This is a genomic window from bacterium (genome assembly GCA_022616075.1).
Taxonomy (GTDB): domain Bacteria; phylum Acidobacteriota; class HRBIN11; order JAKEFK01; family JAKEFK01; genus JAKEFK01.
In genome coordinates, this window is record JAKEFK010000142.1 from 1 (window position 1) to 50,162 (window position 50,162).

Genomic DNA, 50,162 nt, shown 5'->3' on the forward strand with positions numbered 1-50,162 from the left:
CTCCCGACGCTGAAACTTTACCGCAGAGGTCGCAGAGAGCGCTGAGACTAGCTTCCGAGAATCTATTCTCTAAGTTTTTTCTCTGCATCCTTTGCGTACTCTGCGGTGAATTTTTTTGTTGTACGCGGGTGGGCTTGGAGCGATACTATAAAGAGCCTATGCCGAGAATCAAATTTCCTTATTTTGTCCTACAGTTAGCTATTAGCCTGGTTCTTTTCGGCTTTCTCGTCACTCAAATAGACGTAACGAGCTTTTTTCGGGCGCTGTTAAAGATCAAGATCGGCTACCTCCTCATTGGGCTTGTTTTGTTTCCTCTTGGTCAGCTCGTATCCGTAATCAAGTGGCGATACCTCGCGCGGCCTCTCGGCATCCATCAAGATTTTAAGCCGATGGTGGGATTGTATTTCATAGGGACTTTCTTCAATTTTGTTCTGCCTACGAGCATCGGCGGCGATATTACTCGAAGTCTTTATTTGACACCCGAGGCGGGCAAAACACGAATCTCTTTTCTGTCGGTCCTGATTGAGAGGGGCTCTGGCGTTGTGTCCCATCTGATCCTGGCGTCCATCGTAATGTTGACTCCCTTCGGAGCCTCTTTGCCGAAATTGCTTCGCTATGGCTTTCCGGCTATCAGTCTCCTTGCGTTGATCTTTCTGGGTTTGCTTCCTTTGATCCTTGGAAAAACCAGAACGCGCCTCCGGGAAATCGTCTGTCAGGATTTGATTGTGTTCTGGAAAAAACCGTGGATCGGGATTGTTGCCATCCTTTACTCGATGCTGTTCCATACAGTCCTCGTGATGATCCATGTTTGCGTGACGCGGGCTCTTTCGCTGTCGATTCCGTTGCCGTTTCATTTCATCACCGTTTCGCTGGCAAGTCTGGCCTCGCTGCTTCCCAGCTTTAATGGAATCGGGTTCCGAGATGCTGTCTACATTTACTTACTTTCGTTTATGGGGATTTCGCCGGCTCAGAGTCTGCTCTTTTCGATGTGCTGGTTCCTGACGATGTGTGTTTCAGGCTTTATCGGATGTATTGTTTACCTGATGAAAGGACTGAAACCGCGTGCTCCGTTGATGCAGGAGGTTTCGCATGGCAAAGGATGAAAAGCAGCAAAGAATTGAGGGCACGCTTGGCAATGTCGGACTCGGAAATAGCGACCCGGAAAGGGTCGCCCAGATTGTAGAAGAGTATGAACGTGCGATGTCCACGGCTGATTTTGCCCGCCATAACACAGGGAAGAAAAAATTCAAAGACGTCCTTTCCAACGCGGAAAAAAAGGGTGAGGAAAACAAATAGCGCGGCCGCGATCTTTCTTATCCTGTTCTTGCCCTTGTTTGTTTTCGCCGAATCCGATCAGGAAAAACAGCTTTTTGAATTCGTCAACTCGGAAAGGTTGAGAGAAAAGCTCATGCCGCTCTTGTGGGATGAGGACCTGTACCATGTCGCTCTGGCCCACAGCAAAGATATGGCCACAAGGGGGAAGGCAAGCCATGAGGGAAGTGACGGCCGCCAGCCATATGAACGGATCCAGGATGCGAAAATCTATGCTTCCAAAACCGGTGAGAATATCGCGCGTGATTTAAATGTGATCTCGGCTCATACTTTATTGATGCAGTCTCTTTATCACCGTGAAAACATTCTGGAGCCCGAATTTACGCATTCCGCAATTGGTATCGTGAAAGAAAGACAGTTCATCTACATTACCGAGCTTTTCATCCACCGTGTTGGCGACTATTCGGTGGATCAAGCCCGGCAAACACTTGTAAAGCAGTACAACTTCTATCGCCAGGACAAGAAACTCGGTCCGCTCGTGCTTTCCGAATCTTTAAGTAATGCGGCCCAGGCCCATGTCGAGACGCAAAAGAAGTTTGATTCGTTGAGCCCGATGCTTCTGATGAGTTCCGTTGCGCGAACCAACAGGGGAGCGACGCTTGTCAGTGTTTATACCACGACCGGTTTACTCGAGATTCCAGCGCAGGTCCGCAGCGATCTGGAATCCAATTCACGCAAGCTGGGGATCGGATTCAAAAGAATTCAGGGATCCATCTGCGGTGGCGGATGCTACTTGATCGTTCTGGTATTCGGATAAGGAGCGCAGGCTTCCAGCCTGCATTACGGGCCGCGGGCATCCTGCCCGCAATATCGTATGCGAAAAAAACTTCACGAGCGAATCGAAGTCCTGTACGAAGATCGGGATGTCATTGTTGCGGAGAAGGCAGCCGGAATTTTGAGCTATCCGGTTGATGGAAGGGACGAGGAAAGCGCGATTCGTTTGATTCGCAGATACTGGAAAATTCAAAATCGCAAACAGGAACACGTTTATCTTCTACACCGGTTGGACAAAGAAACCTCGGGATTGATTGCTTTTGCGAAAACTACTCTCGCGCGCAATTCTCTGAGCCGGCAGTTTGAAGAACACGGTGTGGTGAGATGCTACCTTGCAGTCACATGCGGAATTCCGGCGCAAGAACGTGGAACCATTCAGACTTTTCTCGCTCGCGATCAACGGGGCAAAAGGGCGGTCAGCCGAAAAGGCAGGCCGGCGGTCACGCTGTATCGCGTAGTCCTTGTGAACCGGCAGCTAAACCGGGCGCTGGTGCGGTGCTATCTTCACACCGGAAGGACACATCAGGTGCGCATTCACATGGCACACTTGAACACACCGGTTGTCGGCGATGCTGTTTATGGTGTTGAACGCTCAGGCAGAATGGCGCTGCATGCGGAAGTGCTCGGCTTTATTCATCCACGAACAGACCGTCCGGTTCTCATCCGTTCTTCTTTGCCGCAAGAACTGTCTCAACTGTTAGGAGCGCGATGCGATCGCGTCTATTTCCAATCGAGCGCCCTTCGGTAATTTGGACACTTCCACCGTGGATCTTGCAGGGTAAGGTTCCTGAAAATATTCAGCATAAACGCCATTGACTGTTTCGAAGTCGCCGAGATCCGCAAGGAAGATTGTGGTTTTCAACACGCGATTTATCGAAGAACCGGCCGCTTCCAGAACCGCTTTGATGTTATTTAAGACTTGCCTCGTTTGAGCGACGATATCGCCGTCGTTCATTTTGCCTTCCGGAGTTAAAGGAACCTGCCCTGCTAGAAATAAAAATTCTCCATATTGAATGACCTGAGAATAAGGACCCACCGGTTTCGGCGCCTGTTCCGTCATGAATGCTCTTTTCATCTACATCTCCTTTTTTTCACCGCAGAGAACGCGGAAAACGCCGAGAAAGAAATTCTTATTTCCTCTCTGCGCCCTCTGCGTGCTCTGCGGTGAATCTTAAATTCTACGGAAATTTTTTTCGATTTCATAGTGACTGATCCGCAAGATGATCGGTCTGCCATGCGGACAAACCTGCGGCGTATTTGTTTTTAGCAGCTCCGCTATGAGCCATTCCATTTTCTCGATTGTCAACGGCATATTGATTTTTACTGCGGCCTGGCAAGCCATTGATTTCCTCATTTCTTCCGCAAAGGACTCCAGGACACCATCACGGTAAAGTCTTTCCAATTCGTTAAACAGACGTTGCATTGCCGCAGAATAATTTGCGTCCACAAGAAAATCGGGGATTTGCCGGATCATCACGCTTCCGTTGCCGAAGACTTCGATGTCGAACCCGAGCTCGCGAAAATGATCCGCGTAATCCTCCATGAGCATCATTTGAGCCGGGTTCAGCTCCAGCACAAGCGGGATTAATAAATTTTGCCGGTGAATTTCCCGGGATTCCTGTTTGCGCAGGAGAAGCTCATAAAGAACTCTTTCATGCGCCACGTGTTGATCTACCAGGATTAAACCACCTTCATCAGACAGAACAACATAAGTATTGTCGTACTGTCCTATAATTTTGTATTCGCCTGGCTGGGGCATTTTGCGTGGTGCCGGCGCCGGCATAGAAAGACCTGAGGCGGCAGAAGGCGCATCCAGGAACGGATTGACTGAAGGCGCAGCGCTTTGCAAGTTCAACTCCGGCGCTGAATACTTTGGAATGTAAGAATTCGGCGAAAGTTGAAAACTCGGTAGAGGCCGCGATTGATTCAAAAGTTTTTGAATTGAATCGATGATTCCTTTTTGAACAAGACTCTGTTGAAGAAAGCGCACTTCATATTTTGCCGGATGGACATTGACATCCACCATCGCTGCGGGCATGTCCAGAAAGAGGAGGGCGACAGGATATTGTCCGGTTTCTGCGTAAACCCGGTAAGCAACATAGATCGAGTTTGAAAGAACCTTATCCTTTACCAGCCTGCGATTAATGAAGAAATACTGATAATTCTTGTTTGTTTTCATCGCGCTGGTGTTGCTGACAAAACCAGTTAGATGAAAATGGTAGAGGGTTTCGTTCAGCTCAACCAGCTGTTCGAGGATTTCTGCTCCGAGAATCTGGTAAATTCTTTCGCGAAGCGTTGTCGTTTTGGGACAATTTAGCGTTTCGCGCTGATCCTGATGCAGGGAAAATGAGATTTCCGGATGAGCCATGGCAAATGCCTGGACCATATGAGTGATGGCGGACGCTTCTGTCCCATCGCTTTTTAGGAATTTCTTGCGTGCGGGTGTGTTGAAGAAAAGATTACGTGCTTCGAAAATGGTTCCATGGGGCAAAGCGGCAGGCTGCTGGCTCTGGCATTTACCGCCTACGAGGAAAAGACTGACGCCCGCAGATTCTTCTTCGCGTTGCGTTTTTAGTTGAACCTGTGAAACCGCGGCAATCGAAGCGAGCGCTTCTCCCCGAAATCCCATTGTAGCGATCTGGTGGAGATCTTCTGATGATTGAATTTTGCTCGTGGCGTGACGTTCAAAAGCAAGCAGCGCCTGATCCGCGGCAATCCCCGAACCGTCATCGGAAACCCGAATGAGCTGCTTTCCGCCTCGTTCGATTTCCACCCGGATTTCCGTGGCTCCCGCGTCAAGCGAATTTTCAATCAGCTCTTTTACGATGGAAACCGGCCGTTCAATGATTTCGCCCGCCGCAATTTTGTTTACAACTTCATCCGGCAGAAGCGCAATTCTACTCATCCGCATTAGCGTAGCATAGAACGGTAGGGGCGACCCTTGTGGTCGCCCTTAACGGGCGGGGACAAGCCCGCCCCTACTTGAAATATAATTTGTTGCTTGAAGAATCGTCTTTATGTTTTTATTGCGATCTTGCTTCTGATCGCTGTTGTTCTCTTCTGCATCGGTACATTCAAACGCGCATTCAGGCCGGAGGGGAATGATTTCACATCCTATCTAACCGCGGCAAAAGCTTTCCTGAACGGTTCAGATCCCTACGATCCGGACGCTTATTTTCCGTACTTGTATCCACCACTTCTGGCATTTCTTCTGATTCCACTTCTTTTTGTGCCGTGCGGCCTGGCAATCTTTCTGTGGTTTCTTATCAACGCCGCAGCGCTCGGCCTGTCTGGCTGGTTGATCCTCAAATCATCCGAAAATCAATCGATCGGCTTTTCTCAACTCGGAATCGTCTTGCTGCTTTTCGCTGCGCCTCTTCAAAGCAATTTCCTCAATGGCCAGGTAAACGCGTTGATTTTGCTTCTTTGTTTATCTTTTTTCTATTTTGGAGCCGCTTCCAGGAAGTTTACCGCCGGCTTTTTTCTTGCGTTAGCGATCGTTATCAAGGTAATGCCATTTGTGCTTCTTGGTCTTTTGCTGTTTCGTAAACGCTTTAAGGAGTTACTTTACACGCTTTTTTTTATAACGCTCCTGGCAATATTGCCTGCTTTGATTGTGCAGGGTCAAATTGCGGAGCTCTATGATTCGTTCATGAAAACATTGGCGCATTACGGGAATCAACCGGTGCATTTTGAGGAAGGTAAGAAATTCTTCAGCCTGGAAGCTTTTCTTGCTTATTCCTGCGTTCCTGGAGGGAAATGGTTTTCAAGAATATTTGTGCTTGCCGCAATCGCGTGTCTTGAACTTGTGAGATTGGTTAAGAAAACAGAGGATCGTTTCTACGGTTGGTTTTCACTTTATCTGATTGTTCCTTTGCTGATTTCTCCTTTTTCTGAAATTCATCATTTCTTACTCTGTATACCTGCTGCGGTTCTGTCTTTGTCGCTGAGGAAAAATGAATTGCCCTTTGTGATGATGTTTTGGATTTTTTACCTCACCGGTCACGCGTTCGAAGAGGGTCCGTTCTATTTTTTGTCTTTGGTTTCACTCCTGACAGCCCTGACCCTGCGAAATTTTGAAGTGGCGAAAACCCCATCTATAATTGATGCTCGGAAGTCCTAAACAATCATGACAAGAGGGAAGTTTTTTTATCTGGCGTTGCTTTTCATCCCGGCATTCATTTTTGGGCAGGCTGCGGAGATCAAAACGTATCAACTTCAGAACGGAATGAAGATACTTGTCCAGGAGGACCATACCATTCCGAATATTGCGATGTACATTTTTTACCGGATCGGGTCACGCAATGAACGGCCCGGGACGACCGGCATTTCCCACTATTTCGAACACATGATGTTTAACGGCGCAAAGAAATACGGTCCCAAACAGCTGGATGTGGTCATGGAAGCAGCGGGCGGAAGCAATAACGCTTATACGAATAAGGACGTAACGGTTTATCAAGATTGGTTTCCACGAACCGCAATGGAACTGATTTTTGACTTAGAAGCCGATCGAATCGAACATCTGAATTTCGATCCGAAAATGATCGAATCGGAAAGGGGCGTTGTGGCTTCTGAGCGGCGGACCACTGTGGAAGCAAATAATTTTGGAATTCTGAATGAGCAATTGTGGGCGACTGCATTTGTCGCACATCCTTATCAATGGCCGGTCGTCGGCTGGATGGCGGACATTCAAAGCTGGACGATGGAGGAGTTGAAGGCGCATTTTCGAATGGGATACTCTCCTCAAAATGCTACTGTCGTTGTTGTGGGGGATGTGACGGGAGAGGAAATTCATTCCTTAGCAAAAAAATATCTGGAAAAGATTCCCGCTCGCGAAACTCCTCCGCCGGTCAGGACAAAGGAGCCTGAACAACTGGGAGAAAGGCGCGCCTTTGTGAAAAAATTTGCACAGCTTCCCATCTTAATGATCGCCTATCACGTACCTCAAACCTCTCATCCCGATTTTTATGCTTTGCAGGTGTTGCAAACAATTTTGTTTGACGGGCAGAGCTCCAGGCTTTATCAACGATTGGTGGATAAAGACCAGATTGCGATCGAAGTTGGTGGCTTCACTCCTTTTGCGCTCGATCCTACTCTCCTGATTCTTTACGCGCAGCCGAATCAAAACATCGAGACTCAAAAAGTCGAAGCAGCGCTTTATGACGAGGTTAAAAAAATTCAATCGGGAGGAGTTTCATCCCGGGAAATCCAAAAAGCAAAAAACATCTTGCTCGCCGGCTTCTATAGAAATATGAAGACCATCAGCGGCAAAGCAGATGCTCTTGGAACGTATGAGGTGTTCTTTGGCGATTACAGGAAGTTGTTTGCGGCTGGTGAGGCGTACGAAAAAATAACAGCCGAAAACGTCAAACGTGTTGCGAACACGTATCTTGCGGAGAAGAACCGTACCGTTGTGACCTTGATTCCAACGCCGGAAGAAGAAGCTGAACAAAAGACTCCATAAAGCATGAAAAAAATATTCTTTTTGTTTCTCTTGTTTTGTTCTTCTTCTATATTTGCTCATGAGCCGCAACTTGAATTCCCTGATTATAAAAAAACGAAACTTACAAATGGCATGACGTTACTGCTGATGGAGCAACAGGAAGTGCCAATTGTGAGCTTCCAATTCCTGTTGCGAACGGGAACGGTGGTCGATCCTCCGGGGAAAGAGGGTCTCAGCGCTCTGACAATCGGAATGCTTCGAAAAGGCACAAAGACGCGCAGCGCGGATCAAATTTCCAGCCAGCTCGATTTCATCGGAGGTTTGGTAAACGAATCGGCCAGTTATGACTACTGTTCCTTGAGCGCGGAATTTCTGAAGAAGGATCTGACCGAGGGAATGGATCTGCTCGCAGATATTCTGTTAAATCCTGTTTTTCCCAAAGAGGAATTTGAGAAGTTGTCCCGGCAACGCATCGATGAAATCAAAGCCGCCAAGGATGCAGCGAGCAACGTACTTGATTATTACTACGCCTCCTACGTTTTCGGGAAGCATCCTTATGGCCGTTCGGTCGATGGGGATGAAAAAAGTTTAGCCTCGTTAGTCAGTGAAGATGCTCTCGGACACTATCAAAACTTTTACAAACCGGGCAATGTGATCCTGGCTGTCGTGGGTGATTTTAAGATTGCGGAAATGGAAAGTCTCCTGCGGAGACATTTTGAAGCATGGGTGAATCAACCGGTACCTTCACCGGAACTGCCGGAACCGGCGCAGATTCAAGGCAACAAATTGCTGCTGGTTAACAAACCGGATTCAACTCAAACCTTTTACAGAATCGGAAACATCGGATCGTGGCGCACGAATCCGGACCGCGTTTTCATCAGAGTTGTCAATACGCTATTTGGTGGAAGATATACATCCATGTTGAATTCGGAGCTTCGAATCAATTCCGGTTTGACTTACGGCTGCGATTCCTGGTTCGAAAACCGCAAAGTTCGCGGCCCTTTCTCCATCGAGTCTTTTACAAGCAATGAAACAACCGTCAAAGCGATGGATTTAACTCTGGATGTACTCCGGCGGCTCCATGAAAAAGGAATCACGCAAGAAGCCCTGAGTTCCGCAAGGAACTACATCAAAGGACAATTCCCGTTGACGATGGAGACTACAAATCAACTCGCGTATGTGATCGCAGAATGGGAACTCTACGAAATGGATTCTTCCGAGATTACAAACCTGTATCAATTGATTAACGCCATGACACTGGCCGATGCAAATCGTGTGATCCGTGAATATTTTCCTCTGGACAATCTGGTATTTGTGCTGATTGGCAAGGCTTCCGATATAGAAGACGCGGTGAAGAAGTATTCGCCTAAAATCGATCGCAAAGAGATTACCGATCCCGGCTTTTAAAATTCTTCCTTCTTTGCGCCTTAGCGTCTTTGCGTTAAAATCTGAACATGAAGAAATTATTCTGCGTTCTACTTCTTCTCTTGATTGCCGGTTGCAGTGCGCGGGGGCCGCAACAGGGCTCCACAACTTCTTCTTCTGAAACGAAATTAACCATCACCGGTTCGCCACGACAAGGATTCGAGCCTATGCGTGTCACCTTCCGGGGATTGCTGGAAGTTCCAGACGAAAATGACAAAGACCATTATTGTCTGCAGGAAGAGTGGGACTTCGGAGATGGCGCGAAATCCACTGAAAAGCCAAACTGCGACCCGCATTCCTCCGACACAAAGATCAAGACAGAGTTTTTTACCGAACATGTTTACGAGAAACACGGGAATTACAATGTGAGATTGACTCTGGGTGATAAGAAAGTCCGCTCGCGCGCGATTTCTATTGTCATTCTGGAACGAAATACCGGTCCTATAAACTGAGGCTCCTGGTAGTTCACGAATGCCCCCTCAAAAATCAGCGCCACTGGTGGCCATCGTGGGTCGTGCAAATGTCGGCAAGTCCACGCTGTTTAATCGAATTATAGGAAAACGGCGCGCCCTTGTTTCGAAAGAACCAGGAATGACGCGCGACCGTCGCATCGAGAAGGCGGAATGGTTAGGGAGAACCTTCCGGCTGGTGGACACGGGGGGAATGCAAGGAGAAGAAGATGATATTTCCCGACTCATCTCGGCGCAGGCGAAAAAAGCAATCCAGGATTCTCAATTGATACTGTTCATTGTAGACGGACGGGAAGGGATCACCGGCCGAGATCAAGAAATTGCTACGTTCTTGCGCCGTGCGGACCGTCCTGCTTTCCTTCTTGTCAACAAGACCGATTCTCCCTCTTTTGCCGACCGGATTGCCTCGGAATTTCATGAATTCGGCTTTGAACATACGTTTGCCATTTCCGCAGAACATGGCTTGAACGTGGATGAAGTGCTGGACTCCGTGATTGAGCATTTTGAGTTGATTCCTTCTACAGAATTAGAGCCCGAAAAAGGAGTCTCGGTCGTTGTGCTGGGGAAACCGAACGCCGGAAAAAGCACGTTTTTGAACCGTTTGCTGGGTGAAGAACGTCTGGTAACCAGCGAGATCCCCGGGACAACGCGCGATACCGTTGATCTGGAAATAGAGGAAGGAGGGCAGCTTTACCGTTTCATCGATACAGCCGGGATCCGCAAAAAGGGACAAACCAAGACTGTCCCGGATAAGCTGGCTGTGATTCATGCGCGCAAATCGTTGGAGCGATCTGATATTGTTTGTCTGATGATCGATGCTTCCGAAGGGGTCACTCATCAGGATGCTGTCGTCGCGGGATATGCGCGGGACGCTGGCAGAGCCATGCTGCTCTTGTTGAACAAAATGGACTTATTGAATGCTGAAAAACGGAAATCCCTTGAAATGGAGGTGGAATCCAAACTAAAATTTATCAGTTACGCGCCGCGCTTGTGCATCTCTGCAAGGACCGGCCAGAACGTTCGAAATGTTTTTCCGGCCCTGCAAGAAGTTTACAAGTCGTATACGCAGAGAGTTACTACTGGCGAATTAAATGCCTTTTTCGATAAGGCGCTGGCAAATCGTTACCTGGGAACATTTAAAGGAAAACCGATCAAGTTGAAGTATATTACACAGGCAGGAACCCGGCCGCCTACATTCGTGTTGTTTACAAATGCCGGTTCTTATCTCCACTTCTCCCATTTGCGTTATCTGGAAAATCAACTGAGAATGAATTTTGGCTTTGAAGGCGCCACGATTCGAATTAAAGTGAAACGAGGCTAAATGACATGGTACTGTTTAACTACGCCACACGTGAGCTGACCGCAAAAGTTGTTTACTACGGCCCCGGTTTGTGCGGTAAGACTACGAATCTCGAGTTTATTCATAAAAGCTTACCCGAGAAAATGCGCGGCAAGATGCTGTCACTGGCTACTCAAACGGATCGAACACTTTTCTTCGATTTCCTGCCGCTCGATCTTGGCTCAGTCAAAGGAATGAAAACACGTGTTCAACTCTATACGGTTCCCGGCCAGGTATTTTATGATGCGACACGAAAACTCGTTTTGAAAGGAGCTGACGGTGTTGTTTTTGTTGCAGATTCTCAAAAAGAGATGATGCAATCAAATCTGGATAGCTGGGAGAATCTTCGGCAAAATCTTGCGGAGAATAATCTTGATATCACAACGATACCGCTTGTGATTCAATACAACAAAAGGGATCTCCCCAATGTTCTGCCCGTAAAAGATTTGAATCGGAGAGTCAATGTTTTGAAAGTTCCGTATTTTGAAGCGATTGCATTGACAGGTATGGGTGTTCAAGAGACTTTCAAAGGAATTGCGAAAGTTGTAATGTCGAATTTATCAAAGAAATATGGAAAACCCGAGGAATTGGCAGCGGCGATGAAAGGAGAGCAAACGGCAAGCGAAAAAGTTGCTTCGCCGGTTGCAGTCAAAGGAGTTCGAGAGGACCAAACGTTGGACCTTTCCGATCTGGAAGAAGAAGTGCAGGAGCTTCCTCAAGTGGAAGAGCTTGAAATGAGTGAAGAATCTCCTTTGAATTTAGAACCGGTGGAGATTGGCGATCAAAAGCTGGAAGATTATTCAATGGAGGTTCCCGAAGTTCAAGCTCCTGCGGAGCCGGCTGCGCCCGCACCACGATCCAATATCGCAGTGATTCCAACTTCTCCTACCCAGGAATCCAGAGCGCGCGTTCAGGATGCATCTGAGACGGAGCTGATTCCCGATGAGACGATCCATCTATCGCACGCTTCTGCGACATCGGGGGCTACGGCTCAGGAAATTCCGATCGAAATCTCAGTCAGGAAAGAAGGTCAGGACATCAAGCTGAACATTTCGATTCATCTTCGAATTCGCATCGATAACGACTAGGGAGTAGCAGGCCTCCGGCCTGCATCGCCGGCTAAAAGCCGGCATCAATGCCGCCAAAATGGCGGCGCTCATTAGAGGAGCGCCAGCCTCCAGACTGGCATAAATGACTGCCGGGCATTCTGCCGGCATGGTTCGTTTAGAAAAATCATTCTCCTCGTAGATGCAGAAGCAAATGTAGAAACTCCAGCGCAGGCCTCCGGCCTGCATTTACGGGCCGCAGGCATCTTGCCTGCTCTGTACTCATCCATAATCACATTCTCTGAATCTGTACTCCCAGCTCAATTCTAGTAATTCTTATGATCAGGAGGAATTCATTCATGGGACAAAAGATCACGCAGGTTGATGCATTTACGGGTGAGCCTTTCAAGGGAAATCCTGCAGCAGTTTGTGTTTTGCTGGAGCCAAAGGAAGACCAGTGGATGAAACTGGTTGCGCGCGAAATGAATTTGGCGGAAACCGCTTACCTTCTTCGTGAAGGAGAGGGTTACCGGTTGCGCTGGTTCACTCCGGCAACAAAGGAAGTGAGGTTGTGCGGACACGCGACTCTGGCAAGCGCGCACGTTTTGTGGGAAGAAGGATTCTTGAAACGCGAAGAAACGGCAAGATTTCTCAGCTTGAGTGGTCCACTCTCCGCAAAATGGATTGAGGGTTGGATTGAATTGGATTTTCCCCGGCTGAACGTGGAACCGATGCCTGCTCCGGATGGCTTGTTGAAAGGGCTGGAAGTTCCCGTGAAGTTCAGTGGGAAAAGCATGCAGACATGGCTTGTTGAAGTTGAATCCGAGGAAATTGTTCGAAAGCTTTCCCCTGATTTTCGACTCTTGAAAACTTTGGATCGTGATGTTCTGGTTACCGGCGCTTCGAAGTCAAAAGATTTTGATTTTGTTTCCAGATATTTTGCGCCACGACACGCGATTGATGAGGATCCTGTGACAGGTTCAGCTCATTGTGTGCTCGGTCCCTACTGGGCGGAGAAATTGGGGAAGAACGAACTGCACGCGTATCAAGCGTCTGAGCGTGGAGGATTCCTGCGAGTGCGAGTTACGGGTGACCGTGTGTATTTGCTGGGGCAAGCCGTAACCGTGATGCGCGGCGAGCTTATCTAGCTGGTAGTGGCAGAGCATTTTCCATACTGCTTGTCAGGATACGTTTAAGTAACAAGTATTGACCCATACTCAAAAGTGTTATCGCCACGAAAATGCTCTGCGAGCATCCTGGCCAAGCAGAGCATTTGCTCGCCCAGAATTGGTTCGTGATTCTCCAGACATTTCGGAAATTTCGAATCTGTTCACACTACAGTGGCAAATGCTCTGCCCCTACATAATTTTTTTGCCGAGCGCTGAAAGAATGAATTCGACGGCCATTTGAGCCGTTTGATTCGCGGTGTCATAGAGCGGATTCACTTCCGAAATTTCCACCGAAAGCATCTTGCCTGAATCCGCGATCTTTTCCATTGCCAGATGTGTTTCGCGATATGTGGCTCCGCCTGTTTCTCGCGTGCCAACACCCGGAGCATAAAATGGATCCAGAAAATCCATGTCCAGAGTTGCGTGAAATCCCGCAGTTCCATTGCTGGCAATTTTGATTGCTTCTTCAATGACCGCTCCCATTCCAAGCTCATCCAGTTGGGTCATTGTGAACACTTGAATTCCCAGGCGCCTGATGATGTCACGCTCACCGGGGTCTACACTACGAGCGCCGATGATCGCAGTGTGTTCTGGATCCAGCTTCGGCGCAAAACCAGCTACGTGCGTGAGCTCACGCGCGCCTTCTCCCAGAAGGGCGGCCAATGGCATTCCATGAATATTTCCTGAGGGACTTGTTTGCGGCGTGTTGATGTCCGTGTGCGCATCGAGCCAGATGATTCCGATTTTTTCATTCTTCTTTTTGTAATAGGAAGCGACACCGGAGGCTGATCCGATGGCAATCGAGTGGTCCCCGCCAAGCACCACAGGGATTGCCCCTTCCCGGAGCGTTTGTTCTACATCTTGAGCGAGCCGTTCACAGACAGCGGTAATCTCAGGCAAGTAATGGGCGCGTGTATTTCCTCGCGACATCGATTCCGGCGGTTGCACGGAGATGTTGCCCGCATCCACGACCTCATATCCGAGCCGGTTCAGCGCCTGGTTCAAACCGGCAATCCGAATGACCGAAGGACCCATATCCACACCCCGACGACCCGCGCCAAGATCCATCGGCACGCCAATGATCTTCGCTTTCCGCTTCATGAATGTACTTTAACGCAAAGACGCAAAGACGCAAAGAGACGAAAAATTATGATTTACTACGTTCAAACTACTTTTCGAACGTCTTTATTTAAGTGAGGTGAATGAATGGGTATTCCAAAGCTTCCAACATTTGGTGGTGTCAAGGTTGATGTTACTGTGACCACGAGCACGGATGGTAAACTTGACGGAACGGCGAAAGCAAGAACAGCTAGGGATCGTGATGTCGAACGCTCTGCATCGCGTCGCGACGAACGAGATGTGGATCCTAAAAAGCTGAAAAAGGAACAGGACGAAAAGAATCTCCAGGGCGCAAAGAAAATCAAGATAGGGGATGACGGACGCCAGGAGATAAGAACGGTTGCTGAGCAGCAGGCAAAAATGATTCGTGCAGCGCTCGACAAGCAGTTAAACCGCTCCGGAAAAGATTAGTATTAAAAAAACTTGGCGTCTTGGCGACCTGGCGGTTTATTTTTTCTCGCGGATTTGGACAAGCGAAGATGCGATGCGATCGTAGACAGGCTGACCGTTTTTGTCTAACCGGCCAAAGGAAAGCGTTCCTGTAGGGCACATCTGCACGCAGGCCGAGCATCGCACACATTCGGGATCCTCCATGGGAAGCCCCTTGTTGGCGAAGTTCATAATATCGATGCCCTGGTGGCATACCGAAGTACAAACGTTGCAAGAGATGCATTTCGGTTTATCTGAAAAGATTCGGAATTTCGAAAAACGCGCGTAGATATGCATTAACGCAGCCAATGGACATGCAAACCTGCACCATACTCGTCCGCTGAACCAGAAATACATACCTACACCGATGATCCCGGCCATAAAAATATCAACGACGTGATAATAATCCAGCTGCACTCCCAGAACTGACCAGTTGCTCAAGAAAGCGGAATAGAATTTTTGGGCCATCGTACCGATTTCGGATTTCGGCCAGCTCCAAGAAAGGATGCGCGCCAATAACAGCAGGAGAGCGGCGCCCAGGGCCACCTGCCCCACCATATTCATGCGGTTCCAGATTGGTCCGTGAGGCATTTTGGTCCGGTGCGCATCTCCCATGGTTTCTGCCAGGGCTCCGCAGGAACAGAGCCAGCTGCAGTAGGCGCCTTTTCCCCAGCGCCAGATGATCAACGGAATGATGACGAACGTTTGCACAAAAGAAATGATGAGCCACCACCAGAGTGGCTGGTTGGTGAAAAGATTCCAGATGAAGAGCGGCCATGCAAGCACCAGACCGAAAGCGCGCCAGTATTCCCGTTTGTGCCCGTATCCAACAGCGGGAAATAGCTGATCCGCCGCCTCTTTTGCAATCCCGGAATCGAACCAGCCGTTATGACCGGCCAGTGGAAGAATGATGAAGGGCAGTAAAAACAAGGGCAGGATCTGAACGGCCATCAGTGTGTACGTTTGAAGTTTCACGTACGGAGTTTTTCTGCGTTTGATCCGCCTCAAGCCGAACAGCGAGACGCACAGGGTATAGGCCAGCGAATAATAGAATCCCGGATCACCCAGGCTAATGGCGAGTGTTCCTAATAATGTAGTAGGATCCTGTGTTTGTGAAGAAATGGTATTCAGAGCGCCGGGAATGTTGAAGGGGAAGAAATTGTTCGCTATGAACCATTTTTTCAGGGCGGTACCGCCTTTCCAGAGATAGACAAAGAAACAGAATGCGAAGAATAGAAAAAATCCGATGTAGGTTGTAGGATTCCACTCGCCGCGAATTCGAATTCCTGAACGCCTGAAAAAATCCAGTGGCGCTTCACGACCGATCATTGAAAAGACAACATCGTTCTTCAGCACAGTTTCCTGTTTTTGTTCATCTGCAAGGATCACCCGGTCCTTTTCAATTTTCTTAACGGCAGTCGCCATGGCAAGATGAATGCTGCCTGCATGCATGTCTTTGAGCATTCCTTTGGTGACGCTTGTGGTGACCCGTTCGGATGTTGGGCGCTCGACTTCAACATCGGCGTTCGGATTCCGGCGAAGTTTTTCTATTTTTTCAACGTTCTCCGGTTTCGGCCTCGCGAATTCCTTTTTGCGGTAGCTGATGGTCACTTCCGCTCCGCAAAGCGCAAGCGCAATGGCCGTCTCCAGCGCAGAATCGCCTCCGCCCACCACAAGCACGTTTTTGCCGGAAAATTCCTTCGGATCGTAAAGCCGGTTATACACTTTATCCAGATCCTCACCCGGCACGTTTAACTTTCTATGATTGCCGCTTCTACCGATTGCGATCACAACCCGCCGCGCACGCGTGGCAGTTTTTCCATCGCCGTGATGAAGCAAAAGTTCATTCGATTTCCGTTCCACCCGTTCGATGCGGACAGAGGTCACTTCAATGCCCGCTTCCATTCGTTGCTGTTCCATTTCCTCCAGCAATGGCTCTTTCACTGTGGCAGTAAATTGCAGACCCGCGGGAACCATTTCGGTCGGATATGTGTAAATGGGTTTCGCTTTTGGAAAATTAGCAACCGTGGAGTAGATTTGCGTTGCTTCAAAAATCTGGTAGCGGAGTCCCGCTTTCTTCGCTTCGATGGCCGCTGAAACTCCAGAAACTCCGGCGCCAATAATTGCAACATCAACCAGATCAGGGTCATTGGAACGGTTCGCTTTGAAATCAGGCTCTTCCAGAAAAGAGCGGATAGCTTTGGCCCCTGTATCCGAGGAAAACTTGAGCAGGGGAATCCCTGTCAGATCGCCGGTGATCCGAATTCCCGGAACATTCGTGGTTCCATCCTCATTCACCTCAGGCAGTTTTTCGACAACACCCGCAGGCCAGCGGGTGTGCAACCAGTCCATGTAACCAAGAATTGGAGAGAATACGGCCTTAAGAAAATTTTTCACACTCATTCATCAACTAAGTTGTATTTGGAGGCAAAAATCTTCATTCAACATTGCTTGAAAGGAAGATCCATCTTAACATGAGCTTTTGGAGACAAATATGCAAACAGCGAAAATCGGATTGATCGGCCTTGCAGTGATGGGTGAGAACCTGGCGTTAAACTTCGAGCGGAATGGTTTTCCCATAGCTGTTTGGAATCGTGAACAGGCGAAAGTCGAAGCTTTTGTGAAGAAAAATGCCGGTAAGAAAGTGATCGGTTGTTCTACGATGCGTCAGCTTACGGATTCGCTGGAAAGACCGCGAAAAATTCTGATGATGGTAAAGGCAGGCGATCCGGTCGATTGGACAATCGGATTGGTGAAACCGGTTCTGGAGCCGGGGGACATTCTCATTGATGGCGGCAACTCGCATTTCAACGATACGCGGAGGCGCGAAAAGGAGCTGGTAGCGGACGGAATTCGATATTTCGGCACAGGCATATCCGGAGGAGAAAGCGGAGCTTTGTGGGGACCTTCGATTATGCCCGGTGGTGAACGAAATGCTTACGAAGAAATGCGGCCCATGTTTGAAGCGATCGCTGCAAAAGTAGAAGATGGTCCGTGTGTAACTTATATTGGTCCGGATGGGGCCGGCCATTTTGTAAAGATGGTGCATAACGGAATTGAATACGGCGACATGCAGTTAATCGCAGAAGCTTATGATCTGATGCGTCGTGTTCTGAAGATGGAAGCGGCTGAAATGGCGGAAGTTTTTGCTGAATGGAATCGTGGAGTGTTGAATTCTTTCCTGATTGAAATCACAGCTGACATCCTGCGTGTTAAAGATGAGGAGACAGGACTTCCACTGGTCGACTTGATTCTGGACAAAGCGGGACAGAAGGGAACCGGTCTCTGGACTTCCCACCTGGCGCTCGATCTGCTCGTTGCGATTCCGACGATTCATGCAGCAATCGAAATGCGTCTTCTCTCCGCGATGAAAGGTCAGCGGGTCCAGGCCGGCAAGCAGCTGACCGGTCCAGCTACTTCCATAGATGTGAATAGGGCAGAATTCATACGCTCTATCCATGATGCTCTGTATGCAAGCAAAATTTGTTCGTATGCGCAGGGGATGGCCCTCATTCAAGCAGGATCGAATGCTTATAACTGGAACATCGATCTTGCTGAAGTCAGCCGGATCTGGAAAGGCGGTTGCATCATACGCGCGCAATTCCTGGACAAGATCAAACAGGCTTACCTGCGAAGAAAGGATCTACCCAATTTGTTGATGGACCCGAATTTTCAGGAGTGGGTCCTGGAAGCGCAAATGCGCTGGCGTGGAACTGTTTCCGTTGCGCAAAACCTCGGAATTCCAATCGCGGCGCTATCCGCAAGTCTTGCGTATTTTGATGCATACCGTACTGCTGATTTGCCTCTGAACTTGACCCAGGCGCAGCGAGATTATTTCGGGTCTCATCTTTATGAGAGAACCGACAAGCCCCAACTTGGACTGATTCATACAGACTGGATCAAGTGATGGAGAATCCGTTACGCGCCGGCATCCGACTGGAACGAACAGCAGGGCCCTGCTCAGTTGTCATTTTCGGGGCATCGGGCGATCTGACCAAAAGAAAACTCATGCCTGCTCTCTATAGTTTGTTGCGCCAGAATCTGTTGCCCGGCAGCTTTTATATTCTGGGAGCGGCGCGCACTGAAATGAATGACGAAGCGTATCGCAAAACGATGCGGGAAGCCATCACAGAATTTGCTGATGAAGGAATTGGAGATGAAACACTCTGGCAAAATTTTGCTTCTCGCCTGTTTTATCTTCCCATTGATCCCGATCAACCGGATTCCACAGAGAAGTTGAAGAAAACTTTGGAGAAGCTAGATGGCCAGTGGGGAACGGAGAAGAACAAACTACTTTATCTTTCGATTCCGCCGAATTCATTTTCTTCATTCATTCGTATGCTGGAGTCTGCTGGACTCAACCGCTCTGACTCAGGCTGGATTAGAATCATTATAGAAAAACCATTCGGACGCGATTTGGAATCAGCACGCGCTCTAAATCGCGAAATCCTGCGAGTGTTTCGTGAAGAGCAAATTTACCGCATCGATCATTATCTGGGCAAAGAAACGGTTCAAAACATCATGGTCCTGCGTTTCGCCAATGGAATTTTTGAGCCGCTCTGGAACCGTCGCTACATCGATCATATTCAGATCACGGCAGCGGAAAGTATTGGAGTAGAAAACAGAGGAACCTATTACGAACAAGCTGGTGCTTTTCGTGACATGATCCAGAATCATATGTTGCAATTGCTTACGCTTGTTGCCATGGAGCCACCGGTTGCCATGGAAGCGGAAGCGGTGCGCGATGAGAAAACAAAAGTGCTCCGCGCGATGCGGCCGATGCGCAAGGAGGATGTTCCGAAGTTTGCATTGAGAGCTCAGTACGCGGAGGGAGCCACTGAAGGAGAAGCGGTCCACGGGTACAGGTCGGAATCCAATGTGAAACCTTCTTCACAAACAGAAACTTTTGCTGCCATTAAACTTTTCATCGACAACTGGCGATGGGCGGAAGTTCCCTTTTATTTGCGTTCGGGCAAACGATTGCCAAGGCGAGTTACCGAAATCGCAATTCAGTACAAACGTGTTCCGCATCTTCTTTTCCAGGAGGAGGGAGAACAGATACAACCGAATTTCTTGATCATGAGAATTCAACCGGATGAAGGGATCTCTTTGAAATTCGGCGCAAAATTTCCCGGGCAACAGATTCGAATTCGCCAGGTGAGTATGGACTTTCAATACGGCACTTCTTTCGGACGAAGATCGCCCGAAGCATATGAACGACTTTTGCTGGATGCAATGCTCGGTGATTCTACACTTTATGCGCGTGGCGATTTTGTGGAGCTCAGCTGGCAGCATGTCATGCCGATTCTGGAAGCATGGAAGGATCCGGCTATTCCACTTGCAACCTATCCGGCCGGCTCCTGGGGACCTCCGGAAGCGGATGAGTTTATGGAACGAGACGGGCGAAGGTGGCGGCGGCCATGAGCTTGAAAATAGCCGAGCTCGAACAACAACTACGCGAGATTTGGAAAGGATTCTCGAAAAACGAACAGCTTGAGCAAGCGATTACGCGCGCGCGTGTAATGAACTTGATCGTATATACGGCCAGCAAAGATGCTGATGCAGAGATCAGTCAGGTGCTTGCAGATGTTTCCTACGAAAGTCCCGGACGGATGATTGTTCTATTTCGCGACGCAGGATTACCGGCTTCGGTGATGAATGGTTGGGTGAATGCTCTTTGCCATAAAGCGTCAGGGGGCCGAAAACAGGTTTGCTGTGAACAGATCATGATTCATGCAGGGGAGCGGGATGCATCCCAGTGGTCCTCTGTTGTATTACCTTTACTGGTGCCCGACTTGCCGGTTTTTCTGTGGTGGCATGACCGGCCTGATTCGGATCTCGATTTGTTGAATGCAGTTTTGGAAGCATGCGATCGGCTGATCATCGACTCAGCATTATTGCAAAATCTCTCCACCATCACAGACTTGATGAAGAACCATGGAGATTGGTTGGCGATTAGTGACTTGAACTGGTCAAGATTGACCCCCTGGCGTTCGGCCATTGCAGGATTCTATGAACATTCGCTTTGCCGGCCCTGTTTCGAAGAATTGACACAGATTGAAGTGGAATGTGGGTCTCCCTTCCAGGAATCGCGCAAAGCCCTACTCCTGGTTGGATGGCTCGCATCGAGTCTAAACTTAAAGTGGGCGGAGAAACCTCACCTACTAAATTCGAGGCAAGAGCGCATCGCTGTGAATCTTCATTGCGGTCGGAGTGATTCAGATCAGTTGCAAAGCGTCCGCCTCATCTCACGGAATTCGGAATTCCTGGTTTCGGCGATGCCGGATGTTTCTTATCTTCAATCGCAAATCACGATACAGAAACAGAACCAGGGAACTCAACTGATAAAACTGCCTGAGCAAGATTTGTCCGCATTTCTGAATAAAGAAGTTACGATTCTTGGCCACGACCGCATTTATGAACGAGCCATTCAGTTTCTCGTTTAAGATTCAGTTATTTAAAGATCTCACCGCGCTAAGCAACGGCGCTGCGGACTACATCAGCGGTTTGTTAGGTTTGGATCCTTTCCACCTTGTGTTATCCGGTGGATCCACTCCAAAGGCGTTATACAAGATCTTGACTGAAAGGGAGCAGGACTGGGGAAATGTGCACTTTTTTTGGGGTGATGAACGATGCGTTCCTCCGGACGGTCCGGATAGTAATTTTCGAATGGCGCGCGAAACATTGCTCGATAAGATTTTTGTGGAACCGGATCATATTCATCGAATGAAAGGGGAAATGGATCCGGCCATTGCAGCCCGTGAGTACGAAAGCGAGTTGCGAAGGATTTTTCGCGGGAATGCGATTCCGTCGTTTGATCTTGTTTTAATGGGAATGGGCGAGGATGGACACACAGCTTCTCTCTTTCCAGGGACTACAGCGCTGAAGGTGCAGGATCGCCTGGTGGTGGACAATTACGTCGAGAAGTTGCAGGCAACGAGATTGACAATGACATTTCCACTGTTCAATCAAGCAAAACGAATTGTTTTTTTGATTTCAGGCGCTAACAAAGCCTTTGCGTTGCAGCAAGTGTTGGAAGGTGAATTTGACCCGCTAAAGTACCCGTCTCAGAGGATCAAGCCAGTTGGCGGTGAGTTGCTTTTTTTCGTGGATGAAGCAGCAGCATCCATGCTAAAAGTGCCAAAGCAATGAGTAATGGATGATGAGTCCTCTTCGGGTGTCTCATTGCTCATTACTCATGACTGAGTACTGAAAAGGCCATGATATGATCAAATTATGCCTGGGAAAATTAAGGTCCTTATTGTCGATGATGAGCCCCTTGCGCGCGATAAAATTCGCGGGATGTTGAAGGGTAAAGAAGACATCGAAATCGTTGGAGAAGCGGGAAACGGAAAAGAGGCGGTCGCTGCGATTCAGAAACAGGACCCGGATCTGTTGTTTCTGGATGTGCAAATGCCGGAGATGGACGGCTTCGGAGTTCTGCAAACCATCGGACCGAACCGCCTTCCCATGGTTGTTTTTGTGACTGCGTACGACCGCTATGCGTTGCAGGCATTTGAAGTCTATGCCCTGGATTATCTGCTCAAGCCGTTTGATCGCGATCGATTCGAGAAGGCGCTTGCGCGCGCGCGAAGTCATCTCGATCAGGAAAAACGAAAGGATTTAACCCAGGGTTTGCAAGCATTAATGGAGGAACTGTCCCGCATTCGTCAGGGAGCTTCTTCCGCGGCTCCTGGACCAAAATATTTGGAGCGTCTTGCAATCAAAGCAAGTGGCCGCATTTTCTTCTTGAAAACACAGGAGATCGATCACATCGAATCAGAAGGGAATTACGTTCGCGTTCACGCGGGCAAAGAATCGCACTTGATTCGCGAAGCGATGAGCGTTTTGGAAACACAATTGAATCCGAAGAAATTTCTTCGCATTCATCGTTGCACCATCGTCAACGTAGACCGCATTCAGGAGCTGCAACCCTGGTTTCATGGCGAATACCGTGTGATCTTGAGAAACGGGGTACAGCTTACACTCAGCCGCAGCTATCGCGAAAAACTCCGGGAATTCCTGGGGAAAAATCTTTAAAACAAAGTAGCGCGGACGTCTGGCGCCTAGCTCTCGCGGGCGGGGACGCCCGCGCTACTTTGCTAATGTTCCTCGATGCGCTCCAGTTTCATCGCCGTTTGAGCTTCCGCAGTTGCAAGATGATAAGAGGACTCATCACTCATTGCTCATTGCTTTGGCACTTCTTTATTATAACACCGCTTTTTTTAACGCTGCTCGCGCGAGAAGACGTGTTGAATCCAGAACAGGCAGCTCTGAATCCTCTTGCGTGATCAGCAAAGGAATTTCTGTGCAGCCAAGAACGACCCCATCGCAGCCGTCCTTTTTCAATTGTTGGATGACTCCAGAAAAATAATTGCGCGAGCTTTCCAGGAATTTGCTTTTTACAAGCTCTTCGAAGATGACGTTGTTGATTTTGATGCGATCCTCCGTCGTGGGGATGATCGATTCGATCCCGAAATTCTTCAAACGGGAAGGATAAACCGTACCCTCCATCAAATATTTCGTGCCCGTGATGCCGAGTTTCCTCAATCCGCCACGATTTGCTTCTCGACCAACTTCTTCAGCAATGTGCAACCAGGGGAGCGGTGTTTCCTTTTGAACAAGCTCAAACGCCTGGTGGAGCGTGTTATCCGGGCAGATCAGAAAATCTGCGCCGATGCTCGCCAGTTTTTTGCCGGAAGAAATCATCAAATCGGCGACACCTTGCCAATCGTCTTTGTAAATAGGTTCCATATAGTCGCCCAGCGAATAGGTATGCATCGATACTTCAGGATGACGATGAGTTCCCAGAATAGCTTCCCCTTCCACGCAAATGGTTCTATAACAAAGCGCGGCCCCTTCTGCCGAACACGCCACGATTCCGATATGCTTCATTTCGTTCCTCCGTTACCCGTAACATAACATGTCCTTCACGGCAGCAGAATCCGCCATTTCGACACAAACCACTTTTCAAATTCGCTGCCTGTATCTAATATTATGGTGGCACCATGGTATCGCGCAGAACGTTTCTTCGGGACCTCGGAAAGGGAATTATTTTTGTAGCAAGCTATCCTGTGCTTCGCGCCGATCCGCTCAACGCCGCAACACTCCAGCCGACCCCTCCCAATACGGAAGGCCCTTTCTATTTGCCGGGAGCGCCTTTTCGAGCGAATTTGAGGGAAGATGAGAATGGAACTCCCTTGAAAGTGAATGGCTCACTGGTGGACACGAGCGATCGTCCGATAACAAACGGACTCATTGAGATCTGGCACGTAGATCAGTCCGGTGAATATGACCTCGATGGATTCAGATACAGGGCCAGTATGAAGACTTCCAAACAGGGTGAATATGCATTTGAAACATTCATGCCGAAAGGTTATGGCGGCAGGCCGCGGCACATTCACTACAAAGTCAGTGCCGGCGGATTCGAAACGCTTGTGACGCAACTTTACTTTGAGAATGATCCTTTCTTTGAAGGAAAAATCGACCAGACATTGCATAAGGATTCGCTCGTTCGATACCGCGAATTGATCCGTCCGGTTGTGCCTTTCCGTGAAGGTCAGGAAGTTGCCGTGATCTTTAAGATTTGCCTGGCGCGATAAAAAAGGCGTCATTTTCCTGGTGACAGGAATTTTGTAAGAGTATTTGCTATTCTTATGAACGTGAAAGACGTATTCCCCGCACCCGTCCAGTGGGCTCATGCAATCATCGGCGAGAAGAACTATCAGAGTTTGGAGACACACTACGAAAAGAAAGCGTTTGTTCGATTCGCATTTATTTCAGCAGCATTGATTTCGCAAATCATAGGGCTGCTGTTGGTTTGCCTGATCGGGATCGTAATCGGATCAGCTCTTCTGAGTTTTTTACGCTAACCTGAATGTAACCGTTACTGTAAAGTAGACCTTCACAGGACGTCCATTCAAAACAGCCGGTTTGTATTTCCACTGTTTCACGGCATTCAAAGCAGCTTGATCCATCACAGGATGCAACGATCGTAAAACTTTCACTTCTTCAACAGTACCGGTTTTTGTAATTACGGCTTCCAGCACGACCACACCTTCGATTTTGGAACGGCGTGCAACTTCCGGGGTAGGGCGGCTCCACTTTCTTGATCAGATGCGGCTGTTGCACTGCTGCCGTGATTCGCATCGGCACTTCATCACCCACACCGGGTGTCCCACCAATGACTCCGCCAGGAACACCACCTAATACGCCTCCGGGTACGCCTCCCTCAACACCTCCTACGACACCCCCTTCGACGCCACCGGGAACTCCGCCTTCATCGACTCCTGTGTCCGTAGCAGATTCATCTACCGCAGCTGTATCAGGTGTCAAATCCTCTTCGGGGATTTCTTCGGGGACGGTCGGTTGCACTTCTTTCGGCACTTCCACCTTCTCCACGGGTTTTGGTTTCGGTTCTTCCGGCGCAGCTTTCTGTTTTGCAGCAGCCGGTGGTGGAGGTGGAGGAGGTGGTGGCGCGGAATACAGCGTTACAGGAATGGGTGGCGCCTGAACGGCTTCCACCATCCAGTAAGACATACCTACAATAATTCCGATTACTAAAGCATGGAGAAATAATGAAAACGGAAACATCCACCACTTTCTCTTTTTTCCGCCTTTGGATTCAATTAAACTTTTCTCCCACATGTTCAACTCCCAAGATTTTTTAGTTTAGGCTACACAACCAATATGAAAACTTCGACGCGAAATTACCCTAGCTCATCAGTCATTTCTGTTGTGGCACACTGCGCCACATTCTTGAGGCGCATCGTTTGAAAAAAATCTAGGGACAAAAAAATTGAACGTGTTCAAAAATGTTGAAGGCTGTCAGATTACGGCAAACCCGAAACGGTGATGAGGCATAGCGCTGACAGGATGATCACCAGAAACGTGAATTGCCAGAATCCGATCCAATCTTTTTCTTGTGGATTTTCCTTTGTGGCAAAGGCGTTCAATGCGGCGAATAGGAGGAGTAGGATCAGCAAACCTTCACGAGTGTAGAACCAGACAGCGCCAAGCACAATACAAACGAGCCATTTTTGCGCTCTATTCAACGTGCGAAATCCTCTTCCTCCGTCCAGTTGCCAAACAGGAAGAAGATTAAAAAGATTGATCCATGCGCCTACACGCGCGATTGCCGCCCAGAAGGAATTGTTCGTTAGGAAGAATACGGCGTAGGCCGCCAGGGCTGCAAAAAGTCCCCAAAGAGGCCCGGCGAGACCCACCCGTGCATTTTCGCGCGCGCTCACGGGATATTGTTTCATGCGAACAACGGCGCCCAGTCCAGGAATGAACATCGGCGCAGAGGCCCGGATTCCATACTGGTGGAGTTTTGCAATATGTCCGATCTCGTGTATGTAAATGGAAGCCACCAGTCCCAACGCAAATTTCCAACCCCACGCAGCCCAATACACGCCGAGGGACAGGATCATCGAAAACAAAGTTCCCGCTTTCGTTAAACCCAAAAACAAGAACTTGGCTTTGGTGAAAAGGAAAACCAGTACAAACTTGAATTTCCAAAGCAACAGCGCAAGAACACCGACGATTCCAGCCTTCTGCGACCATTTCCGGAATCCGGGGGTTGTCTCAGGTTTCTTATCTGTGAGCTTGCTTAGGGCGTCAATTTTTTCAGAAATTTGTTGATACTGTCGCGTTTGTGCGGGAAGTAGAGCCAGAGCATCTCGCCATGCGATTAGTGCTCCTTCTACATCCTTTGCGGCTGTGGCGTTTTCGGCTTTCAACGCCAACTCTTTCAATTCCTCATGGAACAAGAGGCGTTTGCAAGAGGGACATGCCAGAAGAGAAGGCGCGAGCTGCGTGCCGCAAGAGGAGCATGATTTGAAAGTTGTTACCTGGTTATCAAGCACCGGCAGACGAATCCTCCACTGGAGGTTCTCCTCTGGAGGATGAAATGGCGAACGGTCCTGTGATTACCATCGGAACCTTTTTTGTAATCTTCCAGGCTTCGTAAAGCGCAATTCCAATGATGAGCAGTCCGATGATGTTTTGAAAGCCGGCCAGGAAAGGACTGATAAAAGCGACGATAAACAGGACGATAACACCAAAGAAAAGCATCCCTACCGTGAGTTTTTCCACTGTCAGCGAAGCATCTTTTTGAGCCTGTTCATTGGAAACTACTTCCGATGGCATCGGATCCTGTGCAGTTGAAGAGGTTACAGTGCTCTGTTTTGCAGTTTCACTCCTATAAGACTTTACGATTAGAGGAATGTACGTAACGACGATAGCACTGTAAGTCAAAAAGATCGCTAGCAGCTGATATTTCCAGCCACCACGCCCTTCTGAGCCTTTCTTAACGGCTCCTCCAACAAGCAATCCAACAACGATAGCAATCAGGCCAAATTCGTAGCCGGTTAAAGCAAGCACTGCATAATAGATTCCAGCTCCCACTGCCGCCGCAAGAGTTCCGTAAGCTGTTGCTTTTACCAGACGTCCAAAACTGCTACCCGCGTTATAAGCGGCTTCAACTTCATAGCGGCAACGTTCACAAACGATGCTCCCACTAATATCGTAGTAGTTGTTGTAGATTTCCGTGCTGCATTTAGAACAAGCGAGTTTTTGGTCACTGGCTTCCGTGTAGTCGGCTTTGTCGAGTTGAAGTTTGTCGGAGTCGCCCTGATCGGGGGAGGACATGGCGCCATCATAGGAGAAGCCATTACGGTTGTCAATCAGCTTTACTTCAGGAGGTATTCCCAGCCTTTGCGCCAGTTGAATTCGGTTTCCATCAGCGCTTCAAGCGAAACTTTGTTGAGGTAGTACTCAAGCGCCCAACGTGTGGCGATGTGACCTATAACAAGCACACGCGATCCTTCCCAGTGAAAGCGAAGATCGTCCAGAAAACGCCCAACCCGTTGCACTGCTTGTCGCCAGCTTTCGCCTGCGGGATAGGAAAAATCGGGATGATGTTGTAGAGCTCGGAGGAGTTCGGCACGGAGCATTCCATTCTGTTCTCCGTAGTTGCATTCTCTCAGACGCCAGTCATGGAGTATGGGTGTCGATGTACCAGCAAAGGCGATTTCGGCTGTCTCAACGGCGCGTCGCAGGTCGGAAGTGAATACAGCGTTGATGCTGTCGGCGCGTCGTCGTTTGCCAAGTTCTCCGGCTAACAGGCGTCCTTTATCTGAAAGACGGCCAGGAAGCCAGCCGGTCGCAATTCCGTTTTCATTATCTTCGGTGATGGAATGAGTTTCGAATACGATCTGGATCGTAGATTTCCTTCCTGATGACTCAGTGAAAATAGTATTTGCTGTATTAACTGAGAAGCAAACCGATGCCTATGATAAGAACTCCGACAGAAATAACTGTCAGAACACGAACGATTGTCCCGGATTGTCCGGGAAATCTCCGCTCGATCAATTTCACAATATGAATCATTGCATCCTCCTGATAACCACTAGATAAGTTATAGAAACCTGTTTGCTCGGTCAACTTACCGCCCGTAGCACTCGTACCCTGCACTGCGTGGTGGCAGATCTAAATGACGCTTGACAGACTTTGTTTGTTACGATAATTTCAGTATTAACTGAAATTTGTGAAGGAGAGGGTTTGAGATGACATTAACGCCGGTAGGAGAGCGATTCATTTTGCATTGGGGGGAAATGGGGACGCGCTGGGGGATTAACCGCACGGTGGCGCAGATACACGCCTTGCTTTACATATCGCCGAAGCCGCTGCACGCGGAAGAGATTGCTGAGACACTCTCGATAGCGCGCTCCAACGTGAGCACGAGTCTTCGCGAGCTGCAGGGTTGGCGAATCGTGAAGGTAGTCCACTTGCTGGGGGATCGCCGGGATCATTTTGAATCGATGAAGGATGTATGGGAAATGTTCCGTGTCGTTCTGGAAGAAAGAAAGAGACGGGAAATCGATCCAACTCTTGAAGTGTTGCGGGAATGTGTGGCCGAATCGAAGGTTTCTTCCGAGCCCTATGTGCAGGAAAGACTTCAGGAAATGCTAAACTTTTTAGAAACCATGTCTAAGTGGTATGAGCAGATCAAAAAAATTCCAAGCGCTTCTTTGATGAAAATCATTAAACTGGGAAATAAGATTCAAAAGATGGTTGGATGATGACCAGGTTAATCCATTCCGGTTCCGATCAAGTTTGCCCTTTTTGCCGATCGACCCTCTCCAGGGAAGCCGTTGTGCGATGCCGTTCTTGCGGAACCGCTCACCATCGTATTTGCTGGCAGCGTCACCACCGTTGTACGGTTTTTGGTTGTCACAGTTCTTATTCGCAGACGGGTCCTATGACGCTCGGATTTGCAGCCGGTGTGGTCCTGATTCCGCTGTTTGTTGTTTTGATTTTTGCCACTTTATCTTTTTCAGTGGCGGCTCTGGAGTTCGGCATTCCGGCAGGCTATCAGTCGCTTCGCAGCGGCATCGGGTTGCCGGTTCTCCTTCTCACCGTGCTTCTCCTATGCGGGTTTTATACGTTTTACATTGACAACATCAGAGATTAAAGCAGCTTGTTATGACCATTCTGGAAACACCACGTTTACGTCTGCGCAGGATCACAAAAAACGATGTATCGATCTATTTCAATTTTTTTTCCGATGCTGAGACGATGCGGTTCTATCCATCCACGCGATCCATGCAGGAAACGCAGGAGTTTGTGGATCGACAGCTCCGCCGCTATGAAAGGAGCGGCTATGGACCCTGGGCAACGATCCTGAAATCGGAAGATGCACTGATCGGATACTGCGGACTCATTCCTCAGCTTGTTGATGATGCGCCGGAAGTCGAGATTGGTTATCTCATTGGCCGTTCTTACTGGCGCCAGGGGTTTGCTTCAGAAGCCGCGATTGCATGTCGCGATTATGCTTTTTACAAGCTTGGTCTTCGCCGTTTAATTTCGTTGATTGATCCGGCGAACGTTGCTTCCATCGGTGTTTCTCGAAAAGTGGGAATGACGCTGGAAAAGCAATCCTTCTGGCAAGGGAAGTTGATGAACGTTTATTCGCTGAAGTTGTAGTAGCAGTTTATGGGTCAACCATTAACGCTGCGCCAGGCGCTAATTCTCTTCGTCGTTTTGGTGGCTGCATGGTTGCCATCGCTGCTGAAACCGGAAATTGTTTCATTTGCAACAGCGCTTCACCCGTTTGGCGCATCGCCCAATCCTTATTTTGTTCCTCATCACGCCTTACTGCTTTATTTCTGGTCTCCATTAGTGGCGATCAGCTCCTGTGTATTTTTCCTTTCACCTGGACTCCTTCTTGCACTCGCCTTCAACAGAGCCCGCGATTTCACTCAATGGATTTTGTTTGCTCTGGCAATTATGGTCCCGGCCCTCAGCATCCCGACCGCTATCGCACAGGCTACGATGGATCAGCCTTTTCGCGGGTTATCTTTCGCAGCGTTTGTCGTCGCCTGTTCGCTTGTTAGTTTTTGCATTCTTCTATTGCGTGTTCGTAAAGCAAAACTCGCATGGCCACTCGAAGGACGGATCGAGAAACAAACAATGCTGGTTTTGATTGGTGCTGAACTAATGATTGCGGCCCTGATGATTCCTAAAATCTACTGGGAGAACTTCACGCGAGATGGCCTCCAGGTTTTAGAAAGCTCACGTCTGCTCTATTCGCAGCCCCTTCCCATCTGGCCGCAAATCGAAGGACTCGTGCTTACTTATCCAAGCTTTACTTCCATGATCTCCATTTACATCCCCTCCTGGTTTGTTCGTCTTTTTGGAGAGATGGAAGCGCCTATCAGGTTTCCTTTTTTATTGTACGTGGCAGCGGTTTATTGTGGAATCGTATCGATCGCAGGGCAAGGACAAAAGGTCACTTTATCCAGACGAATGGTGCTGTGGTTGGCAATGGCGGTCTATATAGTCGTTGTCAGTTATAACGTTTCTTATAACCCCTACGCAGCTGATATCGCACATCCTGCCGCTCGCGAAGTATTGGTGACTGCTTTTTTCCTTGGATTCGTTTTCTGCTTTCTGCAAGGAGAGCGCTTCTGGACTGCTTATTTTGTTTTTCTGACATTTTTCACGTTGCCGCTAGGGACAATTTTGATAGCTCTATGGATGGCCGGCGTGTTGCTGTTATGGCGCCCTCGACCGCTGAGGATGCTCATGATTACTGCGATTGCGGTCATCGCCGGTCAGGCCGTTGCCGAAATCTCACCGTGGATCCAGGCGCTTTTTAACCAGACTAAACCGAATGACGTATTTTCTGCGGCGAGTTTACTTGAGAGATTCCATTTGGATTGGGGAAGCCCTCAACGAATTGCATATCTTATCATTCCCTGCAGTATCGCTTCTGCGGTTTCACTGCTTTCAGGGCGCCGTCAGGACACCATTGGCCAGACCTTTACGTTTGTTGCTGTCACATACTTTCTGTTCTTTTATTTTCAGAGACAGATCGGATTAAATCACTTTGTTCCTGTAATGATTTTGCCTCTCGTTGTGCATTGGCGACTTGGTTCGGAAAGCGCGAAACGATTCTTTGTTCCTGCGACCGCGATCTGTGCAGTCGTCGCTTTTTTCATTTCGTTGCCACCGGATGCATCCCCGGATCTCAGTTCCAGACAGATCGGATCGGCGATTGAAGACCGGATTGGAGGATATGAAAAACTTGATTTTGAATCGCTTCGCCGGCAGGACATTCTGAAACCCCTGTTGCCATCAGTGGACTCGCCAGGCGTGCCTGAGGAAGTCTACGGTGGCGTGCCGTGGGTCTGGTACCACTATGCGCATCGGAAGGATCATCAGAGCCGTACCATCAATTATGTGATTCAACATCTATCCGATCCTCCTCCGGAAAACATGTGGCTACTTCACGCCCAGGGAAACTCAGCGCTTTACCTCCGGAGCCCCGAGATCTGGAAACTACATCAGACTCTGAAGCCCCATTCTCCACCGGGCAACCCGATCTATACCGTGCCAAAAGAGAGTCTTTATAAGAGCCGCAAAAAGTAGTGGCAGAGCATTTGCTATAGCCTTTGAATGAGCTTGTTCTCTCATAAATGACTGCCATAAGCACGGCGTTACTTCTTGCGTGCAAATGCTCTTCTTCGTCTGCGATGCTAGCAGAGCATTTTCACGCCAATATTAGTTTCGAGTAAAGGTCAGAGTTCCATTATGTAGCGTGTATTTACACAGCGTATGGAAAATGCTCTGCCACTACAAATTCTAAGCTTCCGCTTTCAAGGCAGGCAGAAGCGGTATTCGCAAAGCGGATAAGACTGCTGCAACGCTTGCGGTCATCCCTACTGCGAAAACAACCAGAAGCGTAAGAGCAAGAGATTGCCAGGGAACTTCGGGTGACTGCGCCAGGATATGCGGCAAGATGGAAATCCCTGCTGAAAAGCAGCCGGCACCGATTCCAACCACCAGCAAAAATGCATTTTCAGCAAGAACGAACCAGCCCAGAGTTTTGCGACGATAACCGAAAGCCCGCATCGTTGCAAGCTCGGCCCTCCGCTCAATGACGTTCCGAATCAGAATGATTCCGAGTCCCAGTGTTCCGAGCAGCAGACCCAGCGCGCCCAATGTCTGGAACGTCGAAAGGTAAGTGTTTTCAACGGCGTGATAAGCGGCCAGCTTCTCTTCAGACGGAACAGCATCGAATCCATAAACGTCAAGATCGCTCTCCAGAGTTTCCAGCACTCTTTTCCGGTTCTGGAGATTTGTTTCGATCAAAAAATAGGAGAACCCGCCATTGCCGGGAAAATAGTTCAGAAAATTCTCTTCCGATATCAGGAGTTCGCTTTGCAGCAGACTGCTTTTGAGTAATGCAACGATTCGTAACCGGATCGGCTTTCCCGAATCGTTGAGGATTGTCACTTCATCATCCAGTTTTTTGTGAAGAATCCATTGCACAGAATTGTAATCTCCGATCGCAGGGACAACGTCTTTTTCGTTTTCATTCAGCAGAAGCCACGGATTCGAGGTATCACGAATGGTTTGTTGAAACGCGAATCCGCCCCGTTTGATGAAATCCTGAGTCGCTCCGAGAATTCGTGGCCGTTGCGGCTGATACAAGTTTAAACAACTCGCGTCATCGCCAGGCAACAACCGGAATCCGAAAATTCCGGCGTTTGACACTTTCAGATCTTCATAGATGGGAATATCGGATGATGCTACGAGACTAAAGCCCCCGGTGCCTGAGCCTTTTCTCTGCGGATCCTTTTCCAGAGACCTGCGACTTGCGCCAACAGCTACGATCACAAAACAAGCCGAAGCGACGAGTGAAACACTCAGCAAGCTCCGCCCGGGGTTGTGAACTCCACTACGCATCGCCATTTTAAGAGTTGTGATCCAACCTGCTCCGGGACGCAGCTGACTCTTTCGCGATCGCAGCCAGTAAGAGAAGAAGGCCAGACATGCAATCAGAAGGGCGGCTCCTCCTGCAAAAAAGAGCGCCGGAGATTCTTGCACGAATGCGGAAGCCGTGCAGGCAATCGCCACGACTAAGAAAAGCAATGCAAGCAAACCGCTCCATTTTGCTTTTGAATCTTCGAATATTGTAGAAGCTCCCTTCAACAGGGAAACCGCCGGCCATTTCGAGAGGAGCCGCACCGAGTGGCGAATCGTAAAAAAAGTAATCAGAAAAGAAATGGCAAAACCGAGGAAAAGACTGCTCTTCTGAATGTGCAACGACAAAAACGCGGATCCGACGGCGGCAATCCACCATTTCTCCAGCGCTGTAATCATCAACCAGGCATAAAGCTCGGCAAGCGCCGTTCCAGCAAGGCCTCCCAGCAATGCAAGCAATCCCCCTTCTGCAAAGAATCGGTACTGGATTTTTCTGACTTTGTGTCCTGTCGCCAGCAAGACTCCTATCTCTTTTTTCCTTTGATCGACATTCAATCGGAAAAGGAGTCCCACAAGCAGGAGGGCTGAAACAATGAGAAACAGACTGAAGCCGATGAATAAACCACCGAAATCCGTAGCTCCTTCCGCCGATTGGATTCCCTCCTCCTTTACGGCACGAATATTGAAATTCATTTCTGAAGGTCTCAATCGCGAAAGCAATTCTCGTCCGTATATTGATTTGGATTGGCTCAGGATTCGGATCGAAGTATAGGTACCGAAGCGGCTCCTCCAGAGCTTCTTGCCGGTGCTCTCCGAAACGAAAGCCTTGGGAGTTGCCCGATATTGATCCCAGTATTGTTCATCCCGTGGCCGGATCAAACTTAGATCAACAGGGAAAGGTGGAGACCATTCGGCCATATTATCTGCATCCTGAATTCCTGGATAGCGCGGCGCCAAATCCGCATCTACAGCCAATCCCGTTTGCTGAATGATGGCTTTCACCCGAAAAGTTGCTGAGCGTGTGAGCAACTGGTTCGAATCTCCCAGCACATAGTAGGTCATTTCCACATCGTCATCAGGTTGAACCTGGAGATCCATTCCTGCCCACTCGTTTAAAAGGATCTCTCCGTCTCCAAGCGGCGGCACAAGCTGTCCCTTTATGTCCATGAATGAATCCCGTGGAGTTATCGCCGTGACGGTGGAATAAGGCAACACGCGACCGTTGTGCGTAATCTGATTCGCCAGATATGTGAGGACCGGATAGTATTCGATTTTCAGCTCATCGGCCGCATCAAAAGCTTTTTGTGCTACAAATGGTTTCAGAACGACTTCATCACTTTCAAGCCGGATTCCTCCAGTGTATTGAGTCAGTTTCAATCCATAGTCTTGCAGTTTCATGTGAGGGCGGAGATCCGGCGGCTGTTTTCCTGAGAAAAGTAAAGAGTTAACCTCACCCTGCTGGCGAAGTATCCGCTGGAAACGATTCAACGGAACGAAGGCATTCAGGGGCAAATGTTGATTGGGAATCAGGCTGAAGCGACCGATCTTTTCATTCGAAACAATTGCCGCAATTGTAAACCGGTTGCGCTGCACGACATCAACAACGTCCCTGTTTCCTAAAATGGTTTCACGATGGATTTCGGACGGTTTGCTAAAAGAAAGAAGAATCTGGTCACCGGGTTTTGCTCCCAGTTCCCGTTTCAACGATTCATTGATAATGACCGGCGGAAACATTCCTGTCTTATTCAGATCTGCTTCTAATTCCGTAGCATCGAAAAAGGAAAGGAAAGAAGAATCGACGGCGTTGATCTGAACGTTGGAGGCGCGAACGTTATTCAGAGAGGCGCTTCCCCGAAGGAGAATGGCCTCTGCTGCGGAGGATGGGTGAGCTTCCTGGCCGAGTTGCTGATGAAAAAACCGTTCGGACAAAAGCGCGTAGTCGATTTTGCCAAGCCGATCGAGGGTTAGACTGCGAAGAGATCCGCGAACCGAGTCACCAACAAGTAAGGCGCCTGTCAGGACGGCGGTGGTGACAGCTACGGCGGCGACTACGGTGAGGTGCATTCGCCAGTAAAATTTCAGACTTCGCCACATACCGGTAAATTAGCGTGAAGGAAGTAGACGCCCTTCGCGCAGCCTGAGGCATCGATCGAAGGGTTTGGCGAGCTCTGCATTATGCGTCACCACAATCAAAATGTTTTGTTCCAGTTCATGCATGTCAAATAAAAGCGATGCAACATTCCCTGCGGTTGCCGCATCGAGATTTCCTGTGGGTTCATCGCACAGAAGAAGAGAGGGCTTGTTGATGAGCGCGCGCGCAATGGCAGCTCTCTGTCTTTCTCCGCCTGAAAGCTGCGAAGGGGGATGGTCGATTCGATGGCCGAGTCCGACTCGCTCGATCAAGTCCTTCGCTCTTTTTTCAACGGAGGCGCTGTTTTTCGAGTTTGCGAGCGCAGGAATCAGAATGTTCTCAAAAACGCTGTATTGCGGCAGGAGATGATGATCCTGAAAAACAAATCCGATCACCTGGTTCCGGAATTTTGCGAGGTCCGGCTCTTTCATTCGCGCAGGATTGGCATTGTTAATTGCAATTTCGCCGGAGGTGGGAAAATCTAGCGTGCCGATAATATGGAGCAGTGTGCTTTTGCCTGAACCGGATGGTCCCATGATTGCGAGACTTTCTCCCGCATCCATATCCAGAGAGATTCCGCTGAGCACCTCAATGCGATTCTGGTTGCCGTAATGTTTATGAACATCGCGAATCTTCAGAGAAACATTCATTCGTTCTTCTTACGTGTCCGTCTTTTTGGTGCCTGAATTTTATCGGCTATAGCCCGTGGAATGGGAATCGGTTTTAAACCGTGGAGTGGATGAACTTTACAGCAAATGCTGCTCACTTGGCCGCGCGCAATTAGAGTTTTGCCTCTCCGAAAAAGGAATTGATACGTCATCGATGTATTTCCTTTTCGTTTGACGAGAACTTGTATGTCCAGAATTTCTTCGAATTTTGCAGGCCGAAGATATTCGCACGATGCCGCAAGGCGCGGCCAACCTATCTCGTCACCATCCACGTGATAGTGAACACTGGTTCCGAGGGATCGAAGAAATTCATGTTCTGCGGTTTCCATAAATATAAAGAAGCGGGAGAAATGCACAAACCCGGCTAGATCCACATCTGCGAATTCAATTCTGCGTTTAGTATGGAACATCTTTTAAACCGCCAAGTTCGAGAAGTAGTGGCAGAGCATTTGCCATCGTAAATATACAATGTTTTCAATGGAAGCATTTAACAACTAAGCAGTATATGCCGCATTGGTCTGGCAAATACTCTGCAACTACCTTACAGGTTTATAGAGGGTTACGAGGAAACCGCCGGCGGCAGCAAGCAGAATACCTGCAAAGAATTGCCAGCGTATTTGCGTCCAACCACCAGCGGGTGGATGCAGGACCATCGAAACAATTGCATTTACAATAGGTGCTCCGGCAAAAACGATCGACATAACAACCGCGGGTGTCCCTTTTGCGCCAAAAGCAAGCAGGACACAAAAGGCGCCTATCGCTCCCGCGGTTCCTGCGAGTAAGGACCACCACATACCTTTTGCCGGAAAACTCCAGGATGCGCCATTCGCTTTCAGCACAAAAACAGGCGCAAGAACCGCAGTGATCAGATAAGCAATTCCTACAAACAGAAATGCTTTGTAGCGTCCGTTTAGCGGATCTCCCATAGCCATTTGACCGCTGTGCAACAGAATTCCGTAGACTCCCCAGGAGACAACCGTCATCAACGCAAACCACAACCAGGTATTTTGCAATTTTTTCGCCTCCATCATTTATACGGCGACAACGTATCGATTGTAAACCTGCAAGGTCGCTTCAGCCATATCCCTGTCGCCGAAGGAATGGTGCACAGCGTCTTTTCCATTGCGACCCAATTCTTCACGAAGGCCGGGGTTTTTGAAAAGTGAATGCAGTCCTTTTGCGAGTGATTGCGGCGATTGCGGATCCACCAGTATGCCGCCTCTTGTCGCTTCGATTAGTTCCGGAAAGGATCCATGGGAAGGTTGCACTACAGGTACTCCATTTGCCAGAGCTTCGAGTATATAAAGTCCTTTTGGTTCACGGTAAACAGTCGGTACCGACAACACATGCAGAGTGTTTAGAAACTGAATTTTTTCAGGTCGATCGATTTCACCGATATATTCAAATCGGTCCTTCCAACCACGATCCGTTATTTTTTGAAGCAAGCCATGAAAATACTTCTCATCCCGTTTCCCAAGATAGCCGGCTACTTTCAGCCGCGCAGGAACTCCTTCTTTGATCAGCAAATCAAAAGCGTCAACAAGTACATGCAAGCCTTTTTCCGGACAGATTCTCGCGAGATAGCCAATGACAAAAGGCTCTGCCGGCAATGACTTCGTTTGTTCGCCATGTCCTTTTAAGTTCAATCCAAGCCGAACCGTGTCGATTTTCGAATCGGGGATGTCCAGATAATCTTTCATAAAGTCTGCATAATACTGGCTAGTCGAAATAAACCCGTCAATGTCTCCGGCTCTTTCCCGCAGCACTTGCAGTGCTTTGGATTTGTAAGGCTCCACCAGATCTTCCAGGAAAATATCTTCGCCCTGCAGTGAACAGAGGACCGGGACATTCAATGCTTTTTTCATGTCACGCGCAAAGCCTACAAACATTGCGTTTGTCAGATGAATGAGCTCCGGTTTGTAAGAATCTTTCAGCCATTCGATAAGTTTTTGTAATTCTTTTCGCTGATTTCCTTCTTCTCCTTGCAGTACGGAAACGGTCAACGGCCCGAGTTCCCGCGCATCGGTGGAGGATGTATAACGCGAAATAAACTTCAAAAGGCCACGCGAATTCAACAATTCGTCTAGAGCGGAAGGAGTGTGCCTAAACAAAGAGGATTTTTGTTGCAAATAAACGTTGATTCCGCCATAGAACACATGATCCATGCTGACGCTTTCTTCATCGGTGCGAATCGGCGTGTAGGTTGGAACAAGCGCTACCTCATGACCCAGTTTCATCAGGGCTGCAGCTAGAGCATTGTCGTGCAGGCAACTGCCGCAATACATATTTCCGGCGCCTGAAGCGATGTATGCAATGCGCACTACAGCACCTCCAGCGGCCGTTGGCTGACAGAAGGGAAAAACTTTTCCACCACAAACGGTTCCGGAGCTTTCGTCACTAAGGAAAACAGAATCATACAAAGCGCGGAAACCACAAAAAGAACGGCCACAGGCATGATGCCGCTTCCGCCGATCGTGTATGCTTCCGATTCGCCGGCCTGGAAGAAAAAATAAATCCACAAAACAATTACGCTGATAACGGAAGCAAAAGCGCCATATTTTGTGCTGCGTTTCCAGTAAAGCGCTGCGATCACAACTGGAAATAGCGCGGCAAACCCGGTAAAGGACCAGATACCGAGTCGAAATATGCTGCGTCCTGAAAAAAGAGAAAGGACATATGTGGCGAGCAAAATCAGAAGCACGAACAATCTTCCATAGAAGACTTGTTTGCTTTCACTCATATTATCGTGAAATCCGTAGTGACGAACGATATCCTGCGTGAACATGCTCCCGATCGCAAGCGATTGGGAGTCGAGTGAATTCATGACCGAAGAAATGACTCCTGCGGCAAGAATGCCAGCGAGCACTTTATTTGCGTGCAGTTCAATCATGCGGATCAAAATCGAATTTGCCGCCGCTCCCTGAAGTCCTGGAAAGTTGAGGGTCCCCATTATGCCCAGTAAAACGCTGGGCACCCACACGATTGCAATTGCGAGGGGATAAAAAATGATCGTTTGCTGGAAGGCTTTCGCCCGCCGCGCAGTCAGCCAGTGATTGAACAAGTGTGGAAACATTCCGACGGAAAGAGGAATCAGTGTATAGGTAAGAAGCTGTAAAGGCTGAATGTTATTGCCGAAGATGATCAGGTCAGGGTTAGCATCCGCAACCCGTTTCATGGCAGTTTCAAATCCACCCATATTGGAAGAGATCACGAAAAATGCGAGGCCCGAACAAACCATAAAGACAATCGTTTGAAAAGTGTTTACCCATGCGGTGCCGCGCATACCTCCATACAGAACATAGATGGAAATTACGGCAATCACGGCGAGTCCGCCAACCCATTCCGGGATGGCGCCTTTCGTGATTTGAGTCAGAGTGATTCCGCCACCCATTAACCCGATCAACAGGTAAGGGACAAGAAGCAGGTTCAACACCACAAAAAGTAGAAGTCCTAACCCATCGGAGTTCCATCTTTCGCGGAAATACTGGATCTGCGTAAGGTAGCCATGTTTTTTCCCCAAGGCCCAGAGCTTCGTTCCTACGAAAAGGAAAACAGCGGGAACAAGCAGGGCAGAAGAGGACGCAAGAAGCGCGAATACACCGATTCCCACGTGGTACGATTCTCCCGAGGCGCCGAGGATGCTGAACGCAGTCATGTGTGTGCCGAATAACGACATAAACAAGACAAACGATCCGATGGAGCGTGTGGCGACAAAATAATCCTCGCCGGTCTTCCGAAAGAGCTTGTGGCTGAACAGTCCGATCCCCAGAACCAGGGCGATGTACAGTGCAACGACTGCAAGGATCATTTGGATGGATCCGCCTCTACTTCCAGATGTGAAGGCCAGGCAAACTTGACCAGCAAGAGCATCAGCACGGAAGCAACCACGCAATACGCGATATGGTACAGCAAGCCTGAAGGAAAACCGTAAATCAAACAGGCATCCTCCCAGAGCCACACATCATTGTGTAGAAGATATAGACCGAACAGCGCCAGGTAGAGAATGTATCTCATGCAATCATTCGATGCACAGACGGGACGCCCGCGCTACAATCTGAAATCGACTCCGAAATATACGGAAAATGGATCGGCTGGAATCACCGATGTCGATCCGAAGCCGCGAGTTTCATAGTCCTTATCCGTAAGGTTCTTGAAATTCGCGCTGATTCTCCAGTTGTCCATCTGGTATGCTGCGTAAGCATCCAGTGTCACGTAACCATCGATCTGGAAAACGTTATCCTCCGCGATGAACTGGCTGCTGACATAGCGAGGGCCTCCGCCAATTTTGATCCGGTCCGTCACATCATGCAGGACCCACAGATTCAAAATATGTTCCGGTGCAAAGGCAGCTTTATTCCCTGTGCGGTCCAACACAATAAAGTTGGGAGGAAACTGGCTGATCACGATCAGCTCGTTAAAGTTTGTGAGCTCCGAATCGTTGAATGCGTAACTGAAATAAGTCTCCCAGTTTTTGGCAGGAGATCCTGACAAATCGAATTCAATACCACGCGATCTCAGATCGCCGGCTTGTTGTGTGAAGCCGTTATCATCCGGTATCGCGATGTTTTGTTTATCCAGATTATAAAAAGCAAACGAGCTTCTGATTTTTCCATTCATCCAGCTCTTTTTAACGCCTGCTTCTACCTGCGTTACCTCTTCCGGTTTCCGTTCTCCGGCAACTAACGTGGAAGGAGGAGCAAACGCCTGTCCCACGTTGAAGTAAACAGAAAGATCCTGTCTCGGTCCGTACGTGACTCCGAATAAGGGGCTAAACTGTTTTTCATTTCGTGAAGTGGATGTGATTTCGTCATCGTAATCAAGAATGTCGAAACGACCTCCGACAAAGAGCTGTAGTTTGTCTGTGAGCGCGATCTGATCGACGAAGTAAGGGGCCGCTACGAGACTTCTCGTGTCTCCAGCCAGGGAAGCGCCTGGAATTAGTGGGGGATTGGGAGTTGCCGTTTCTACAGGATTCAAGACAGCGATTGCAGGCAAGAAACCAACATCAAGCGTAAACACATCTCCGAGCCGGCTCAATTCAAAACCGGTAAGCAGTTTGTGTTTGATGTCGCCTGTTTGAAATGCAAACGTGGTTTCGATCTGATTTCCCACAAGTTTTTGCCGGTCATCCAGTTGGGTTTGCGTTCTAATGAGGAAGAAATCGGGCCCGGCAGGTATGCTGCCGAAGAACAGCGTTCCGTTTGACACCCATTCCAAATCCGTGTAATAGAACTTGTTTCTAAGCGTGATGTTATCGGTCAGGTGCGTTTCATAGTCAAAACGAGTTCTAAAGATATCCTGCTGCGAATGATCGAAAGGCGACTGATATGATCTTGTTCGCGGAACATCCGGTAAGCTGTTTTGCACGATGGGAAGTCCCGCATCGGGCGCAAACTCGTTTGCTACGTATTCGAAGTTGACGTTCAGGAAGCTTCGATTGTTGATTCTCCAGGTAAAAGCGGGATTGACAGCAACCAGATCATTGTCTTTGTCATCCCGGTAATTATTTGCATTTTCCCAGAGTCCATTTACGCGAAAAGCGACATCTTTATTGCTTTTTGAAATATTCCAGTCGATCGTTCCGCGATAAGACTCAAAACTTCCGTAGGAGTTCTGCACGCTGAACGCGTTTTGAAAAATCGGCTGCTTGCGGACAAGGTGGATCGTTCCGGAAAGGGGATTGCCGCCGTAAAGAAAAGCTCCCGGTCCTTTGAGCACTTCCACGCGGTCCACATTGTAAAGTTGATAGTAAGTGGTCTCCGGCTCAGCCGCTCCATCGGTTAAAACGAGTCCATTAGAAAGCGAATCGAGACCGCGGACGAAGAAAAGATCGAATGTTCCAAAACCACTTTGAACATTGATGCCGCTGATATTTCGAAGCGCATCCCCCAGATAGGTTGCCGCCTGAGTTTCCAGCAATGTCCTGTTCACCACGCCGACACTTGCCGGAGTCCATTGGAGCGATACCGGAAGTTTTGTCGGAGTCAACGTGGAATTGGAATCAATCGCCTCGTCTTCAACAACCAGATAGTAGTCCTGTGTTTCTTCTTGTTCCTTTTCCTCTGTTTCCTGTTCTTGCGCGAGCAAAGGAAGCGAGATTGTGAGAATCAAAAGTAGAATAAATATCTTTTTCATAAAACTAACCTTTCAAATCCAAACACACCATTTCTTTTTGATTACGAACGAATAGTTTTCCGTTGACTAGAGTGGGCATCGTCCAGCATTTTCCCTGCAGAACTTCCGCGGATGCCTTCTCCTTGTATTCGGTTGGAGTCGCCTCCACCATCACAAGCTGGCCCCGTTCACTCAGCACAAGTAGATGACCATCGGCAAGAATCAAAGATCCTTTGCCATAACCGGATCTTTTCCATTTTTCCTCACCGGTATTTGCATCGATGCATTTCAACACTGCATTATCGAAACCGTAGATGTAGCCGTTGTGAAGAATCGAAGTATTGAAATGATTTCGCATCGACTTTCCCAGCCACACTTCCTGGACGGAAGACTTTCCTCCCGCGACATTCACTTTCAGCAGTGCTGCGCCGTGATCATAAGCAGTGGAGATGAATATCTTGTCTTCCGGCATAAAAATCGGCACCGCAGCATTCACGAACCAATCCGTTTTCCACGGATAAGCCCAGAGAAGCTTTCCATCCGCCGGAGAAACAGAGAGGAGTTTGGTGCCACTGAAAGCAACAATCTGGCGAACACCTTTGATGTTGACCGCAATTGCAGAAGAGTATCCCGGTTCATCTCCCTGCGATCGCCACGCAACTGCTCCCGTTTTCTTATTGAACGCGACAATGGCATTGTTTTCCGAACCGCCCACGGGAAGAATCAATAGTTCACCATCAATCAATGGAGAAGAGGAGAATCCCCAAATCGGAACTTTTCCACCTACTTCTTTCTTTACGTCATGCGCCCAGATTTTGGAACCGTCTTTCGTGTTGAGAGCTGAAAGCATTCCCTGAGCTCCAAAGGAATAAACAACGTTTCCCTCCACTGTTGGCGTGCCCCTGGGTCCGTTTCCTTGATCATTGATAAAGTTTGCATCGTGTTTCTGACGCCAGATTTCCTTTCCGGATGTTGCATCGATGCATACAACAAATTCGTCTTTATCTTTCGCATCCATGGTATAGATGCGGGTTCCTACGATTGCCATGCCGGAATACCCATCGCCCACCGCAGTTTTCCAAACAACTTTCGGACCGGCTTCCGGCCATGTTTTGGCGATGGCTGTCTCCTTCGAAATGCCATCCCGGTTGATGCCTCGATATTGCGGCCAATCGGCATTCCATGCGAAGGATGCTAATAGGGTGAACAATGCTGTTGCAAGATATTTCTTCATAAAAATCTCCTAGGATTCCTTTAACTTTTTCAGCATTTCAGCAGATTCCGGATTCTCCGGATTCAAGTCCAGCGACTTGGTTAAGTTCTCAATTGCCAGTTGCTTATTCCCGCTATTCATATGAATGCGGCCGATCTGGTCATAACATTCCCAGTAATCGGGGAATGCTTCGACACAAAGATTCAAAACCGCCACTGCTTCGTTGATTTTTTTCGCTTGCGCATATTCAGCAGCAATCGGAAATAGAACATCCGGGTCGTAAAGCCTGTAATCCGGAACGAGGTTAGAAAACTCCTTCTGGATTTCAGCTGCTTTCTGCGTTCCCTGCTGCATAACAATTTGAATGAACTGTTCTTCTGTTGGTGGAGTCTTTATTGCCTCTTTGAATTCAACGACCGTGAAATCACCGGCGCTCTTGTTCTGCAAAAACTCCCTGCTCGCGGCATCCTTTTTCAGATTTGCGTTCAGGAAATGGTGAACATATGCGCAAAGGGTCTGGTAGCCGAGTTTTGTATCCGCAACCGGCCCTTCTTTTGGCGGCGGAAGCATGGCTTTCATCATTCCAATTGTGCTGAAATCGGGTGGCGTGAGGCCTTTTAATTTCACGTATTGAGCGGGAGAGAACCTGGTAGCTCCAAAGAAAGCGTAATCTGTATCTTCATTTGTTTCCTGAGCTGTGATGTGCAGAACCGGCACTGTGAACTGGTTTGGTTTATAAAGTGAATTTTGGAAGATCAATGAATAGCCGAATCTGTTTCCAAGAAAGCTATCCAGACTGATCATTGCATCGACATCCGTATTGTGCATTGCTAGCAATGCTGTGCTCAATCCTCCGAGCCCGAAGCCGATCAATGCCAGCTTATCTCGATCCAGGGAAGGGTAGTCGTGAAGTGCTCCGATCAGGAATTGCAGATCCTGCATCTGCACACCCGATTCGCGTGAGCTCAAGCCGGGAGATTGAGCGCCTCGCGATGGCACGGACGCAACGACATAGCCATGGCTCGCGAGATACTCCGCCAAAACGAACTGGCTGAGCGGCGAGGAAAGGCTTCCGCTATTCGCGAGGACAACGAGAGGAAAACGCCCTTCAGCGTGTTCCGCATCGCGGACGGCATTCGCCGGCTTGCTCAGGAGCTCTTTGAGTTTGTCTTCCGGCATTCCCTGAAACCATCGCGCTTGGAGAAAGCGTCTCTCACTCTGTTCTTTGCCGGCCTGCGTCAGCGGGCTGAGATCTTCCGTCGCAATCAGATGAATGTAATCAGCAAGCGACATTGCTGCTTTTGAAGTTGACTTTGCCGGATACCAAACGTTGATCTGTAAAGGACGAGCGCGTTCTCCGGATGCGAGCTTTCCGTGATAATCCATTTTCCGTTTATAAGGGCGGCCGTAATCATATTTTTCAATGATTTGAAAACCCGATGAATAAGAACCAGCCTTTAAATCTCCTGAAAAAGGTGATTGTGCTGCAAAAAGATTTCCTGTAACAAAACAAGTTAAAAGAAAAAGGATCTTCTTTTGCATTTTCCTCTCCATCTGTAACGCCCGCCTCCGGCGGGCAGCCCGCGGACGCGGGCGTTACAAAGTACCAGTTAAATCCATGCAAAACATTTCTTTTTCGTTTCTCAAATACAGTTTGCCGTTTGCTAGAGCGGGCGATGTCCACGTCTTGCCCTCAATGGCTTGAATGCGGCTTTTCTCCTTGTACGCTGAAGGCGTTGCTTCGACCAGGGCGAGCTGACCGCGTTCCCCCAGAACAATCAAATTGCCTTCCGCGAGGATGAGGGATCCTTTTCCAAAACCGCTCTGTTTCCATTTTTCTTTGCCCGTATTTACCTCAATACACTGAAGAATTGCTTGATCGAAACCGTAAATATGATCGTTGTGAAGCACCGAACTATTGAAATGGTTTTGCGAGATCTTGCTTTTCCAGAGTTCCTGAAAAGAAAGCTTGTCCTTTCCATCCGTAAGTTTCAGAACGGCCGCGCCTGTGTCATACGCCGTAGAAAGATAAACTTTGTCTGGCGCAATAAAGATGGGCGTTGCGATGTTGGCGTAGTAACTCGTGCGCCACGGATATTTCCAGTTCACCGTTCCTGTTGGCGAAACCGATACCAGCGAGGTTCCGGTAAAAAACAAAATCTGGCGTGCTCCATTCGCATTGATCGCGATGGGAGAGGAATATCCTTGTTTGTCCGTATGGGTTTTCCATACGAGCGCGCCCGATTTTTTGTTGAACGCGCCGATGGAATGTCCTGTTTTACCACCTATATCGACGAGCAGCAGGTCTCCTTCAACTAGCGGAGAAGTGGAAGTACCCCATCCCGGTATTTCACTTCCATATTCTGAGTGCAAATCGTGGAACCAGATCTTTTTCCCATCTTTTCCATTGAGCGCGTAAAGCTTGCTTTGGGCGCCAAGGACGTAGACCCAGTTGCCGTCGACTGTGGGAGTGGAACGGGGTCCATCTCCCTGACCGCTTTGATAGGTCGCATCCGTTTTGAAACGCCAGATTTCTTTCCCGGTTGCCGCATCAAAACATAAGGCGTATTCGTTTACGCCAACAGATGCCATCGTGAAAATGCGCCCCTGTGAAACGGCGATAGCGGAGTATCCATTTCCAAGAGCCGTTTTCCAGATTGTTTTGGGTCCGGCCGGCGGCCACGTTTTTAGAAGGCCGGTTTCTTTGGAAATCCCGTCCCGGTTGATGCCGCGCCACTGCGGCCAATCGGCTGCGTAAAGAAGACTGGCGGACAGCAAAACCATCAGCACGCCGAGGTACCTGGCTTTTTGTAAACAGAGTTTCATGGCTCCTCCCTAGGTGTACCGCGCATTCCTGAACTGCGGGTCATAAAACAACGGCAGCAGCTGATCCACTCTCAAAAGCCCACTTCGGGTCAACTGAATCCTGTCCGGATTGTGCACGGTTAAGTACCCCTTTGATTGAAGCTGTTCCAGCGGTTCCCGGAATTCTTCTAATACGTTAGTATGAAATTTATTTTGAAAATATTCTGTGCGGATCTCGCCCAATTTCAACTGCAAAATAACTTCCCGGATTAAACGTTCCCTCTTGCTTATTGGATAGGCTCGATGCAACGGCAGTTTGTTGGATTCGAGACTCTGCATATATCCATCCCAATCGGGTAAGTTCTGAAAATGAACGCCACTCATATGGGAAAAAGAAGCTACTCCTGTGCCGATCATGTCGGTTCCGTGCCAGACAGAATCGCGGTAAACAAAACGGTGATTCTTATCCTTCACCATTGTGTATGCGCTGGAATGAACGTAACCATTGTTCACCAGATGTTCAAAAGCATAATCGTGCCAGGCTCGTTTTGTATCCCAGTTTGCAAGAGGAATCCGCAAATCGCCGCGAACCAGCTCATGGGAAAAGACTGTGTTGAAAGGAAGTTCCATTTGGTAGATCGTGACACTGTCGGGACTCAGATCGATCGTTCGTTGTACTGCATCGCGCCAGGTATCCCACGTTTCGCCCAACATTCCGGCAATCAGGTCTATGTTCAGTTGCTGGAAGTTCAGTGACCGAATCCAGGGCATAACCCTGTAGATTTCCTTCGATCGATGAGCGCGTCCATTCTCTTCCAGTACAAAATCATCGAAGCTTTCAACGCCCAGGCTCAACCGGGTCACTCCAATTTGTTTAATGACTTCCAATTTGGTTTCCGTTAAAGTGCCAGGTTCGCATTCAAAGGTAACTTCTTCCGATCCCTTCCAGGAAATCGATTCCTTCAATCGTCTGGACAGGGACTTCAAGTGGTTTGCGCTGATAAAGGAGGGCGTGCCTCCTCCAAAATAAACGAACTTCAGCGTGCGTCCCGCAACTGAGGGAAGCTTACTGTAGAGATCCACTTCTTTCCTCAGCGCATCCAGATAGGATTGCACTTCATCGCTGTTCTTTTCTGTGTACACGCGGAAATAGCAGAACTTGCAGCGTTTTCTACAAAAGGGGATGTGCAAGTACAGGCCGAGCGTGTTTTCGGTGGGAGGTTCGTTTAGAACGCGTTCGGCCTCACTCAATTGCGCGGAATTCCAGAAAGAATAGGGTGGATAATTCGAGACGAAAACGCTACCAACTTCCGTTTGCATGGAAGTGAGAGTCGAGGTAGCGGGCTCGGGAAGCACTTTTTCCGTCATGACACGCTCCTTTGACCAAAACAATAGAGCGTTCCGCCTTGTGTGCCGATTACCATTTTGCCTTCCACAATTGCGGGTGAAGCGAGCACCGCGTCTGCGGCGTCATATTGCCACACCACCTTGCCAGAATCAGCGGCCAGGCCATAGACCTGGCCGCCCACGGTGCCAAAATAAATTGTTTTCCCGCTGATGACGGGAGATGATTCCACACGCGACTTTGCTGAAAATTTCCAGATTTCTTTGCCAGTCTGGGCATTCAGTGCATGGAAAAATTTGTCGCGCCCTCCAACAAACACGGTATTTCCTGTGACCGCAGCGGATGAATAGAAAGGAAAACGAGCGTCCGGATTTTCATATTGCCAGAGAACTTTTCCTTGCTTTAGATCGATGCCCAGAACGGTGTTGCCGAAAGTTCCAACAAACAACCGCTCCTGCGAAATTGAGGGACTCGCCCCAACATACGCGCCGAGCTTTATTTTTTGTTTCTCCACACCATCTGAGATTTGAATCACTCGCAAAAATCCATCACAACCGGCTATAACCGCATTTCCATTCCAGATCGCGGGAGTTCCATGTATGTATCCTTCGGTTTCCACCTTCCAATGAATTGTTCCGTCCGGCTTGAGACAGTAAAGATTCTGATCATACGAGCCCACCAGGATATGATCCTGAAAAATTACCGGAGAAGCCGTGATTCCAGCATCGGCTTGAAATGTAAATCTCTTTTGTCCTGAAGCCACATCCAATGCGTGAAACGTCCCTTTCTCGTCGCCGAAATAGACCGTCTGTTTGTCGACTGCCGGGGAGGACTTGATTTCGTCGGAAGCCTTGTACTTCCATTTCTCTTTTCCGGAAGTAAGATCGACTGCGACGAAAGATCCGTCCAGTGAACCGACATAAACCGTGTTTCCCGAGATGGCAGCCGTAGTTTCAATGCCTCCCTCCAGTGAATACGTCCAGACTGGCGCCAAATGTTCCGGCAGGTTTGCCGGACTGACGCCCGTTTGCTGAGGATTACCGCGAAAAGCAGTCCAATCGCTCCCCTGGCCATGGAGATTCCAGCAGAGGGCAAACATCAATAGGATCAAATATTTCCAACGCATTTTTCAGCTATTTTAACATCGCACTTTTGCTGCGTCTCGTCCACAAGGATGGGCTAAAATGCCCGATTTGCTATGCGGGCTGCCCCGCAGTACATGTAGATAGGAAACCGCCAAGACGCCAAGACGCCAAGCTTCAAAATTAGTCTAATCTTGTTGGCGTTCTTGGTGCCTTGGCGGTTAAAAGGTGCTTTCGTAGAGGGCGAGAAAATCGGATTCGGTGAGAGATCGGGGATTGTGTTTGCTGGTCCATTGTGTTGCAGCATCACGCGCAAGCTCCGGCAAAGCATTTCTTTCAACTTGAAATTCGCTCAGTTTTTGTGGAAGACTCGCGATCCTTTTTAGCTCCAAAATGGTTTCGAGCAGGTCGTCCGATAATTGCCGGTATTCTTTTGCAACTTCGGCTTGATTGAAGCGGATCACTGCAGGCAACATGAGCCCCACTGCAACGCCGTGAGCAATTCGATACCGCGAGGTCAGTGGGTTGGCGCAAGCATGAGCAGCTCCCAGCATGGAATATTCAATCGCGATGCCTGCAAAGTGCGCTCCGAGCAGCATGGATGCTCGTGCCGGCACATTCACGGGTTCTTGCAGGACGGTTTCAAAGTTTTGGCTCAAGAGCCGCCATGCTTCCGCGGAGTACATTTGGGTGAGTGGATTGCGGTTTTTCGTGACATAAGTCTCCACTGCGTGAGCAATCGCATCGATGCCGGAAACAGCTGTGACGCCCTTGGGGGCCGTGACCGTAAGCGCCGGATCCAGAATCACCGCACGGAACCGCGCTTTGACATCTCCACAGGCCATTTTCGTATGGGTCCCTTTTTGTGAAATCAACGCATAGGACTGAGCTTCGCTTCCCGTACCGGCAGTTGTCGGAACCCCGATCGAAGGTAACATTGGTTTTGTCGCTTTGTTGAATCCCCAGTAATCTTCCATCCGGCCGCCGTTGGTCAGGAGAACATTAATTCCCTTCGCGCAGTCCATCGGACTTCCACCGCCTAATCCGACAATCAGATCAATCCCGCCAATCTTCCTGGCGACTTCCACTCCGGCTTCCACCTGCGTTGTCGTTGGATTCTCATCCACATCCGAAAACAAAACCGATTCAATCGAATCCTTGCGTAATGTGTCCTGAGCCCGTTCGGCGTAGCCGGCGTTGATAATTCCGGCATCAGTCACCAACAAAGCGCGTGTCGCTCCTAGTTCTTTGGCTACACCGCCGAGTTGATCCAGCGAGTTAACACCAAAAATCACGCGAGTCGTTTGAAGAAAATCAAAACCGTTCATGGATTTTTGTACCATCGGCATTTCTTATTATAGTGCCCAGGAACGCAGCCTGACCGTTTGGCGTAATTATTTGTAAGATGAAAAAGCTGGTCCTGATCTTCCTTCTGTTTTTGATTGCTTCGCATATTGCATTATCCATCTACATTGCAGAAGGCGTCTTACATCCCGAAAGGAAGCGTTTATGTGATCGTGACAGAGCAAGGGCGGAAAACATTGCGAAGCGAAATGGAGTTTCATTGATCGACGCGGAAATCGTAAACAAAGACGCAGCTTTGCGAGGATGGTATTTTAAGAAATCAAATTCGGACCGCGTTGTGGTCCTTTTCCACGGTCAGTCCGATAATCGCGCTGGCATGCTCCCTTTTGCCGACCTATTCTTGCGTCATGGTTATTCCGTTCTCTCACCTGATTCTAGAGCGCATGGCAACAGCGGTGGCGATTCGGCGACTTACGGAGTGCGAGAGGTGGAGGATGTACACGAGTGGATTGATTGGTTGATCGAAAATGAAAGCGTCAAGGAAGTTTTTGGAATGGGCGAATCCATGGGCGCCGCAATATTGCTTCAATCTGTTGCAACAGAGAAACGATGGAAAGCCGTTGTTGCCGAATCATCTTTTTGCGATTTTCGCCAGATCGCCAAAGAAAGATTGCACGGAC

The 50,162-nt window shown here is 48.8% G+C and carries 48 protein-coding genes and 1 pseudogene; 24 read left to right on the top strand and 25 right to left on the bottom strand.

Annotated elements, in window-relative coordinates:
- Nucleotides 1-158 precede the first annotated feature (158 nt).
- Genes L0156_11510 through L0156_11525 form a run of 4 tightly spaced genes read left to right on the top strand, consistent with a single transcriptional unit; the run spans nucleotide 159 to nucleotide 2,854 of the window.
- Nucleotides 159-1,103 carry a flippase-like domain-containing protein gene (locus L0156_11510; GenBank protein ID MCI0603626.1) on the top strand — a complete coding sequence of 315 codons (945 nt, stop codon included), beginning with the start codon at nucleotides 159-161 and terminating at the stop codon, nucleotides 1,101-1,103.
- Entirely contained in the window at nucleotides 1,090-1,296 is a 207-nt protein-coding gene (locus L0156_11515) for a YbgA family protein (GenBank protein ID MCI0603627.1), read from the top strand. The genes L0156_11510 and L0156_11515 overlap by 14 nt, the downstream gene beginning before the upstream one ends.
- Nucleotides 1,280-2,089 carry a CAP domain-containing protein gene (locus L0156_11520; protein ID MCI0603628.1) on the top strand — a complete coding sequence of 270 codons (810 nt, stop codon included), beginning with the start codon at nucleotides 1,280-1,282 and terminating at the stop codon, nucleotides 2,087-2,089. Before L0156_11515 ends, L0156_11520 begins: the two co-directional genes overlap by 17 nt.
- A 57-nt stretch (nucleotides 2,090-2,146) precedes the next feature.
- The gene (locus L0156_11525; protein ID MCI0603629.1) at nucleotides 2,147-2,854 is read left to right on the top strand and encodes an RluA family pseudouridine synthase; all 708 of its coding nucleotides are present in this window, start codon (nucleotides 2,147-2,149) and stop codon (nucleotides 2,852-2,854) included.
- Here L0156_11525 and L0156_11530 read toward each other — a convergent pair.
- Both L0156_11530 and mutL read right to left on the bottom strand, forming a co-directional pair.
- On the bottom strand, nucleotides 2,804-3,181 hold the full coding sequence (locus L0156_11530) for a RidA family protein (protein MCI0603630.1): 378 nt from the start codon (nucleotides 3,179-3,181) through the stop codon (nucleotides 2,804-2,806). The two genes, L0156_11525 and L0156_11530, sit on opposite strands and share 51 nt — an antisense overlap.
- Before the next feature lie 96 nt (nucleotides 3,182-3,277).
- Nucleotides 3,278-5,011 carry a DNA mismatch repair endonuclease MutL gene (gene mutL, locus L0156_11535; GenBank protein ID MCI0603631.1) on the bottom strand — a complete coding sequence of 578 codons (1,734 nt, stop codon included), beginning with the start codon at nucleotides 5,009-5,011 and terminating at the stop codon, nucleotides 3,278-3,280.
- A gap of 96 nt (nucleotides 5,012-5,107) precedes the next feature.
- Between mutL and L0156_11540 the strand changes: the two genes are divergently transcribed.
- From L0156_11540 to L0156_11570, 7 genes and pseudogenes are all read left to right on the top strand, one after another.
- A complete protein-coding gene (locus L0156_11540) occupies nucleotides 5,108-6,229 on the top strand; it encodes a DUF2029 domain-containing protein (protein MCI0603632.1) in 1,122 nt (373 codons plus the stop codon).
- 6 nt (nucleotides 6,230-6,235) lie between these two features.
- On the top strand, nucleotides 6,236-7,570 hold the full coding sequence (locus L0156_11545) for an insulinase family protein (GenBank protein ID MCI0603633.1): 1,335 nt from the start codon (nucleotides 6,236-6,238) through the stop codon (nucleotides 7,568-7,570).
- A 111-nt stretch (nucleotides 7,571-7,681) separates the two neighbouring features.
- Complete coding sequence (locus L0156_11550) at nucleotides 7,682-8,956, top strand: insulinase family protein (GenBank protein ID MCI0603634.1); 1,275 nt, start codon at nucleotides 7,682-7,684, stop codon at nucleotides 8,954-8,956.
- A gap of 47 nt (nucleotides 8,957-9,003) precedes the next feature.
- Nucleotides 9,004-9,426, top strand: a complete 423-nt coding sequence (locus L0156_11555) for a PKD domain-containing protein (protein ID MCI0603635.1) — start codon at nucleotides 9,004-9,006, stop codon at nucleotides 9,424-9,426.
- Nucleotides 9,427-9,445: 19 nt separating this feature from the next.
- Nucleotides 9,446-10,765: a ribosome biogenesis GTPase Der gene (gene der, locus L0156_11560; GenBank protein ID MCI0603636.1), complete on the top strand. Its 1,320-nt coding sequence runs from the start codon at nucleotides 9,446-9,448 to the stop codon at nucleotides 10,763-10,765.
- A 5-nt stretch (nucleotides 10,766-10,770) separates the two neighbouring features.
- A pseudogene (locus tag L0156_11565) lies at nucleotides 10,771-11,358 on the top strand (GTPase domain-containing protein).
- Between the two features lie 830 nt (nucleotides 11,359-12,188).
- Entirely contained in the window at nucleotides 12,189-12,977 is a 789-nt protein-coding gene (locus L0156_11570; protein ID MCI0603637.1) for a PhzF family phenazine biosynthesis protein, read from the top strand.
- A gap of 210 nt (nucleotides 12,978-13,187) precedes the next feature.
- Here the strand turns inward: L0156_11570 and rocF are convergent, their stop codons facing one another.
- The gene (gene rocF, locus L0156_11575; GenBank protein ID MCI0603638.1) at nucleotides 13,188-14,099 is read right to left on the bottom strand and encodes an arginase; all 912 of its coding nucleotides are present in this window, start codon (nucleotides 14,097-14,099) and stop codon (nucleotides 13,188-13,190) included.
- A gap of 105 nt (nucleotides 14,100-14,204) precedes the next feature.
- Between rocF and L0156_11580 the strand changes: the two genes are divergently transcribed.
- Nucleotides 14,205-14,528, top strand: a complete 324-nt coding sequence (locus L0156_11580; GenBank protein MCI0603639.1) for a hypothetical protein — start codon at nucleotides 14,205-14,207, stop codon at nucleotides 14,526-14,528.
- Nucleotides 14,529-14,564: 36 nt separating this feature from the next.
- Here the strand turns inward: L0156_11580 and L0156_11585 are convergent, their stop codons facing one another.
- Nucleotides 14,565-16,949: an NAD(P)-binding domain-containing protein gene (locus L0156_11585; protein MCI0603640.1), complete on the bottom strand. Its 2,385-nt coding sequence runs from the start codon at nucleotides 16,947-16,949 to the stop codon at nucleotides 14,565-14,567.
- A 91-nt stretch (nucleotides 16,950-17,040) separates the two neighbouring features.
- Here L0156_11585 and gndA point away from each other — a divergent pair, with 91 nt between their 5' ends.
- From gndA to L0156_11610, 5 genes are all read left to right on the top strand, one after another.
- Nucleotides 17,041-18,453, top strand: coding sequence for an NADP-dependent phosphogluconate dehydrogenase (gene gndA, locus L0156_11590; GenBank protein MCI0603641.1), 1,413 nt, complete (start codon nucleotides 17,041-17,043; stop codon nucleotides 18,451-18,453).
- Complete coding sequence (zwf, locus tag L0156_11595) at nucleotides 18,453-19,970, top strand: glucose-6-phosphate dehydrogenase (GenBank protein MCI0603642.1); 1,518 nt, start codon at nucleotides 18,453-18,455, stop codon at nucleotides 19,968-19,970. The genes gndA and zwf overlap by 1 nt, the downstream gene beginning before the upstream one ends.
- Nucleotides 19,967-20,992 (top strand): glucose-6-phosphate dehydrogenase assembly protein OpcA, encoded by a 1,026-nt coding sequence (locus L0156_11600; GenBank protein ID MCI0603643.1) that lies wholly within the window; start codon nucleotides 19,967-19,969, stop codon nucleotides 20,990-20,992. Before zwf ends, L0156_11600 begins: the two co-directional genes overlap by 4 nt.
- A complete protein-coding gene (gene pgl, locus L0156_11605) occupies nucleotides 20,964-21,698 on the top strand; it encodes a 6-phosphogluconolactonase (protein ID MCI0603644.1) in 735 nt (244 codons plus the stop codon). Before L0156_11600 ends, pgl begins: the two co-directional genes overlap by 29 nt.
- An 84-nt stretch (nucleotides 21,699-21,782) precedes the next feature.
- Nucleotides 21,783-22,586 carry a LytTR family DNA-binding domain-containing protein gene (locus L0156_11610; GenBank protein ID MCI0603645.1) on the top strand — a complete coding sequence of 268 codons (804 nt, stop codon included), beginning with the start codon at nucleotides 21,783-21,785 and terminating at the stop codon, nucleotides 22,584-22,586.
- A gap of 168 nt (nucleotides 22,587-22,754) precedes the next feature.
- On the opposite strand, the gene L0156_11615 is transcribed toward L0156_11610, so the two are convergent.
- Nucleotides 22,755-23,441, bottom strand: coding sequence for an amino acid racemase (locus L0156_11615; protein ID MCI0603646.1), 687 nt, complete (start codon nucleotides 23,439-23,441; stop codon nucleotides 22,755-22,757).
- Nucleotides 23,442-23,554: 113 nt separating this feature from the next.
- Between L0156_11615 and L0156_11620 the strand changes: the two genes are divergently transcribed.
- The gene (locus L0156_11620; GenBank protein ID MCI0603647.1) at nucleotides 23,555-24,148 is read left to right on the top strand and encodes an intradiol ring-cleavage dioxygenase; all 594 of its coding nucleotides are present in this window, start codon (nucleotides 23,555-23,557) and stop codon (nucleotides 24,146-24,148) included.
- Nucleotides 24,149-24,202: 54 nt separating this feature from the next.
- Entirely contained in the window at nucleotides 24,203-24,418 is a 216-nt protein-coding gene (locus tag L0156_11625; protein MCI0603648.1) for a hypothetical protein, read from the top strand.
- Here the strand turns inward: L0156_11625 and L0156_11630 are convergent.
- The 5 genes from L0156_11630 to L0156_11650 all read right to left on the bottom strand — a co-directional run bounded on the left by L0156_11630 (nucleotide 24,410) and on the right by L0156_11650 (nucleotide 27,718).
- The gene (locus L0156_11630) at nucleotides 24,410-24,595 is read right to left on the bottom strand and encodes an energy transducer TonB (protein MCI0603649.1); all 186 of its coding nucleotides are present in this window, start codon (nucleotides 24,593-24,595) and stop codon (nucleotides 24,410-24,412) included. The two genes, L0156_11625 and L0156_11630, sit on opposite strands and share 9 nt — an antisense overlap.
- Entirely contained in the window at nucleotides 24,558-25,193 is a 636-nt protein-coding gene (locus L0156_11635) for a hypothetical protein (protein ID MCI0603650.1), read from the bottom strand. The genes L0156_11630 and L0156_11635 overlap by 38 nt, the downstream gene beginning before the upstream one ends.
- Nucleotides 25,194-25,378: 185 nt before the next feature.
- Entirely contained in the window at nucleotides 25,379-26,293 is a 915-nt protein-coding gene (locus L0156_11640; protein ID MCI0603651.1) for a site-2 protease family protein, read from the bottom strand.
- A 112-nt stretch (nucleotides 26,294-26,405) separates the two neighbouring features.
- A complete protein-coding gene (locus tag L0156_11645) occupies nucleotides 26,406-27,197 on the bottom strand; it encodes a hypothetical protein (GenBank protein ID MCI0603652.1) in 792 nt (263 codons plus the stop codon).
- 41 nt (nucleotides 27,198-27,238) lie between these two features.
- Nucleotides 27,239-27,718: a histidine phosphatase family protein gene (locus tag L0156_11650; protein ID MCI0603653.1), complete on the bottom strand. Its 480-nt coding sequence runs from the start codon at nucleotides 27,716-27,718 to the stop codon at nucleotides 27,239-27,241.
- A gap of 396 nt (nucleotides 27,719-28,114) precedes the next feature.
- Between L0156_11650 and L0156_11655 the strand changes: the two genes are divergently transcribed.
- Nucleotides 28,115-28,630, top strand: a complete 516-nt coding sequence (locus L0156_11655; protein MCI0603654.1) for a GbsR/MarR family transcriptional regulator — start codon at nucleotides 28,115-28,117, stop codon at nucleotides 28,628-28,630.
- Between the two features lie 8 nt (nucleotides 28,631-28,638).
- On the opposite strand, the gene L0156_11660 is transcribed toward L0156_11655, so the two are convergent.
- Entirely contained in the window at nucleotides 28,639-28,785 is a 147-nt protein-coding gene (locus L0156_11660; protein ID MCI0603655.1) for a hypothetical protein, read from the bottom strand.
- 24 nt (nucleotides 28,786-28,809) lie between these two features.
- On the opposite strand from L0156_11660, the gene L0156_11665 reads away from it, so the two are divergent.
- The 3 genes from L0156_11665 to L0156_11675 are packed head-to-tail and all read left to right on the top strand — an operon-like array spanning nucleotide 28,810 to nucleotide 31,481.
- The gene (locus L0156_11665; GenBank protein ID MCI0603656.1) at nucleotides 28,810-29,022 is read left to right on the top strand and encodes a hypothetical protein; all 213 of its coding nucleotides are present in this window, start codon (nucleotides 28,810-28,812) and stop codon (nucleotides 29,020-29,022) included.
- Between the two features lie 11 nt (nucleotides 29,023-29,033).
- Nucleotides 29,034-29,534: a GNAT family N-acetyltransferase gene (locus L0156_11670; GenBank protein ID MCI0603657.1), complete on the top strand. Its 501-nt coding sequence runs from the start codon at nucleotides 29,034-29,036 to the stop codon at nucleotides 29,532-29,534.
- A gap of 9 nt (nucleotides 29,535-29,543) precedes the next feature.
- On the top strand, nucleotides 29,544-31,481 hold the full coding sequence (locus L0156_11675; protein ID MCI0603658.1) for a hypothetical protein: 1,938 nt from the start codon (nucleotides 29,544-29,546) through the stop codon (nucleotides 31,479-31,481).
- A gap of 213 nt (nucleotides 31,482-31,694) precedes the next feature.
- On the opposite strand, the gene L0156_11680 is transcribed toward L0156_11675, so the two are convergent.
- The 14 genes from L0156_11680 to L0156_11745 form a co-directional block, all read right to left on the bottom strand.
- On the bottom strand, nucleotides 31,695-34,913 hold the full coding sequence (locus tag L0156_11680) for an ABC transporter permease (GenBank protein ID MCI0603659.1): 3,219 nt from the start codon (nucleotides 34,911-34,913) through the stop codon (nucleotides 31,695-31,697).
- Between the two features lie 9 nt (nucleotides 34,914-34,922).
- Entirely contained in the window at nucleotides 34,923-35,600 is a 678-nt protein-coding gene (locus L0156_11685; GenBank protein ID MCI0603660.1) for an ABC transporter ATP-binding protein, read from the bottom strand.
- A complete protein-coding gene (locus tag L0156_11690; GenBank protein MCI0603661.1) occupies nucleotides 35,597-36,028 on the bottom strand; it encodes an acyl-CoA thioesterase in 432 nt (143 codons plus the stop codon). Before L0156_11690 ends, L0156_11685 begins: the two co-directional genes overlap by 4 nt.
- A 126-nt stretch (nucleotides 36,029-36,154) precedes the next feature.
- On the bottom strand, nucleotides 36,155-36,646 hold the full coding sequence (locus L0156_11695; protein ID MCI0603662.1) for a hypothetical protein: 492 nt from the start codon (nucleotides 36,644-36,646) through the stop codon (nucleotides 36,155-36,157).
- A 3-nt stretch (nucleotides 36,647-36,649) separates the two neighbouring features.
- Nucleotides 36,650-37,939 carry a glycosyltransferase family 4 protein gene (locus L0156_11700; protein ID MCI0603663.1) on the bottom strand — a complete coding sequence of 430 codons (1,290 nt, stop codon included), beginning with the start codon at nucleotides 37,937-37,939 and terminating at the stop codon, nucleotides 36,650-36,652.
- Nucleotides 37,939-39,426, bottom strand: a complete 1,488-nt coding sequence (locus L0156_11705) for a sodium:solute symporter family protein (GenBank protein MCI0603664.1) — start codon at nucleotides 39,424-39,426, stop codon at nucleotides 37,939-37,941. The genes L0156_11700 and L0156_11705 overlap by 1 nt, the downstream gene beginning before the upstream one ends.
- Complete coding sequence (locus L0156_11710; GenBank protein MCI0603665.1) at nucleotides 39,423-39,632, bottom strand: hypothetical protein; 210 nt, start codon at nucleotides 39,630-39,632, stop codon at nucleotides 39,423-39,425. Before L0156_11710 ends, L0156_11705 begins: the two co-directional genes overlap by 4 nt.
- A gap of 33 nt (nucleotides 39,633-39,665) precedes the next feature.
- Nucleotides 39,666-41,753, bottom strand: coding sequence for a TonB-dependent siderophore receptor (locus L0156_11715; GenBank protein MCI0603666.1), 2,088 nt, complete (start codon nucleotides 41,751-41,753; stop codon nucleotides 39,666-39,668).
- 4 nt (nucleotides 41,754-41,757) lie between these two features.
- The gene (locus tag L0156_11720; GenBank protein ID MCI0603667.1) at nucleotides 41,758-42,966 is read right to left on the bottom strand and encodes a PQQ-like beta-propeller repeat protein; all 1,209 of its coding nucleotides are present in this window, start codon (nucleotides 42,964-42,966) and stop codon (nucleotides 41,758-41,760) included.
- Nucleotides 42,967-42,975: 9 nt separating this feature from the next.
- Nucleotides 42,976-44,487, bottom strand: coding sequence for a hypothetical protein (locus L0156_11725; protein MCI0603668.1), 1,512 nt, complete (start codon nucleotides 44,485-44,487; stop codon nucleotides 42,976-42,978).
- 54 nt (nucleotides 44,488-44,541) lie between these two features.
- Complete coding sequence (locus L0156_11730; GenBank protein ID MCI0603669.1) at nucleotides 44,542-45,771, bottom strand: PQQ-like beta-propeller repeat protein; 1,230 nt, start codon at nucleotides 45,769-45,771, stop codon at nucleotides 44,542-44,544.
- Between the two features lie 9 nt (nucleotides 45,772-45,780).
- Nucleotides 45,781-47,118, bottom strand: coding sequence for a coproporphyrinogen III oxidase family protein (locus tag L0156_11735; protein MCI0603670.1), 1,338 nt, complete (start codon nucleotides 47,116-47,118; stop codon nucleotides 45,781-45,783).
- The gene (locus L0156_11740) at nucleotides 47,115-48,221 is read right to left on the bottom strand and encodes a PQQ-binding-like beta-propeller repeat protein (GenBank protein MCI0603671.1); all 1,107 of its coding nucleotides are present in this window, start codon (nucleotides 48,219-48,221) and stop codon (nucleotides 47,115-47,117) included. Before L0156_11740 ends, L0156_11735 begins: the two co-directional genes overlap by 4 nt.
- A 177-nt stretch (nucleotides 48,222-48,398) precedes the next feature.
- The gene (locus tag L0156_11745) at nucleotides 48,399-49,526 is read right to left on the bottom strand and encodes an iron-containing alcohol dehydrogenase (GenBank protein MCI0603672.1); all 1,128 of its coding nucleotides are present in this window, start codon (nucleotides 49,524-49,526) and stop codon (nucleotides 48,399-48,401) included.
- Nucleotides 49,527-49,582: 56 nt separating this feature from the next.
- On the opposite strand from L0156_11745, the gene L0156_11750 reads away from it, so the two are divergent.
- Nucleotides 49,583-50,162: lysophospholipase (locus L0156_11750; protein MCI0603673.1), on the top strand; the 580-nt coding region annotated here is incomplete at its 3' end.

Bases quoted from the DNA above. Each gene is read 5' to 3' on its own strand.
- L0156_11695 (MCI0603662.1), bottom strand. From the start codon at position 36,646: ATGGAGGCGAAAAAATTGCAAAATACCTGGTTGTGGTTTGCGTTGATG.
- L0156_11690 (MCI0603661.1), bottom strand. From the start codon at position 36,028: ATGTTCCATACTAAACGCAGAATTGAATTCGCAGATGTGGATCTAGCC.
- L0156_11620 (MCI0603647.1), top strand. From the start codon at position 23,555: ATGGTATCGCGCAGAACGTTTCTTCGGGACCTCGGAAAGGGAATTATT.
- mutL (MCI0603631.1), bottom strand. From the start codon at position 5,011: ATGAGTAGAATTGCGCTTCTGCCGGATGAAGTTGTAAACAAAATTGCG.
- L0156_11635 (MCI0603650.1), bottom strand. From the start codon at position 25,193: ATGTGGGAGAAAAGTTTAATTGAATCCAAAGGCGGAAAAAAGAGAAAG.
- L0156_11685 (MCI0603660.1), bottom strand. From the start codon at position 35,600: ATGAATGTTTCTCTGAAGATTCGCGATGTTCATAAACATTACGGCAAC.
- L0156_11680 (MCI0603659.1), bottom strand. From the start codon at position 34,913: ATGTGGCGAAGTCTGAAATTTTACTGGCGAATGCACCTCACCGTAGTC.
- L0156_11550 (MCI0603634.1), top strand. From the start codon at position 7,682: ATGACGTTACTGCTGATGGAGCAACAGGAAGTGCCAATTGTGAGCTTC.
- L0156_11525 (MCI0603629.1), top strand. From the start codon at position 2,147: ATGCGAAAAAAACTTCACGAGCGAATCGAAGTCCTGTACGAAGATCGG.
- L0156_11645 (MCI0603652.1), bottom strand. From the start codon at position 27,197: ATGTCCTCCCCCGATCAGGGCGACTCCGACAAACTTCAACTCGACAAA.
- L0156_11600 (MCI0603643.1), top strand. From the start codon at position 19,967: ATGAGCTTGAAAATAGCCGAGCTCGAACAACAACTACGCGAGATTTGG.
- L0156_11675 (MCI0603658.1), top strand. From the start codon at position 29,544: ATGGGTCAACCATTAACGCTGCGCCAGGCGCTAATTCTCTTCGTCGTT.
- L0156_11740 (MCI0603671.1), bottom strand. From the start codon at position 48,221: ATGCGTTGGAAATATTTGATCCTATTGATGTTTGCCCTCTGCTGGAAT.
- L0156_11735 (MCI0603670.1), bottom strand. From the start codon at position 47,118: ATGACGGAAAAAGTGCTTCCCGAGCCCGCTACCTCGACTCTCACTTCC.
- L0156_11745 (MCI0603672.1), bottom strand. From the start codon at position 49,526: ATGCCGATGGTACAAAAATCCATGAACGGTTTTGATTTTCTTCAAACG.
- L0156_11545 (MCI0603633.1), top strand. From the start codon at position 6,236: ATGACAAGAGGGAAGTTTTTTTATCTGGCGTTGCTTTTCATCCCGGCA.
- L0156_11530 (MCI0603630.1), bottom strand. From the start codon at position 3,181: ATGAAAAGAGCATTCATGACGGAACAGGCGCCGAAACCGGTGGGTCCT.
- L0156_11555 (MCI0603635.1), top strand. From the start codon at position 9,004: ATGAAGAAATTATTCTGCGTTCTACTTCTTCTCTTGATTGCCGGTTGC.
- L0156_11710 (MCI0603665.1), bottom strand. From the start codon at position 39,632: ATGAGATACATTCTCTACCTGGCGCTGTTCGGTCTATATCTTCTACAC.
- zwf (MCI0603642.1), top strand. From the start codon at position 18,453: ATGGAGAATCCGTTACGCGCCGGCATCCGACTGGAACGAACAGCAGGG.
- L0156_11725 (MCI0603668.1), bottom strand. From the start codon at position 44,487: ATGCAAAAGAAGATCCTTTTTCTTTTAACTTGTTTTGTTACAGGAAAT.
- rocF (MCI0603638.1), bottom strand. From the start codon at position 14,099: ATGAAGCGGAAAGCGAAGATCATTGGCGTGCCGATGGATCTTGGCGCG.
- L0156_11515 (MCI0603627.1), top strand. From the start codon at position 1,090: ATGGCAAAGGATGAAAAGCAGCAAAGAATTGAGGGCACGCTTGGCAAT.
- L0156_11510 (MCI0603626.1), top strand. From the start codon at position 159: ATGCCGAGAATCAAATTTCCTTATTTTGTCCTACAGTTAGCTATTAGC.
- L0156_11610 (MCI0603645.1), top strand. From the start codon at position 21,783: ATGCCTGGGAAAATTAAGGTCCTTATTGTCGATGATGAGCCCCTTGCG.
- L0156_11720 (MCI0603667.1), bottom strand. From the start codon at position 42,966: ATGAAGAAATATCTTGCAACAGCATTGTTCACCCTATTAGCATCCTTC.
- L0156_11705 (MCI0603664.1), bottom strand. From the start codon at position 39,426: ATGATCCTTGCAGTCGTTGCACTGTACATCGCCCTGGTTCTGGGGATC.
- L0156_11580 (MCI0603639.1), top strand. From the start codon at position 14,205: ATGGGTATTCCAAAGCTTCCAACATTTGGTGGTGTCAAGGTTGATGTT.
- L0156_11730 (MCI0603669.1), bottom strand. From the start codon at position 45,771: ATGAAACTCTGTTTACAAAAAGCCAGGTACCTCGGCGTGCTGATGGTT.
- L0156_11625 (MCI0603648.1), top strand. From the start codon at position 24,203: ATGAACGTGAAAGACGTATTCCCCGCACCCGTCCAGTGGGCTCATGCA.
- L0156_11655 (MCI0603654.1), top strand. From the start codon at position 28,115: ATGACATTAACGCCGGTAGGAGAGCGATTCATTTTGCATTGGGGGGAA.
- L0156_11665 (MCI0603656.1), top strand. From the start codon at position 28,810: ATGACGCTCGGATTTGCAGCCGGTGTGGTCCTGATTCCGCTGTTTGTT.
- gndA (MCI0603641.1), top strand. From the start codon at position 17,041: ATGCAAACAGCGAAAATCGGATTGATCGGCCTTGCAGTGATGGGTGAG.
- L0156_11715 (MCI0603666.1), bottom strand. From the start codon at position 41,753: ATGAAAAAGATATTTATTCTACTTTTGATTCTCACAATCTCGCTTCCT.
- der (MCI0603636.1), top strand. From the start codon at position 9,446: ATGCCCCCTCAAAAATCAGCGCCACTGGTGGCCATCGTGGGTCGTGCA.
- pgl (MCI0603644.1), top strand. From the start codon at position 20,964: ATGAACGAGCCATTCAGTTTCTCGTTTAAGATTCAGTTATTTAAAGAT.
- L0156_11615 (MCI0603646.1), bottom strand. From the start codon at position 23,441: ATGAAGCATATCGGAATCGTGGCGTGTTCGGCAGAAGGGGCCGCGCTT.
- L0156_11670 (MCI0603657.1), top strand. From the start codon at position 29,034: ATGACCATTCTGGAAACACCACGTTTACGTCTGCGCAGGATCACAAAA.
- L0156_11570 (MCI0603637.1), top strand. From the start codon at position 12,189: ATGGGACAAAAGATCACGCAGGTTGATGCATTTACGGGTGAGCCTTTC.
- L0156_11585 (MCI0603640.1), bottom strand. From the start codon at position 16,949: ATGAGTGTGAAAAATTTTCTTAAGGCCGTATTCTCTCCAATTCTTGGT.